Raw genomic sequence first — 57,671 nt, forward strand, 5'->3', positions numbered from 1 at the left:
CACCGGGATGCTGCTGATCACCCACTACACCCGGATCCTGCGCTACATCAAGCCGGACTTCGTGCACGTCTTCGTCGCCGGCCGGATCGTCGAGCAGGGCGGCCCGGAGCTGGCCGACAAGCTCGAGGAAGAGGGCTACGAGCGGTACGCCGCCGGAGCCGGCGCGGCGCGGGCCTGAGTCCTTCCGAAAGAATGGGTGGGCCGGTCGACATGACTTCCATCGCGATCCCGTCGGGGATGCCGCAGTACGACGACGTGCCGCGTTACGACGTGGCGAAGGTGCGCGCCGACTTCCCGATCCTCGACCGGGAGATCAACGGGCACCGGCTGGTCTACCTCGACAGCGCCAACACCTCGCACAAGCCGCGGCAGGTGCTCGACGTGCTCGGCGAGCACTACGCGATGCACAACGCCAACGTGTCCCGGTCGGTGCACACCCTGGGCACCGAGGCCACCGAGGCGTACGAGGGCGCGCGGGCGAAGATCGCCGCGTTCATCAACGCGCCGAGCGTGGACGAGGTGGTGTTCACCAAGAACTCCACCGAGGCGATCAACATCGTGGCGTACGCGTTCTCCAACGCGTCGCTGCGGCCCGACGCCGACCCCCGCTTCCGGCTCGGCCCCGGCGACGAGGTGGTGATCTCCGAGATGGAGCACCACTCGAACATCGTGCCGTGGCAGCTGCTCTGCGAGCGCACCGGCGCGACCCTGCGCTGGTTCCCGGTCACCGACCAGGGGCGCCTGGACGAGTCGGGGTTGGAGGACCTGGTCACCGAGCGGACGAAGATCGTCTCGCTGGTGCACACGTCCAACATCCTCGGCACGGTCAACGCCACCTCGCGGATCACCGCCCGGGTCCGCGAGGTGGGCGCGCTGCTGCTGCTCGACTGCTCCCAGTCGGTGCCGCACATGCCGATGGACGTGGTCGACTACGACGCCGACTTCATCGTCTTCACCGGGCACAAGATGTGCGGCCCGACCGGCATCGGCGTGCTCTGGGGCCGGGCCGAGCTGCTGGCGGCGATGCCGCCGGTGCTGGGCGGCGGGTCGATGATCGAGACGGTCACCATGGCCCGCTCGACGTTCGCCGCGCCGCCGGCCCGGTTCGAGGCGGGCACCCCGCCGATCGCCGAGGCGGTCGCGCTCGGCGCGGCCGTCGACTACCTCGCCGGCATCGGGATGCGGGCCATCCAGTGGCACGAGAAGGAGCTGACGGCGTACGCGCTGGACGCCCTCGCCACGGTGCCCGGCCTGCGGATCTTCGGACCGTCGGTGCCGGTGGGCCGGGGCGGCACCATCTCGTTCGCCCTCGACGACATCCACCCGCACGACGTCGGGCAGGTGCTCGACTCGCTCGGCGTGCAGGTGCGCGTCGGCCACCACTGCGCCAAGCCGGTGTGCACCCGGTTCGGCGTGCCGGCCATGACGCGGGCCTCGTTCTACCTCTACACCACCACCGGGGAGATCGACGCCCTGGTGGCAGGACTGGAGCAGGTGCGGAAGGTGTTCGAGTGAGCGGCGACGCAGGGGCCCGCGGATCGACGGGAGTTCAGCCTGATGCAGCTTGAATCTCTTTACCAGGAGATCATCCTGGACCACTACAAGCACCCGCACGGTCGCGGCCTGCGCGATGCGGACGCCACGGGCGCCCGGGTCGCCGAGGCGCACCACGTCAACCCGACCTGCGGTGACGAGGTCACCGTCCGGGTGGCGACCGACGGCGACGTGCTGCACGACGTCTCGTACGACGGCATGGGCTGCTCGATCAGCCAGGCGTCGGCGAGCGTGCTGCACGAGCTGCTGGTGGGCCGGGACGCGGGCGACGCGTTCCGGGTGCACGAGGCGTTCGTCGAGTTGATGTCCGGCCGTGGCCAGGTCACGCCGGACGAGGACGTGCTCGGTGACGGGGTCGCGTTCGCGGGCGTCGCCCGCTACCCCGCCCGGGTCAAGTGCGCGCTGTTGCCGTGGATGGCGTTCAAGGACGCCGCGGCACGCGCCGGTGTGGGCGTGAGCCCGACGGAGGTTGAGGCATGAGCAGCGAGGACACCGCCACCGCGGCGAACCCGGCGACCGAGGGCGCGGGCGCCCCGGGCGGGGAGGCCGCCGCCCCGGCCACGAACGGCGCCGCGCCGGTTACGAACGGCGTGCCGGCCGCCGGGGGCAAGGCCGCCGTCGCCGACATCGAGGAGGCGATGAAGGACGTCGTCGACCCAGAGCTGGGCATCAACGTGGTCGACCTCGGCCTGGTGTACGGCGTGCACGTCGGCGACGACAACGTCGCCACCCTGGACATGACGCTGACCTCGGCGGCGTGCCCGCTGACCGACGTGATCGAGGACCAGACCCGGCAGGCGCTGACCACCGGCCCGGGCGGCGGGTTGGTCGACGACATCCGGATCAACTGGGTGTGGCTCCCGCCGTGGGGGCCGGACAAGATCACCGACGAGGGACGCGACCAGCTCCGTTCCCTCGGCTTCAACGTCTGACCAACCCGCGCCGGTCGGTACCCGTCGAGCGCGCTGTCCCCTTCCGGGGGCGGCGCGCTCGACGCGTTTCTGGGGACAAACGACGGCGGCCACTTCGCCGATGACGGCGAGGGTGTCCCACCGCCGCGGATGACCCGGCGTGTGCGGGGACGACCGTTTCTTCCACGTTGCGGTGTTCGGGCGGAGCCGACACAAGCTGTGATCCGCGTGACATTCTCAATCGACAGATGTCACCGTTCATTGAGGAGACGGCACATGCGATCTCGGTTGATCTCCGTCGCGTCCGCGCTGGCGCTCGTCACGGGTGGCTCGGCGTTGGCGTTGCTGCCGGCCAGCCCGGCCAGTGCGCACTGCAGCGGGCACGGCACCCACCCGGATCTGTACAGCGGGGGTGCCATCTCGTTCGGAAACGGGACCAACATCCGCGCCTATCCCCACGCCGACTGCGGCAGCCACGGACTCGGCTACCCGAGTCACGGGATCGATGTCCACTGCGCCACCTACACCAACGCGCTCTGGATCTTCGTCCGTAACACCACCACCGGAGTCAACGGGTGGTCGCGGCTGGACGCCCTCAACGTCTCGCAGCCCACCACGATCGCCGACTGCTCGAGCGCGGTCGCGACGCACCAACTGGCCTGAGCGTCGGCCGGCACTCGTCCCAGCCGGCGAGTGCCGGGAAAGCGGTGGCGGCGGGTGGGGTGGGCGAGCAGGATCGGGGCGTGATCGAGACGTACCCGGTGCAGAAACTCCCCGTCGCCGCGGCCACCGCCGCCGGGCGACAGCGGACCGCGTCCGGTCGCGTCCCGATCCGCCGCCGACCGTCGTGACCGGCGCGTTCCTGGCCGGTCTGGTCGCCGGCTACGGCGTTGCCATCCCGGTCGGCGCGATCGCGGTCCTCATCCTCGGGCTCAGCGCGCGCACGTCGTTCCGGGTCGGCGCCGCCGCCGCGTTCGGGGTGGCCACCGCCGACGGGCTCTACGCCGCCGTGGCGGCCCTCGGCGGGGCCGCCGTCGCCGGGCTGATCGCCCCGGTCGCCGGGCCGCTGCGGCTGGCCGCCGCACTTGTGCTGCTCCTTCTTGCCGGCCACGGCGCCTGGCGCGCGCTGCGTCCCCGCACCGCGACCGGGGTCGCCGGCGTCCGCCGGGGCATGGACACCCCGGTCCGCGCCTTCACCGGTGTGCTCGCGCTGACCCTGCTGAACCCCGCGACCGTGGTCTACTTCGCCGCGCTCGTGCTGGGCCGCACCGACCGCGCCGGGTCGGATCCGCTCGCCGCCGGTCTCTTCGTGCTCGGCGCGTTCGTCGCCTCGGCGAGCTGGCAACTGCTGGTCGCCGGCGGGGGCTCCCTGGTCGGCCGGGTGCTCACCGGCCCGCGCGGTCGGCTCGTGACGGCGCTGCTCTCCAGCGCGATCATCGCCGCCCTAGCCGTGGCGATGCTGCTGCCCGACGGAGCCGCCGACGCCGCGGTGCCGTAGGTTCGGGCGTATGAGCAGCCGCCCCGCCGCCGGAGGCGGCCGCTGGGTCGAGGTGGACCCGGCCCGGGTCGCCCGCTGGGTCGAGGGCTTCGCCGACCGGCACGGCCCGCCCACCACCACCGTCCAGGCGTACGGGCTGCTGCTCGCCGCCGCCGACGGCGCGACCGCCGAGCTGCACACCCCGCCCGGCGCGCCGGCCACCCCCGACGTGGCCGGCTTCGTGGCCGCCGCGACCACGCCCCGCCGGCTCGGCCTGCTGCTCGCCCGCAAGGGCGCCGTGGCGGTGGGCGTCGCGGCGGGGGAGGAGCTGGTGGTCTCCAAGGTGGACACGCGCTACGTGCAGGGACGCACCGCCGCCGGGGGCTGGTCCCAGCAGCGCTTCGCCCGGCGGCGCGACAACCAGGCGAAGGCGGCGCTGGGCGACGCCGCCGACCTGGCCGTACGGCTGCTGCTGCCGGAGGCGTCGTCGTTGGGTGCGCTGGTCTGCGGCGGCGACCGGCGGGCGGTGGACACCGTGCTGGCCGACCGGCGGCTCGCCCCGCTGGCGGCGCTGCGCGCCGAGCGGCTGCTGGACGTGCCCGAGCCCCGCCACGCCGTGCTCGTCGGCGCGATCGCGGCGGCCCGGGCGGTCCGGATCCTGGTCCGCGACCCCGCGCCGTCCTGACCCGGCAGCACGGCTCCGGAGGCCCGGCGGTTCCGCTTGCTTCCCGGCGGTTCCGCTTGTGGCCCGGCGGTTCGCCGTGGCGACCGCGATGCAGGAGAACCGGCTTCCGCCTGTGGCCGGCGGCTGCGGCGGGCGCGTGGCCACGGCTCCGAGGGGGCCCGAGGCCACGGTCTCCCGCCCGGGGAGCGGCCCCGGTCGTGGTCGGTCGCCCGAGCGCCGGCGCACTAGGCTGGGCGCGACGGTCGGGAGGGGGCCAGGATGGCGGAGACGGCGGCGGCCGACGTCGCCGTGGTCGGGGGCGTCGACTCCCGCGACGACGCGGTCGGGGAGAGCCTGGGTGACCGGATCAGACGCCTGCGCCTGGCCCGGGGCCTCACCCAGCAGCAGGTCGTCGGCTCCCGCTACACCCGCGCCTACCTGGGTGCCGTGGAGTCGGGGGCCCGGATGCCCAGCCCCGAGGCGCTGGCCCACTTCGCCGACCGCCTCGGGTTGGCCGTGGACGACCTGCGCCACGGTCGGCCGGCCAACGCGGTCGCCCAGCTCGCCGGCGAGCAGGCGGCGGCCCGCCGGGACCTCTCCGCCGGCAGGTTGGACGCCGCCGAGCGGGCGTTGACCGGGATACGCCGCCGCGCGGAGCGCTACGGACTGTCCGAGCTGGCCGGTTGGGCCGGATACCACCTGGCGGAGGCCCAACTGCACCGGGGGCGCACAGAGGACGCCGCCACCCGGTACGACGAGCTTGCCGACCAACTGCCCGACGACTGCCCGGCGCTGCGCGCGGCGGTGCTGGCCCGGCAGGCGTACTGCCTGCTGGTCGCCGGGGACACGCCGCGGGCAGTGGCGATCCTGGAGGGCGGCCTGCGGGCCCTGCGGGCGGCGCCGCCGGTGGACGCCGACGCCGAGCTGCGCTTGACCAACGCGCTGATGTACACGTTCCTCGAGCTGAGCTGGCGGGAGCGGGCCCGGCGGTTGGAGCGGGAGGTGACGCCCCTGCTCGCCCGGGCGACCAACCGGGAGTGGGTGGCGCAGTTCCACGCCGTCGCCGGGCAGTTGCGTCGCGACGGCGAGCTGGACGAGGCGGACCGGCACCTGCGGGAGGCCGTCCGCCGCTACACCGAGCTGGGGCTGACCCGGGAGATCGGCCTGTGTCACTGGGCCCGTGGCTACGTCCTGCTGCGGGCCGGGCGACCGGGGGAGGCGGTGGCGCAGCTGCGGCGCGCCCGGGAGACGCTGGGTGCCGTCGGCGCGGTGCTCGACCACGCCGGGGCGACGCTGGAGCTGGCCGAGGCGCGTCGGCGCGAGGGCGCGCTGGACGAGGCGGCCGAGCTGGCCGAGGAGGCGGCCGGGGCGGCGACCGCCAGCGACCACCGCGAGATCATGGCCGAGGCAGACCGGGTACGCGGACTGGTGCGGGCCGCCCAGGGCGACGGCGAGCAGGCGCGGCGGCTGCTGCTGCGGGCCGTCGACCGGTACGAACGGGCCGGCCTGATGGGTGACGTGGTGATCACCTGCCGCCACCTCGCGGAGCTGTTGCTGGCCCGGGCGGAACGGGACGAGGCGGCGGCGGTGCTGCGCCGCGGCCTGCGCGCGGCGGAGCGGCTGTCGTGAGCCGGCCGGAGCCCGTCGTGGCGGGTGCGGCGGCGAGCGGCCTGGGCGCGCGGGTGCAGCGGCTGCGCGCGGAACGGGGACTCACGCAGCGCGCCCTGGCCGAGCCACGGTACACCGCGGCATACGTCTCCGCTGTGGAGAGCGGTCGCCGGGTGCCCTCCGCCGACGCCGTCGCCCACTTCGCCGAGCGGCTCGGCGTCACGCCCTCGGACCTGAACACCGGCCGCTCGCCGGCGGAGGTGGTGCGCCTGCGGCTGCGCCTGGCCGAGGCCGACCTGGCCGGCTCCGCCGACGAGACGGCCGCCGTCTGCCACGAGGTGGCCGAGGCCGCCGTCGAGCTGGCCGAGCCGGTGCTGGAAGCCCGGGCCCGGCTCGGCTTGGCGGGCGTGGCGCTGCGCCGCGACGACCCCGGTGCCGCGTCGGCCCAGCTCGACCGGGCGGAGCTTCTCCTGGCGGGGGCGCCCCCGCACGTGCGCGCCGAGGCTGCGGTCGGCCGGGCCGGGCTGGCATACCACGCCGGTGACCCGCGCTACGCCCGCTACCTGCTCACGGAGGCGCGGGACGCGCTGCTGCGCGACGGGTACCCGGATCCGTCGGTCCTGCTGGTCCTGCACGCCGAGCTGGTGCGCTGCCACGTCGCACTCGGCGACGAGGAGGCGGCGGCGGAGGCCGCCACGCAGGCCCTGGCTCTGGCGGTGCTCGCCGCGCCGGCCCGGGTCGCCGATCTGCACCTGAGCGTCGCGTCCTCGTTGCTCGCGTCGGGGCGAACGGTGGAGGCCGCCGTCGCCGCCGAGCAGGCCCGCCAGGCGGCCCGGCAGGTCGCCATGCGGTGGCTGCTGGCGTGCTGTCACCGGGCCCGGGGTCAGGGGCGCCGGAGGGCCGGTGACCTGGCCGGCGCCCTCGGCGACCTGGCGAGGGCGCACACGGTGCTGACGGATGCCGGGCAGCCGGCGCTCGCCCGCGAGGTCGGGGTGGAGCTGGCGGAGGTCTACCACGCGCTGGGCCAGCCGGCGCGGGCCGAGGCCCTGTTGCGCGACGCCGTCGACCGCGGCGGCGACCCGTCGGTGGCGGCCCGCGCCGACCGGGTACGTGGCCTGCTGCGCGACGACGACGGCGACCGGGCCGGTGCGGAGCGGTACCTGCGGGCGGCGCTCGCCGGCTACCGGGCGGCCGGGCGGCGCCGGGAGTTGGCGGCGGTGGCATTGCTGCTGGCGGACCTGTTGGAGGGGTGGGGCCGCCCCGGAGACGCGATCGACCTGCTCCGCGAGGGGCTGCACCAGGTGGAGCAGCTCGGTGAGCGGGTCGCCGTGCTCCGCGCCACGGCCTGAGCCCTCGGCGACGGGAACGCCGCCGAGGGCCCTTCGGGCGGGCCGTCGGGCCGGCCCGCCTGCGGACCGGGTCACCCGCCCGTTCGCCATCCCGTCGGCGGACGGGCGACCGCTCCACGGTCGTGCGTCAGTCCCGGGCCCAGAGCGCCGGCGCGTTCGGCGGCTCCCAGCCGGGCTGGGCGGTGTGCGCCTGCAGGCAGCGGTAACCGCCCCCGCCGTAGGTGACCCGGGCGCCGGCCGGGTACGCGGTGCCGGCCGCCCAGGTACCGCCGGGTGCGGTGCCGGTCGGCGTGGGTGTGGGACCGGAGGTCACGTTGAGGACGAAGTCGAAGCTCGCCTCCCGGCCGCCGTTCGCCGTGCGTACCGTCATCAGCAGCGCGGGGTCGAAGAGCGTGTCCGTGCTGTTGCGGGGCTCGCCGGGGAAGTACAGCTGGGTGGTGAGCACCGGCCGGTTCGGCGCCTGCGCCTTGACGTGGATGTGCCGCGTCCGTCCGGGATAGAGGCCCGGCACGATCGTGCTGAGCCGGTACGCGCCCGACGCGTCGGTGAACTGGTGGCCGCGCAGCCGGTAGCCGATGTTGTCGTAGCCGCCGTTGGTGTCGGCCTGCCAGAAGTCCAGCAGCACGTCGGGGAGCGGCCGGCAGTCCAGCCCGAAGACGTGGCCGGTGACCGTGAGTCGGGTGCCGACCGTGCCGGCCTCGACCAGCGAGGATCGGCGCGGTGAGTTCGGCTTGAAGTAGGGGCCCTCCATCTGCGCCGGCGTCGGGTCGTCGCCGTCGTCGCAGTACGGGGTGAGGGGCGGTGCCGACGCGGGGTCGGCCGTCCTCGCGCCCACCGCCCGCGCGGCGCCGGTGACGAGGAACGGGGCGGGCAGGGCCAGTGCCGCCGCCCGCAGCACGCTCTTGCGTGTCACGCCGCCGTGGGGGCGGACATCGTCTGGCTCCCGTGCGTCGCTGGCTGCACCGTTCATGAGCGTTCCTCCTGGTGGGCAACGGGTGTCGGGGCCCGGCCGGCCCGGGAAGTCCCGGCACGTCCGGGCGGGCCGGCGCGGCCGGCGACCCGACGCTATTGACGGACGTCGGGATGCGTCGATGTGTCAGCCGGCGGAATCGTGGTGTTTTCCGCCGTGCCGGCGGAACGCGCCGGGGGAGTCGCCGGCCTCCCGGCGGAAGAACCGGCAGAAGTAGGCGGGGTCGGCGAAGCCGAGCCGCTCGGCGATCGCGGCCACGGTGAGGTCGGTCCGGGTCAGCAGGCGTTTCGCCTCCAGGACCCGGGCCCCGCGGATCAGCCGGGCCGGGGTGGCGCCGGTGGCCAGCGGGACCGCGTCGTTGAGGTGGCGCTCCGACACGCCGATGCGACGGGCGTACGCGCGGGGAGGCTGGCCGACGAGGTCCGGCTCGCCGAGCAGTTCCTCGAAGCGGCGGGCGATCGCGGCGGCGCGCTGGTTGCGGGTGCCCGGCCCGGGCGGCGGGCCGGGGGTCGGGCCCGTGGGCCGGGACCGGCGCACCTCGGTGAGCAGCAGGTGCAGGTAGGCGCGCAGGGTGCTCGCCCGGCCGGGCCCACCCCGGCGGTACTCGGCCGTCGTCCAGCGCATCAGGGTGGCGATCCGCCTCGCCTGCGTGTCGTCGCGTGGGCGCCAGGAGCGGTGTCCCGAGCGGTGCAGCGCGTCGCGGTCGGCCGGGAAGGTCAGCAGGAATTCGGCGGCGCAGAGCAGCACGTGCCCGCGTAGGTCGCGCTGGTCCTGCCAGTGGTGCACCTGGCCGGGCGTGACGACGAACAGGTGAGGCGGCCGGACGGGGTGGGCGTCGAGGTCGATGACGTGCGTGGCCCGCCCGTGGGTCACGTACACCAGCTCGTAGAAGACGTGCCGGTGCGGGAAGTCGGCGCGGGAGAGCGGGCCGATCTCCTCGAAGGACCCGACGGCGAAGGGCAGCTCGTCCGGGGCGGGCACCGCCAGGTCGTGCCGGGGCAGCGCCGGCGACGGGCCGGTCACCGGACTCGAGGAGCGGGTGGCCGGCCCGGGGGCCGTGGCGGGTCGTGAGGGGACGGTCCTGGTCCGGGGGTCGTACGGGCGCGGCGGGGACACGGGCGGCTCCGTTCGCGGTGCAGGGACGGGTGGCGATCGGTCGCGACCTGTATTGACGGCGTCGGATGTCTAACCTACGGTGAGGGCAACACAGTTAACAACATTTGTTGTTGCGTCTGTAGCGCATCGCCACCGCCCCGCCGTACGGCACTCGCGTGCCTGCTCAGGCGGGCCTGATCCGACCCTCCACATCGTTCTGACCGCGAGGAGACCCCCCATGCTCCGACGACCAGCCACCGTGGCGGCAACTACCCTGAGTGCTGCCGCTCTGGTGCTGACCATGGCCCTGGCCACCCAGGCCGGCGCCGACACCACCCCCACCCCGACCGCGCCGGCCGCCGGTTCCGACGGCGTCGCGCCGGAGATGTTCGCCGCCCTGCAACGGGACCTTCGGCTGACCCCGGACCAGGCCCGCGCCCGCCTGGCGGTCGACGATCGCGCCAGCCGCGCGCAGCAGGTGCTGCGGACCACGCTCGGTGCCGGCTACGGCGGCACCTGGGTCACCGCCGAAGGGGCCGCCGTGGCGGTCGGCGTCACCCGCGCCGCCGACGCCGACCCCGTCCGCGCCCTCGGCGCTGTCCCGGTCCCGGTCACCTACGGCGAGGACACCCTGCACGCGGCGGTTGACCGGCTGAACCGCCGGGCCGCCGCCGCGCCGGCCACCGTGGTCGGCTGGTACGCCGACCTTCCCGGCAACTCCGTCGTGGTGCTGGCCCGCGACGGCGGCTCGGCCGCGGCCCGGTCCTTCGCCGCGGCGGCGGGGGTGCCGGCCGGCGCGGTGCGGGTCCAGGCCAGCACCGAGAACCCGAGGCCGTACGCCGACGTGATCGGTGGCAACGCCTACTACACCGGCGGCAGCCGGTGCTCGGTCGGGTTCTCCGTCAACGGCGGGTTCGTCACCGCCGGGCACTGCGGCCGGGTCGGCGCCCGCACCTCCCAGCCCGGTGGCACCGTCCGCGGCTCCACCTTCCCGGGCCGCGACTACGCCTGGGTGCAGGTGGACGCCGGGAACACCCCGCGCGGGCTGGTGAACGACTACCGCGGCGGCACGGTCACGGTGGCGGGCAGCGTCGAGGCGGCCGTGGGGGCGGCGGTCTGCCGGTCCGGCTCCACCACCGGCTGGCGCTGCGGCACCATCCAGCAGAAGAACGCCTCGGTGACCTACCCGGAGGGCACCGTCACCGGGCTGACCCGGAGCAACGCCTGCGCCGAGCCGGGCGACTCCGGCGGCTCGTGGATCTCCGGCGACCAGGCCCAGGGGGTCACCTCGGGCGGCTCCGGCAACTGCACCACCGGCGGGACGATGTACTTCCAGCCGGTCAACGCGATCCTGGCGGCGTACGGGCTGAGCCTCGTCACCGCCGGCGGCCCCGCGCCGACCCCCACGCCCACCTCGACCGGCAACCCGCCCGGCGGCACGACCTGGCAGGTCGGCACCGGATACGCCGCTGGCGCGACGGTGAGCTACGCGGGCCAGTCGTACCGCTGCCTGCAGGGACACACCGCCCAGCCGGGCTGGGAGCCGCCGAACGTGCCGGCGCTCTGGCAGCGGGTCTGACCGCCGCCGCTCCGCCACGCGTACGCGCCACGGGCCCGGTCACCGACCGGGCCCGTGGCCTGCCTGTGCGGGAGGTGGCGGCGTGCTCGCCGGGGCCCGCCGTCTCCCGCCCGACGGGGGGTCAGAGGCTGCCGCGGAAGGTGTCGCAGGACTTCGGGTCGCCGGTGGAGTAGCCCCGGGTGAACCACTCCTTGCGCTCGGCGGAGGAGCCGTGGGTGAACTCGTCCGGGTTCACCGGCCGGTTGGCCCGCTTGGAGATGGCGTCGTCGCCGATCTTCTCGGCGGTGTCGATGGCCTGCTGGATGTCCTGCTCGCTGATGCTGGTGAAGATCTTCTGGCCGCTCGCGTCGGCGGTGCCGGTGGCGTTCTTCGCCCAGGCGCCGGCGTAGCAGTCGGCCTGCAACTCCAGCTTCACCGAGAGCGCGTTCGCGTTGTCCGGGTCGCGCTGCTGCTGGCGGCGCATCTGGGCCTCGGTGCCGAGGAGGTCCTGCACGTGGTGGCCGTACTCGTGGGCGAGCACGTACGGCTGGGCGAACTCGCCTTCGGCGCCGAGCTGCTGGGCGAGCACCTGGTAGAAGGTGAGGTCGATGTAGACGAGGTCGTCGGCGGGGCAGTAGAACGGGCCGACACCGGAGTCGGCCTGCCCGCAGGCGGTGTTGACGCCCTGGCTGAAGAACACCGTCCGGGACGGGCGGTACTGCTCGCCGAACGCCTCGGGCAGGGCCTTCTGCCAGTACGCCTGGATGGAGTTGACGTAGAGGGCGTTGCGGCAGTCGAGCTGCTGGAGCGCGTCCTCGGCCGAGCACTTCTGCTCCAGCGACGTGTTGTCGCCCTGCGGCTCGTCGCCGCCGTTGGTGGCCGCGTTCAGGCCGAAGCCGCCGCCGACGAGCGCGACGAGCACCGCGATGACGAGGCCGACGATGCCGCCCCGGCCGCCGCCGATCGGGATGGGGATGCCGCCCAGCCCACCGCCCCCGCCGGATCCTCGGCGGTCGTCCACCTGGCTGGTGTCGATCCGCGCGTTCTCGTTCAGCTCCATGTCAACCCCGATCACCGTTTTGATCCGTCTTGGTGGTTGCGGTACCGGACCGGGTCCGGACGGCGTTTCGGTACCCGATGATCTTGATCGGTAATCCGGCGGGGCGGTCCGGCGGCGCCCGGTACACTTGCCCCGTGCTGCTCTGCGAAGGCTGAACCGCCCCGCGCCGACGGGCCTCGTGCTCGCCGGCGCTTTCGCGTGCCCTGAGTCAGCCCTTCCAGACCCCGAGAGCGAGTCCTCCGACATGATCACTGCCACCGGCCTGGAGCTGCGCGCCGGCGCCCGCATCCTGCTGTCCGACACCACGCTGCGGGTGCAGCCGGGTGACCGGATCGGCCTGGTCGGCCGCAACGGCGCCGGCAAGACCACCACGCTGAAGGTGCTCGCCGGCGAGGGCCAGCCGTACGCCGGCCAGATCGACCGCCGCAGCGCCATCGGCTACCTCCCGCAGGACCCCCGGACCGGCGACCTGGAGGTCACCGGCCGCGACCGGGTGCTCTCCGCCCGGGGCCTGGACGTGCTGATGGCCCAGATGAAGGAGATCGAGACCAGGCTCGCCGACGGCGCCGACGACAAGCTGGTCCGCCGCTACGGCGCGCTGGAGGACCAGTTCGCCTCCCTCGGCGGGTACGCGGCGGAGGCTGAGGCCGCCCGGATCTGCGCCAACCTCGGCCTGCCGGACCGCGCGCTGGCCCAGACCATCGGCACGCTCTCCGGCGGTCAGCGCCGCCGCATCGAGCTGGCCCGGATCCTGTTCCGCGACGCGGGCGAGAACGGCGGCGGCATCCTGCTGCTCGACGAGCCGACCAACCACCTCGACGCCGACTCGATCACCTGGCTGCGCAGCTTCCTCGCCAACCACAAGGGCGGCCTGATCGTGATCTCCCACGACGGCTCACTGCTGGAGTCGGTGGTCAACAAGGTGTGGTTCCTCGACGCCACCCGCTCCGTGGTCGACGTCTACAACCTGGGCTGGAAGGCGTACCTGGAGGCACGCGAGACCGACGAGCGGCGCCGCCGCCGGGAGCGGGCCAACGCCGAGAAGAAGGCCGGCGCGCTGATGGCGCAGGCCGACAAGATGCGGGCCAAGGCCACCAAGACCGTCGCCGCGCAGAACATGGCCCGGCGGGCCGAGAAGCTCATCTCCGGCCTGGAGGAGGTACGCGTCGCCGACAAGGTGGCGAAGGTGCGCTTCCCGAGCCCGGCCCCGTGCGGCAAGACCCCGCTCACCGCGACCGGCCTGTCGAAGTCGTACGGCTCGCTGGAGATCTTCACCGACGTGAACGTGGCGGTCGACCGTGGCTCCCGGGTGGCCATCCTGGGGCTCAACGGCGCCGGCAAGACCACCCTGCTGCGGATGCTCGGCGGCCTGCTGGAGCCGGACACCGGCGAGGTGCACGCCGGCCACGGCCTGCGGCTCGGCTACTACGCGCAGGAGCACGAGACGCTCGACGTGGACCGTACGGTGCTGGAGCACATGCGCAGCGCCGCCATCGAGCAGACCGACACCGACCTGCGCAAGATCCTCGGGGCGTTCCTGTTTTCCGGCGACGACGTGGACAAGCCGGCCGGGGTGCTCTCCGGCGGCGAGAAGACCCGGCTCGCGCTGGCCACCCTGGTCTGCTCCGGGGCGAACGTGCTGCTGCTCGACGAGCCGACGAACAACCTCGACCCGGTCAGCCGGGAGCAGGTGCTCGACGCCATCGCCCGCTACCCGGGCGCGATCGTGCTGGTCACCCACGACCCCGGCGCGGTCATGGCGCTGAAGCCCGACCGCGCCATCCTGCTGCCCGACGGCGACGAGGACGCCTGGAGCGACGACCTGCTCGAACTCGTCGAACTGGCCTGACCCACGCACTCTGACCCGCCCCGGTCCTGGTCCTGGTCCTGGTCCGTCGACCATGAGGCTGTCGCACTCCGCCCCTGCGTGTCGCGACGGAAACTTCATGATCGACCCGGCGGGGTGACCCCGGTGGGGCGACTCGGCGGGGGTCCAGTGGGGTGGGTGCGGGTGGGTCGTGCAGTCAGCGCAGGAGGTCGCGCAGGTGGGGCAGGATGCCCGAGGTGGCCAGGATGACCACGCCGATGGCGATGAAGATCGCCGGTACGAGCCAGTGGCCGGCGCGCCCGACCAGCCCCGTGACCCGGGGGTGGTTGCCGAGCCAGGCGCCGGCCGCACACCACAGCGCGATGAGCACCACGAAGACCAGCAGGAAGACCGCGCTGTCCGCCGGGCCGAGCGCCCGGAACACCGGTACGTAGACGGCGATGTTGTCGGCGCCGTTGGCGATCGTCACCCCGGCCACGCCGACGGTGGAGCCCACCACCGCGGGTGTCTCGTCGGCGCCGCGGTCGAGCAGCGCGCGGACGCCGAGAGCGACCGGCAGCAGGCCGAGCAGCCCCGTCCAGGGGTCGGGCACCACCAGGAGCCCGGCCGCGACCACGGCGCTGGCCAGGGCGAGGGCGCCGATGCCCAGGTACTGCCCGGCGACGATCTGCCAGGGCCGGGGGCGGCCTGTGGTGCGGGCGGCGACGAAGAGCAGCGTCAGGACGACGATGTCGTCGATGTCGGTGGCGGCGAACACCACGGCGGCGCCGGCGGCGGTGCCCAACAGGTCGATCACGCCAGCAGGGTACGGGCGGGCCACCCGCCGAGCCCGCTGAGCCCGCCGAGTCCGCCGCGCAGGCCGAGTCTGCCGCGCGTGGTGCGGGCGGGCGTCGCGGAGGTCGGGAGCATCACGCTATCGGGAAGCTGACATTGCATAGCGTGTCGGTTGGCGAAGAGTTGATATCTGGCGCATGATCGTTCGAGGCGGTCTAATAGGTGGGACCGTATCCGAACCGCACAGTCTGGGACGTGAGGACACAGCATGGCAGCCACTGGCACAGCCACCAGCACTGAGAAGGGTCGCCGGATCGTCGGAGCCGAGCGTCAGACGCTCGCCAAGGACCTGGTAAAGCGGTACACCTCGGGTGAGAGCATCCGCGCGCTCGCGGCCTCGACCGGCCGTTCCTACGGGTTCATCCACCGGGTGCTCACCGAGTCCGGGGTTCAGCTGCGGCAGCGTGGCGGCGCCCGACGCCGCAAGAAGGCGTGACCCGCCCACCAGCGTCGTCCATCAGCGCCGCTCCCCGGGTCGCTCGGTGACCGCCGAGGCGACCGGGGTCCGGCTGGAATGCGACGGGCCGGTTGCGACGGTCACGTTGTGCCGGCCCGACGTGCTCAACGCGCAGACCCCGGCGATGTGGCGCGCGATGAGCGACTTCTCGCGGGACCTCCCCGGCGACGTCCGCGTCGTGGTCGTACGCGGCGAGGGGCGGGCGTTCTCCGCCGGCCTCGACCTGTCGGTGGCCGGAGCCTCCGGCCCGGGGTCGTTCGCCGAGCTGGCCACCCTGCCCGAGCAGGAGTGCGCCGACCGGATCGCGGAGTACCAGGGCGGTTTCACCTGGCTGCACCGTCCCGACGTCGTCTCCGTCGCCGCCGTGCAGGGGCACGCGATCGGCGCCGGCTTCCAGCTGGCGCTCGCCTGCGACCTGCGCGTGCTCGCCGAGGACGCGAAGCTCTCCATGGCCGAGGTGACGCTCGGCCTGGTACCGGATCTCGCCGGCACCGGCCGCCTGGTCGACCTGGTCGGCTACAGCCGTGCGCTGGAGATCTGCGCGACCGGCCGGCGGATGGACGCCGCCGAGGCGGACCGGATCGGCCTGGCCACCCTGGTGGTGCCGAACGCCGAGCTGGGCGCCGCGGTGCGTGACCTGACCGCCGGGCTGCTGGCCAACGACCGCAACGCGGTGGTGGAGATCAAGGCCCTGCTGGCCGGCGCGACCGGTCGGTCCGCCGCGGACCAGCAGCGGGCCGAGCGGGAGGCGCAGACCCGCCGGCTGCGTGATCTCGCCGGGCGGGGAGAGTAAGTAGTAAGGACCGTTCGGGAAGATCAGGGTTACGGCCGAGGTTGTCAGAGTCGTCGGGAGAATTGACCTGACGGTGCGGTCAGCCCGACGACCCGGAGGTGAACGTGTCCAACTCGATGTCGGGCGGCGGCATGGCCGGTTGGAGCATGCTCCGATCGATGCGCAACCGCGACGAGATCTCTACCCACCGGCTCAAGCGCGGGGTGGCCCGCCGGATTGTGGCCTTCGCCGGGCCCTACCGCCGGGACATCGTCGTCTTCCTGGTCACGGTGGTGCTGGCCGCGGTCATCGGCGTCGCCACCCCGGTGCTCGCCGGCGACGTGATCGACACGATCACCCGGGGCGGCACCGACGCCGGCAACGCGGTGGTCCGGCTGGCCCTCGTCATCGCCGGGCTCGCGGTGGCCGACGCGCTGCTCTCCCTCGCCCAGCGGTGGTATTCGGCCCGCATCGGCGAGGGCATCATCCTCGACCTGCGCACCCGGGTCTACGACCACGTCCAGCGGATGCCGCTGCAGTTCTTCACCCGCACCCAGACCGGCGCGCTGGTCAGCCGGCTCAACAACGACGTGCTCGGTGCGCAGCGGGCGTTCACCTCGACCCTGTCCGGGGTGGTCAGCAACGTCATCCAGCTCGTGCTCACGGCCGCGGTGATGTTCACCCTCTCCTGGCAGATCACCGCGCTCTCGCTGGTGCTGCTGCCGGTCTTCATCATCCCGGCCCGCCGGGTCGGCAAGCGGCTCGCCGAGATTACCCGGGAGTCCTACAACCTCGACGCGAAGATGAACGCGACGATGACCGAGCGGTTCGGCGTCTCGGGCGCGTTGCTGGTGAAGCTCTTCGGCCAGCCCGAGGTGGAGGCGCGCCGGTTCGCCGGGCGGGCCGAGCGGGTCCGCGACATCGGCATCCAGTCCGCGATGTACTCGCGGACCTTCTTCGTGGCGATGCTGCTGGTCGCCTCGCTGGCCCAGGCGCTCACCTACGGCCTCGGCGGATGGCTGGCGGTCACCGGCAACGTCAGCGCCGGCACCGTGGTGACCCTCGCATTGCTGCTCACCCGCCTCTACGGCCCGCTGACCGCGCTGTCCAACGTCCGGGTCGACGTGATGAGTGCGCTGGTCTCCTTCGACCGGGTCTTCGAGGTGCTCGACCTGAAGCCGACGATCGAGGAGAAGCCCGACGCCGTGACGGTGCCCCGGGCCAGCGGCCGGGTCGAGTTCCGCGACGTCCGGTTCCGCTACCCCAGCGCCGCCGAGATCTCGCTCGCCTCCCTGGAGGAGGTCGCCGCCCTCGACCGTACGGTCAACGAGCCCGTGCTCAAGGGCGTCTCGTTCGCGGTGGAGCCGGGGCAGATGGTGGCGCTGGTCGGCCCCTCCGGCGCCGGCAAGTCGACGCTGTCGATGCTGATCTCCCGCATCTACGACGTCACCGACGGGCAGGTGCTGGTCGGCGGGGTCGACGTCCGCGACGCCACCCTCGCCTCGCTGCGCGACGAGATCGGCGTGGTCACCCAGGATTCGCACCTGTTCCACGAGACCATCGCCGAGAACCTGCGCTACGCCAGGCCCGACGCCACCGACGACGAGATCTGGGCGGCCCTGGCCGGGGCGCAGGTCGCCGACCTGGTCCGGTCGCTGCCGGAAGGGCTGGAGACCCTCGTCGGCGAGCGCGGCTACCGCTTCTCCGGCGGCGAGAAGCAGCGCATCGCCATCGCCCGTCTGCTGCTCAAGGCCCCGTCGATCGTGATCCTCGACGAGGCGACGGCGCACCTTGACTCGGAGAGCGAGGCCGCCGTGCAGCGGGCGCTGTCGGTGGCGCTGACCGGGCGTACCGCGCTGGTGATCGCGCACCGGCTCTCGACCGTCCGCGACGCCGACCAGATCCTGGTGCTCGACGACGGGCGGATCGTCGAGCGGGGGCGACACGAGGAACTGGTGGCCGTGGGCGGGCTCTACGCCGAGCTCTACCGCACCCAGTTCGCGGTCGCCGACTCGCCCACCCCGTACGCCGACGCGACCGGGCCCGAGCCGGTGGCCGTGCCGCCGCTGCGGCCCTACCTCGCCGACGAGGCGCTGCCGCCGGCTGCGGCCAACTGACGCTGCCGCCGGCTGCGGCCAACTGACGCTGCCGCCGGCTGCGGCCAACTGACGGCTGCCGCCGGCTGCGGCCAACTGATGCTGCAGCCGCCAACCGACACGCGCCTCAGCCGGCGGCGACCGCCGCCCGCAACTCCCCGAAGGCGGCGCCGAGCGTCTCGGGGGTGAAGTGCGCGTTCAGGCCGCTGGGGTTGGGCAGCACCCAGAGCCGGGCGCCGGCCAGCCGCTGCGGCTGCGGCCCGAAGGCGGCCTTCGGCCGGGCGAACCCGATTCGGTACGCGGTCACCCCGACCACGGCCACCCACCGGGGGTGCTGCCGCTCGACCTTGCCGGTGAGGATCTCCGCCCCCTCGACCAGCTCGGCCGGGGTCAGCTCGTCGGCGCGGGCGCTGGCCCGCGCGACCATGTTGCTGATGCCCAGCCCGTACCCGGGCAGCTCGTCCTGCTCGCTGGGATGCAGCAGCCGGGGCGTGAAGCCGCCCCGGTGCAGCGCGGGCCAGAACCGGTTGCCCGGCCGGGCGAAGTGCCACCCGGTCGCGGCCGACCACAGGCCCGGATTGATGCCCACGAAGAGCACGTCCAGGCCGGGGGCGATGACGTCGGGGATGGTGCGCTCGGCCGCCGCGGCGAGTTCCTCCCGCGTGGGCCGCGGATACCGCCCGGCCGCCTCCGCCGCCCGCCCCCGCCGCCGGGCGGGCGAGCCGGGACCCGGCCTGCCGGCGGACGCGGCCATCACAGGCCCCGCAGCACGCCGCCGTCGACCGGCACGGTGACCCCGGTCAGGTAGCTCGCGGCGGGGGAGAGCACGAACGCGGCTACCCGACCGAACTCGGCCGGCGCGCCGATGCGGCGCAGCGGGATGGCGGCCTCGGCCTCCGCGCGGGCCCGTTCCGGGTCGCCGGTGGCGGCGAAGAGCTCCACGTTGCGGTCGGTCATGATCCGTCCGGGCAGCAGGCCGACCACCCGCACGCCCCGGGGCCCGTACTCGTCGGCGACGTCCTTGGCTATGCCCGCCAGGCCGGGCCGCAGGCCGTTGGAGATGCCCAGGCCGGGCACCGGCCCGCGCGCCGAGGTCGACAGCACCAGCCCGACCGCCCCGCCGTCGCCTCCGGCCAGGTTCTCGGCGACGGTGCGGACCATGCGTACGGTGCCGAGGAAGACCGTCTCGAAGGAGCGGCGCCACTGCTCGTCGGTGACCGAGGCGGCGCTGCCCGGCGGCGGCCCGCCGACCGAGACCAGCGCCCCGTCGAGCCGTCCGAAGTGCTCGCGGGCCGCGGCCACGAGGCGCTCCGGCGTCTGGGCGTCGGCCAGGTCGGCGGTGAGCCCGACCGCCCGCTCCGGCCCGCCGAGGCGCTGCGCGGCGGCGGCCACCGCGTCGGCGTCGCGGGCGGAGAGCACCACGCGGGCGCCGTCGGCGACGAGGCACTGCGCGGTGGCGAAGCCCAGCCCCCGGGAGGCGCCGGTCAGTACGTACACCCGATCGGTCAGTCCGAGATCCATGCCGTCGATCCTGCCGCACCCGACCGGATCCGCCAGCGGGGCCCTCGGGCCGATGCGCGGCGGGCGGTCAGCGGCGGGCGGGACGCAGCAGGCGTACCCGACCGGCGACCTGGACCGCGACGGCCCCGCCGGCGCGCCCCCATGCCGGCAGCCGACGTGGGCGCGGCGGCCGGCGCCCGTCGTAGCGGTCGGCGGCCTCGCGCGCGGCCAGCTCCTCCGCGCCGAGCGGCGGCAGCGCGCCCCGGTCTCGCAGGTCGCGGGCCAGGTCCCAGCCGTCGCACACCGAGCCCCCGGTCGGCCGCCTCGCCGCCCACCGGGCGAAGGTCTCCGGCCACCGGGGGCCGAGTCCGGCGGCGAGCAGCGGCCAGTGCCGGGCCACCTCCCCGGCGCGCTTGCGCAGCAGCGCGGTCCCGGCGGCGGCGACCGTTGCCGGGTCGAAGCCCGCCGGCACCGGGCCGCCGGCGACCAGCGCCGCCACCAGCGCCGCCTGCCGCTCGGCCAGGTCGCCGCTCACGTCACCACCGGGAAGCCGGACGCGGCGGCGAGGGCGTCCAACTCGGCGCGGAGCGCCGTTGCGGGCGGGTAGTGCCCGTCGCGTTCCAGCAGGATGGCCGGCGGCCGGCGGCGGGCGCACAGCTCGCGCAGCAGGTCGAGCACCGCCGGGGGCACCGGATCGGTGTGCGTGTCGTGGTAGTAGCCGCCGTGGTCGGCGCCGCCCGCCACGTGCACGTAGGAGACCCGCTCCAGCGGCAGCCGGTCGAGCAGCACGAGCGGGTCGGTGCCCCGGTTGCGGGCGTTGGCGTACACGTTGGCGACGTCGAGCAGCAGGAACGCGCCGGTGCGGTCCAGGATCTCGGTGAGGAAGTCGGCCTCGTCCAGCTCGTCGTCGGGCCAGTCGAACAGGGCCGCGATCGGTTCCAGCGCGAGCGGCACCGGCAGCGCGGCCTGCGCGCGGGCGACGTTGGCGCAGACCGCGTCGACCGCCTCCCGGCTGCGGGGCAGTGGCAGCAGGTGACCGGCCTCGACGCCGCCGGCCCGGACGAAGGCGATGTGCTCGCTGACCAGCGGCGCCCCGACCAGCTCCGCCACCGCGCCCAGGTGGGCGACGCGCGCCGGGTCGACCGGTTCCGCGCCGCCGAGGGAGAGTCGCACGCCGTGCGGTACGACCGTCACGCCGCGCTCCCGCAGCGCGGCCAGCCCGGCGGGCGGGGGCCCGGTCGCGGCGACGCTCTCCGCGACCACCTCCACGAAGCGCAGCCCGGGCAGGTCGGCGACGAACCCCGCGATCTCGGGCCGCCAGCCGATGCCCACGCCGGCGGGGCCGGTCATCCGCCGCACCCGCCTCCGCCGCAACCCCCGCCTCCGCCGCACGAGCTGCCCCCGCTGCACGAGCTGCCGCCGCCGCACCCGCCGCCGGAGGAGGCGCCGGAGCCGCTGATCGCCTGGCGCTGGATCTCGGCCTGGCTGGCGAAGCCGGGGTCCATGGCGTAGAGCGACGCGGTGCCGAACAGCGCGACCCCCATCGCGGCGCCGGCCGCGCCGTAGGTGGCGTAGGCGGGGGTTGCGGCGGGCGCGAGATAGGTGTGCCGACGCCGCAGGTCGCGCAGGGCCCGGGTGGCGGCGCGGGTGCGCCACGGCACCCGGTGCAGGAGGACGGCCACGACGATCAGCGGGACCTGGCTCAGCACGAGCCAGCCCACCGGGCGGTCGTTGCCCAGGCCCGCGAAGATGCGCAACACGCCGACCAGCAGCAGGGCGGAGAGCAGGAACGCGCCCCGGCGCAGCGCGGCCCGGTCGGCCGGTGCGAGCGCGAGCCCGCGCTGCTCCAGACTCGTCCTGAGCTGGTCGAGCGCCCGGCGGACCCACTCGTCACGGGCCAGTTCCCGGGTGGTGGCGTTGCGCCCGGCGGCCAGGTGGACGGCCTGGTCGAGCGGCGTGATCCCGGCCGGCAGCGGACCGCCGGTGGTGAGCCGCCGGTCCGGGCGTACGCCTATGGCCCCGCTGCTGCGCAGCCCGCCGAGCGAGGCCCAGATCGCCAGCTGCTGCCCGCCGTTGAGGTAGGCGACCTGCTGCGGGCCGAGCTGACCCAGGTCGCCCACCTGTGGCCCGGCGAGGACCGAGAGCCGGTGGACGACCGTGCCGACGATGATCACGACGGCGGCGAGGAGATAGACCCCGAGGAAGGCGGGACCGGAGATGCCCCAGGTGTCACCAGGTGCGGCGAGGACGGTCATGTGCTGCTCCTGTCGGGCGAGGGGGATCGCGACCCAATTGTGGAGCAGGCCCGCCAGGGCGGACCCACCGCGTGGACCGAGTTACCGGACCGATACGCAGCGGCGCGAGGGCGGCCGGTGGGGCAGGTCAGCGGCGGCGGACGGCCTCCTCGACCAGGTCGAGCACCGGGCCGAGGTCGCCGGCTGGACGGCCCATCGCCAGGTGCAGCACCAGGCCGTCGTAGGCGAGTTCGAGGAACTGCGCCAGCACGTCGATCGGCACGTCCTCGCGGAGCACGCCCGCCTCCCGCTGCCGGGCCAGTCGGTCGCGGGTCGCCTCGGCGATCGCCGCCGACCGCTCCGCCCACCGCTTGGCGAACGCCGGGTCGGTCCGCAGCCGCCGGGAAACCTCGAGCTGGCTGCCCAGCCAGCCGGTGGTGTCGGGGGAGACCGCGCCGGCCAGCAGGTCCCGCATGACCTGGACCAGGCCGTTGCGGGCCACCGTCTCCACCATGGCCGCGGCGTCGTCCTCGGCCACCGCCAGGAAGAGCGAGTCCTTGTCGCGGAAGTGGTGGAAGATCGCGCCCCGGGACAGCCGGGTGGCCTCCTCCAGCCTGCGGACCGTGGCGCCCTCGTAGCCGTGCCGGGCGAAACACGCCCGCGCGGCGGCGAGGATCTCCTGCCGGCGCGCGTCGAGCTGGTCCTGACTTACTCTGGGCACGGGTCGATCGTGACAGCTCACCCCCGGCTATGCAAACCGTACGTACGGCTTGGGTGACCGCGTAAATGATCATCGTGTGCGCGGCGCCGGTTAGGATCGGCCCGTGACGCCACTCCCCACCGCCGTCGCGGTCCCCGCCGCACCGCTGACCGTCGCGGCCGTGCAGGCCGAGCCCGTCCCCGGCGACGTGGCCGGCAACGCGGCGAGCGCCGCCCGGCTGGTCCGCCGCGCCACGGAGCGGGGTGCCCGGGTGACCGTGCTGCCCGAGCTCTTCCTGCCCGCGTACCACCTGCCGACGCTCGCGGCCGATCCGGCCGGCACCGACGTCGCGGCCGACGCGGCGGGCGCGGTGACCGACCCGCGGCTGGACCCGCTGCGCGAGGCGGCCCGCGACGGCGGCGGCGCCGCGGTGGTCGGCGCCGCGGTCCGGCACCCGGACGGCCGGCGGACGATCTCCGCCCTGCTGGTCGACCGCGCCGGCGAGGTCCGCGTCGGATACGACAAGCAGCAGCTGTGGAGCGGCGAGCGGGAGCTGTTCGTCGCCGGCGACCGGGGTGCCACCCTGCTCGTCGACGACTGGCGGCTCGGGATCGGCATCTGCTACGACGGCTGCTTCCCCGAGCACGGCCGGGCCGCGGCGGCCGACGGGGCGCACGGCTACCTCTGCCCGAGCGGCTACCTGGCCGGCTCCGAGCACCGCCGCGACCTCTACTACGCCGCCCGCGCGCTGGACAACACGATGTACGTGGTGTTCGCCAACCTCGTCGGCGGCGCCGACCCGTGGCGGTTCAACGGCGGCGCGGCGGTCTACGACCCGGAGGGGCGGCCGCTGGCCCGGGGCGCGGACACCGGCGAGGCCGTGCTGGTCGTCGCGCTCGCCCCGGAGGCCCTCGCGGCGACCCGGGCCGCCCACTGCATGCTGCTCGACCGCCTGCCCCACCAGGGCGGCGCCCGTTCGGCGCTGCCGGCCTGACGGCGCCGGGAGGGGCCGGCACTGTCGGCGGGCGGTCGTGCTCCCGTAGGGTGCCCGAGTGCCGCTGCTCCTGCTGGACCTGGACAACACGCTGCTCGACCGGGCCGGTCCGTTCCGCGCCTGGGGCGAGCGTTTCCTGGCCGGTGTCGGCGCGCCGCCGACCGACATCGACTGGCTGCTGTCCATCGACGCCGACGGGCTGACCGACCGGTGGGACGTGGCCGACGCCGTGCGTGACCGGTACGGGCTGCGGATGCCGTCCATCGACCTGGTCGAGGAGCTGCACGACGGCGTGGTGGCCAACATCCGGCTCCATCCGCTGGTCGCCTGCGCGCTGCGGATCGCCGACGAGGCCGGCTGGACACCCGTGGTGGTCAGCAACGGCGGGGTACGCCAGCAGGAGGCCATGATCCGGCGTACCGGGCTGGACCGCTACGTCGCCGACTGGGTCATCTCCGAGGAGGTCGGCGTCAGCAAGCCCAACCCGAGGATCTTCGCGCTGGCCGCCCGGCGGGTACGGCTGCCCCTGCGCGGCGCCTGGGTGGTCGGCGACGGCCCGGAGGTGGACATCGGGGGCGCCGCCGCCGTGGGCCTGCCCAGCGTGTGGCTGCACCGGGGGCGGAGCTGGGTCGACGACCGGTTCGCCCCCACCCGCACGGCGGACGGCGTGATCGCCGCCGTCGCGACGGTGCTCGCCGGCTGACGCAGGCGCCGCCCGCCGCCCGCCCGCCGACGCGGTGGCTGGTCACGGTCCCTGCGCCGGAGCGGGGTCGGACGTGGTGCCGGGCCGGGCGGCGGGGTGCCGGCCGGGGCCGGGCGTGGGTGCCGGGCCGGACGTAATTCGGTTGACCGGGGTGGCGTCGGCCCGTGAGCATGGTCGGCGCATCGTGCAACCGGGCCCGCGCCCGGTCGAGGAGAGGGGGTCGGTCATGGCCGTCTTCGCAGGTCGCTTCCACCTGCCCCCATCAGCCTCGAGCAAGGGATCACCACCGCAGTGCGCGATCACGACCTTCCGGCGCGCGAGCGCCGTACCCGCGGCAAGCGCCGCTTCGACGACGACGAACAGCTCTTCCTGAAGCGTGGCCGGGCCGCCGAGCCCGTTCCCGCCGACCCCGACGCCGAGCCCGACCCCGACACGGGGGAGCGCTGGTCCTCCTGGGACGACGCCGTGCACGGCCCGGAGCCCCACCCCGACTGGCTGATCACCGAGCTGGCCGCCAAGGACACCGAGCTGGGCATGCTCAAGACCGGCAAGGAGGCGGACGTCCACCTGGTCCGCCGGGCGGTGCCCGGCACCGACCGGTCCTGCCTGCTGGCGGTCAAGCGGTACCGGGACGCCCAGCACCGGTTGTTCCACCGCGACGCCGGCTACCTGGAGGGCCGCCGGGTCCGCCGGTCCCGGGAGAACCGGGCGATGGCCGGCCGTACCGCCTTCGGCCGGCAGATGATCGCCGGGCAGTGGGCGGCGGCCGAGTTCGCCGCGCTGGCCCGGCTCTGGGAGGTCGGCGCCCGCTACGGCACGATCACCGTCCCCTACCCGGTGCAACTGCGCGGCACGGAGCTGATGCTGGAGTTCCTCGGCGACCAGGACGAGGGGCTGGCCGCACCCCGGCTGGCCCAGCTGCGGCCGGAGGCGGGGGAGCTGCGCGAGCTGTGGGGGCAGCTCGTCGACGCCCTCGTGGTGCTCGCCCGCGCCGGCCTCGCGCACGGCGACCTGTCGCCGTACAACCTGCTGGTGCACGCGGGGCGGCTGGTGCTGATCGACCTGCCGCAGGTGGTCGACGTGGTGGCCAACCCGCAGGGGCCGGAGTTCCTGGCCCGCGACGTGCGGGTGGTCGCCACCTGGTTCGCGGCCCGGGGCCTGCCCGCGGCGGACGCCGACCCGGCCGCGCTGACGGCGCTGCTGCTGCGGGAGGCGGGGATCCGCTGACCTCGACGTCCCGGGCGGCCAGGCACCGGCCGCCCGGGACCCCCGGGTCACTGGAGGTAGCGCTCGACCGCCGGCTTGGGGCGCGTTCCCTGGGCGTCCGGGTCGCCGTGGGTCTGCCGGGCGGCCCGCCGCCGGCGCAGCAGGTCCCAGCACTGGTCGAGGGACTCCTCCAGCTCGCGCAGCCGGGTGCGGGCGTCGTCGTCCGTGCCCGACTCGCCGGCCTGCGCGTCGGCGCGCAACCGGTGCTCCTCGTCGACCAGCTCGGAGATCCGGTTCAGGATGGTCTTGTCGTCCATGCCCTGAGCCTGGCACAGGCCACGCGGGCGCGCCCGGGTTCCGCCGCCGCCTTAGCCGCTGCGGTAGGTTGCCCAGCCATGGTCCCCACCCTCCGGGCCGCCGGCCCCTCCGACCTGGTGCCGGTCGCCGACCTGCTCCGCGCCGCCCGGCCCCACCTGGTGGTCACGCCGGAGCTGCTCGCCTGGCAGGCGGCCGGCAAGCCGGCCGAGCGCTTCGGGATGCTCGTCGCCGAGACGGGCGACGGGATCGCCGGCGTCGCCCGGACGGGGCTGCTGTACGAGAGCGCCGAGCCGGGGCTCGGCTTCGTCAACCTGGTCGTGTGCCCCGAGGGGCGGGGGCGGGGCGTCGGGTCGGTGCTGCTCGCCGCCGCCGAGGAGCGACTCGCCGGGCTCGGGGTGCGCCGGGCGTACGCGCGGGTCGTCGACGAGCCGGCGCCGCTCGCCTTCGCCGAGCGGCGCGGCTACCGGCCCGGCCGGCGCAGCGTGATCCTGGGCCTGGACCTGTCGGCGGTGGTGTTGCCGGCCGCGCCCGTCGCGCCGGCCGGGGTGCGGCTGGGCACGGCCGCGGACCTGGTCGACCCGCGTCCGCTGTACGAGGCGGACCTGGCCGCCGCCGCGGACGAGCCGGGCGACGTCGGGATGGACGAGATCAGCTTCGACGAGTGGCGGGCCGCGTACTGGGACCGGCCGGACCTGGACCGGGCGCTGAGCACGGTGGCGACGGCCGACGGTGTGGTGGTGGCGTTCAGCCTCGCGCTGACCGACCGGCGGGACCGCTACCTGTCGGGGATGACGGGCACCCGCAGCGGGTGGCGGGGCCGGGGCCTCGCCCGGGCGGTCAAGCACGCGTCGCTGCGGGCGGCCCGCTCGGCGGGCCTCCGGTGGGCGTCCACGATCAACGACGCCGGCAACGACGCGATGCGGACGGTCAACGCGTGGTGCGGATACCGGCCGGTGTCCGCCGAGTGTCGCTACCTGCGGGAGTTGCCTCGTCGCTGACCGTCCACTGTTGACAGTGGGACATTTCGCAGCACAAACACTGGAACTGCTGTCCTCATTGGTGAGATGCTTCCGCACTCGGGCGGCGGAAGTTCCACGTGGGACCGCCCGGGGACCACTGTCGAGACGACGAGGAGACCTGGTACGCATGTCCAGCTTGCGTGACGGCCACGGCGTCGCCCTCCCCGCGAACCCGCGCACGATCCCGCTGCGGCGGGCGCTGCCCGCCCTGCTCCGGGATCCACTCGGCGCGCTGGTCGGCTTCGCGGAGGGATCCGGTGGGGAGGTCGTCCGGCTCAACCTCGGGTCGTTCCGCCCGTACCTGGTCAGCCACCCCGAACACCTGCAGTACGTGCTGCGCGACCGCGCGGACAACTACATCCGGGACGGTCGGGGGCTGCTGTGGCGTCCGGTCCGCCGGGTCGTCGGGGAGGCCATCCTGGTCGCCGAGGGGGAGGTGTGGGAGTCCAGCCGTGGCGCCCTGCTACCTCTGTTCACGGCGAAGCGGGTCGAGACCCTGGTGGACCGCATGGCCGAGGTGATCAGCGAGGCGGTCGACGAGTGGGACGAGCCGGCCCGGCAGGGGCGGCCGATCGACACGGCCGCCGAGCTGACCCGGATCGTCCTGCGCACCACCATGCGGGTGCTCTTCGCCGACCGGATCTCCGTGCCGGAGGCCGAGCGGATCAGCGCCGCGCTCGACACCGTCACCACCTCGATGATCGCCCGCCTGCTGGTGCCCTTCGTGCCCTACTCGGTGCCCATGCCCGGCGACCGCGCCTTCCGGGCGGCCGTGCGGACCATCGACGAGGTGGTGCTGCCGATCATCCGTGAGGCGCGGGCGCGGCCGAGCGACGACGACGACATCATCTCCATCCTCTGCCGGCCCCGTCCGGACGGCAGCATGCCGGACGAGTACCAGATCCGCGGCGATGTCGTGGCCATGTTCTCCACCGCCACCGAGACCACCATCGCGCTGCTGTCCTGGCTCTGGCCGGTGCTGGAGACCCAACCCGAGGTCGCCGAGCGGCTCTACGCCGAGGTGGACCGGGTGGTGGGCGGCGGCCGGGTCCGGCGGGAGCACCTCGCCGAACTGCGCTACGGGCGCATGGTGCTGGACGAGATGCTGCGGCTGTATCCCGCCGGTTGGATGGTCCCCCGCACGGCGGTCGCCGACGACGTGCTCGGCGGGGTGCGGGTCAAGGCGGGCGCGACGGTGCTGATCAGTCCGTACGTGACCCAACGGATGCCGATGTTCTGGGACGACCCGGAGCGCTTCGACCCCGAACGCTTCTCGCCGGACCGGCCCCGTCGCCGCTACCGCTACTCCTACTATCCCTTCGGCGGGGGCCCGCACCAGTGCCTCGGGCAGTACCTGTTCCTCCTGGAGGCGCAGCTCATCGTGAGCACGGTGCTGAGTCGCTTCCGGTTCCGCCCGACCGCGCCGGCCGACCTGACCCCACGGATGGGCGCCTCGCTCTCGCCCCGGCAACGGCTGCGGGTGACCCTGTCGCCGGTGCAGCGGCCGGTCGCCCCGTGAGCGCGACGGACGCGCGGTCGAGGGCCGGCCAGGCCGACGTGGCCGAACAGGGCAGGATCTGCGCCCTGGCCACGCGGGGCGTGCGCGACCTGCAGAAGGTCACCGCCGCGCACCCCGGACTCTTCTCCGCCGACACGTTCGACTCCGCGATGCTCGGTTCCGTCGCCACCGCCATCGCCTTCACCGCTCCCTGGCACAGCGCCGACGAGCTGCGGATCACCACCCGTACGCTGCTCTGGGTCTTCGCCGCCGACTGGCAGGTCGACTACCTCGCGGCGTCCGCCGACGACGTGCGCGCGCTGGTGGCGGAGTGCCTCGCGGTCGCCGACGGCGCCGATCCGCCGGCGGGGCGACACCTGGCCCGGCTGCTGGCCGACATCCGCGACGAACTGGCGACCGTGCCGGCGTTCGACCGGCTCCGGCCGGTGTGGCGCGACGAACTGGAGCGGATGTTCACCGCGGTGGCCCGGGAGTGGGACTGGAAGAAGGCGTCGGGTGCCCCGGGCGGATCCCTGCCCACCCTCGACCGCTACCTCGACAACGCCGACAACCTGGCCTGTTCCTTCGTCAACGTCACCCACTGGGTCGCCACGGGCGACGGAAACTGTCTGCGGCACCTGGACGAGCTGCTGACGGTGGGCCGCGAGGTGCAACGGGTGCTGCGCCTGATCAACGATCTGGCCACCCATCAGCGGGACGTGGAGTGGGGCGACCTCAACGCGCTCATGCTGGTTTCCGACCCGGTCCTCGTGCGCGACCGGTTGGCCCAGCTCACGCAGCGCTGCCACGGGCTGCTCGACCTGTTGGCCGAGCGCGAGCCCCGGCAGGCCGACTACATGCGCCGACAGCTCTCCTTCACCGCCGGCTTCTACCAGGTCTCCGACTTCTGGGGGACGCGATGAGCCCCGGCGGATCCCGGGCGGTCACGGCAGCCGCGCCGCCCGCCGGCCGCGGTCCGGACAACTGCGGGAGCCTGGCCGGGGAGCTCGTCGACGCGATGGCGCGCAGACCGTGGGGAGAGGTTGCCCCCTCCGTCTACGAGACCGGCCGGCTGGTCGCCGTCGCGCCCCTGCTCGCCGGGCACGCCGAACGGGTCGCGTTCCTCCTCCGGCACCAGCGCGCCGACGGTGCGTGGGGACCCCCGGAGGGCTACGCGCTGGTGCCGACGTTGAGCGCCACGGACGCGCTGCTGGCGGCGCTGGCCGACGAGGGCCTGCCGGCGGACGCCCGCCCGGCTTCGGCCGCCGCGGTCGGGCGTGGACTGCGAGCCCTGTCCACCCTGCTCGCGGCGGGCTCCGCCGTGCCGGACACGCCCGCCGCCGACCTCATCGTGCCGGCCCTGGTTGAATCGATCAACGCGCGGACGTCCGGGCCGGACGCCGCCGTGCCGGTCACGCACCCGCTGAGCCTGCCCACCGGGACGGACCGTCGACGGTTGACCGCGGTCCGGGCGGCGCACGCCGCGGGCACCGAGCTGCACCCGAAACTGGCGCACTTCGGCGAGCTGCTCGACGGGACGGCCCAGCGGTGGCCGCGGCCGCGCGCCGCCGAGCCGACCACTGTCGGGGCCTCGCCAGCAGCTACCGCCGCGTGGCTGGCCACCGCCGGTCCGGACGCCGACGCGCCCGCGGCCCGCGTCTTCCTGGAGCGGCTGATCAGCGAGGGCGGCGGGCCGGTGCCCTGCCCCACGCCGATCACCGTCTTCGAGCGTGCCTGGGTCCTGAGTTGGCTGTCCCGGGCCGGCATCGGGGTGCGACCGCCGGAGGCGGTCCTCGCGGGCCTGGCCGACGCGGTCGGCCCCGCCGGTGCGGCCACCGGAGCGGGCCTGCTGCCCGACGCGGACACCACCGCCGTGACCCTGTACGCGCTCGGGCGCCTGGGCCGCCCGCTCGACCCGGCGAGTCTGTGGGGGTACGAGACGGCGGAGGGATTCTGCACCTGGCCGGGAGAGGACGGCTTCTCGGTCACCACGAACGCGCACGTGCTCGACGCCCTCGCGCAGCACGCCGCGCGTGATGCGGGCGCCGGCTCCCGACACCGCACCGCCATCGGCCGGCTGGCCCGGGTGCTCCGGGAGCGGCAGGAGGCCGATGGCAGTTGGCGCGACCGCTGGCACGCCTCGCCGTACTACGCCACCGCCTGCTGCGTGCTCGCGTTGGCCGAGTCCACCCCGGACGACGACAGCGTGGGCGCGGTCGGTCGGGCGGTGCGCTGGGTGCTGGCCAACCAACGCGACGACGGGTCGTGGGGCCGGTGGGGAGGCACCGCGGAGGAGACCGCCTACGCCCTGCACATCCTGCTGGCCGTCCCGTCGGACGTGCCGGCGGTGGCCGTCGCCGCCCGCCGGGCAAGCGCCTATCTGCGAGCGAACGTGCACCGACGCGAGCACCCACCACTGTGGTACGGCAAGGAGCTCTACTGTCCCACCACGATCGTCCGGTCGGTGGTGCTCGCCGCCTCCCACCTTGCCCGCAGTCGACTCGACATTCGACGCGGCGGTGCACATGTCATGACGGGACGGCAGAAATCAGCAACTTGAGGGTGCCATGTGGACACTGCTAGCGTACCCACTGCATTTGTCCCGCACGGCCCTCCGGCGGGACATCCGCGCTTCTACGATCTGCCGTTGATGACCTGAGTCAACGCCGGCCTGGGACGGTTCAATGCGTTCTCGCGGTACGAGTATCCGCACGAAGGTTATCGCTCTCCTGCTCTCCCTCGTGGCCCTCTGGATGTTCGCGGCCTGGGTGACCCTGCGGGACGGCTTCAATCTGCTCGGCGTCCAGATGCTCAACGCCAAGATCTACGTTCCCAGCGAGCCGTTGCTTCAGGAACTCCAGCTGGAACGCCGCCTGACCCAGGCGTACCTCAGCGACCCGGGGCCGGAGCAGCGGGCGGCGCTCGAGGCCGAACACCGCACGACGACGGAGTTGACGGCCGCCTTCACCAAGTTCGTGCGGCACTGGCAGGTCGACGTCGCCGGCGGCGACGCGTTGAGCAGGCAGCTCGACGAATCGGTGGCCCAGCTGGAGGCGCTGGGGGCGGTACGCGGCGCGGTACTCGATCGCGGCACCGACCGGATCTCCGCGGCGGACGCCTACACCCGTGCCATCGGCTCCATCTTCCAGATCTACGACGTCACCGGCAGCCTGGACGACAAGGAGCTGGCGGCGGACGCCGCGGCCCTCATCCAGCTCAACCGGATGAAGGAGCTGATCTCGCAACAGGACGCGCTGCTCAGCGGCCTGTTCGGCAGCGGCCGCATGAGTGGCCCGGAGTATGCCCGGTACACCACTCTCGTCGGCGCCGAGCGGTTCCTCGGCGACGAGACCAGGTCGAAGCTCTCCGCCGCCGACCAGCGGCGCTACCAGCAGCTCGTCGAGAGCGAGTCGTTCAAGCGCCTGCGCTCGGTCCAGGACGGCATCATCCGCGGCGGCCAACCGACGACGCAGCTGCCGGTGAGCCGGGACGAGTGGCGTAACACGGTCGACCAGGCGCTGGCCGAGGTCAACAGCACGGTGGTGGCGGGCGGCGACGGCATCGTGGGCCGGGCGTCCACCGTGGCCGCGATGGTGGTCGTGCGCCTCGTACTGGCCACCGGTCTGGGCCTGCTGGCGGTCATCGCCTCGATCGTCGTCTCCGTCACGACGACCCGAGCCCTGCTGCGGCAGCTGGAGCGGCTGCGCGAGGCCGCCTTCCGGCTCGCCGACGAGCGGCTGCCCGGCGTGGTCGAGCGGCTCGGCCACGGCGAGGAGGTCGACGTCGCCAAGGAGGCGCCTCCGCTGGAGTTCGGTGACGACGAGATCGGCCAGGTGGGCAGGGCGTTCAACGCCGTGCAGGAGACCGCCATCCGTACCGCCGTCGAGCAGGCCGAGCTGCGCCGCAACGTACGCGACGTCTTCCTCAGCCTGGCCCGGCGCACCCAGGCGCTGGTGCACCGCCAGCTCACCCTCCTCGACGCCATGGAGCGCCGCGAGCACGACGCCGAGGAGCTGGAGGACCTGTTCCGGGTCGACCACCTGGCCACCCGGATGCGGCGTAACGCCGAGAACCTCATCCTGCTCTCCGGCTCCACCCCGGGCCGCGCCTGGCGGCGCAACGTGCCGATGGTCGACGTCGTCCGCGGCGCCGTCGCCGAGGTCGAGGACTACACCCGGGTCAACGTGCTGCCCCTCGGCGCGGTCTCGCTCACCGGCCGCGCGGTCGGCGACGTCATCCACCTGCTCGCCGAGCTGATCGAGAACGGCCTGTCCTTCTCCCCGCCGCACACCTCGGTCGAGGTGCGCGGACAGATGGTGGCCAACGGCTTCGCCATCGAGGTCGAGGACCGTGGCCTGGGCATGAGCGAGGAGGACCTGGCCGCCGCGAACCACCGGATCGTCGACCAGTCCGAGCTGAACCTGGCCAACGCCTCCCGCCTGGGGCTCTACGTCGTCAGCCGGCTGACCGAGCGGCACGGCGTGCGGGTGCAGCTCAAGGAGTCCGCGTACGGCGGCACCACGGCCGTCGTGCTGATCCCGGCCGAGCTGGTCACCGCCGACGACGAGGACCCGAGCACCTCCGGCGGGTTCCGGGCCGGCCTGCCCGCCGCCGGCCCGGTGGCCGGCGCGTCCGGCCAGGCGCCGCCCGCCACGGCGCCGGTGGTGCTGGCCGAACCGCTCGTGTCCCGCCCCCGTTCGGCGCCGGACGCCGACGCCCCCGCCGCGGGGGACGCCGACGACGGTGGCGCTCTGCCGACCCGGTCGCGCGGCCGGAGCCTGCCGACGACCGGTCCGGCCCTCGACGCGCGGTTGCCCGTCCGGCCCCGTGGCGGCCCTGAGCAGCACGCCCTGGACGGCCCGACCTTCCCGACCGGCCTGCCGACGGCCGCCGCCCGGCCCACGCCGGCGCAGACGCCCGACGCGACGGAGCCGGCCGCACCGGAGGCGGACACCGGGTCCACGGCGACCGGCGGTCCGGCGCCGACGGCCCGCCAGGTGACGGCGCGTACCGACTCGGGGCTGCCGGTCCGGGTCCGGCAGGCCAGCATCGTGCCGGAGCTGCGCGACGATCCGGCAGCCGGCGGGGACGACGACGCGGACGACGACGCGGTGCGCCCGCCGGAGCAGGTACGCCGGATGATGAGCTCCTACCAGACCGGCACCCGGCGCGGCCGTACGGACGCCGCCCGGCTGCTCGGCGCAGCGGGCGACAGCCGAACCGAGGCCGGCGAGGAACCCGACGCCGGCGACGACCTGCAAGCGACCTGACCGGTGCCGGCACGGTGCGGGGGACCCCCGCACGTGGCGGTCAGCCGAGACGAGCACGGCGACAACAGCCGGGGGAGAAGAGGACGACGAGTGGCGCAGAAGACGGCTTCGAGTGCCGACCTGACGTGGTTGCTGGATGATCTGGTCGGCCGGGTGAAGCAGGCCGACCACGCGGTCGCGCTCTCGACGGACGGCCTGTTGATGGCCGCCTCGCGGGGGCTGGGCCGGGACGACGCGGAGCACCTGGCGGCCATGGCGGCCGGCATCCAGAGCCTGGCCCGGGGCGCCGGCAAGCGCTTCGGCGGCGGGCAGGTGCAGCAGACCATCATCGAGATGCAGTCGTCGTTCCTGTTCGTCACAGCGGCCGGGCGCAACGCCTGCCTCGCCGTCCTCGCCAGCGAGGACGCCGACGTGGGCCTGATCGCCTACGAGATGGCGATGCTGGTCACCCGCGTCGGCAAGTACGTGGCGTCGCCGTCGCGGACCGGCGAGCAGCAGACCGGCGAGAAGTAGCCGCGATGACGGTGCAGGGGGAGTCCTCGGAGCACCAGTGGGTCGACGACCATGCCGGCCCGGTCGTGCGCCCGTACGCGATGACGCGCGGCCGGGCCCGGCCGGTCACCGGCACGTTCGACCTGATCTCCCTGGTGACGGCGACCCGCGCGGACGTGACCCCGGAGGTCGGGCTGGGCCCGGAGCACCTGGCGATCGTCGGGCTCTGCCAGCGGATCCAGTCCGTCGCCGAGATCGCCGCCCACCTGGACCTGCCGGTGGGCACCATCCGGGTCCTGCTCGGTGACCTGGCGGCCCGCAGCCTGGTGCAGGTACGCGAACCGCACACCACAGCCGGCCTTCCCGACAACAGCGTTTTCGAGGCGGTAATCAATGGACTACGGGCACTCTGAGCGGCCGGCGGGAGCGACGCCACTGCCCACCGCGATCAAGATCCTCGTCGCGGGTGGCTTCGGCGTCGGCAAGACCACCATGGTCGGTGCGGTCAGCGAGACGCGCCCGCTGCGTACGGAGGAGGTGTTGACCGAGTCCGGCGTCGGCATCGACGACCTCTCCGGGGTGGAGAGCAAGACGACCACCACCGTGGCGATGGACTTCGGCCGCATCACCATCAGCGACGACCTGGTGCTCTACCTCTTCGGCACCCCCGGCCAGGACCGGTTCTGGTTCGTCTGGGACGAACTGGCGCTCGGTGCGCTCGGCGCGGTGGTGCTGGCGGACACCCGGCGGCTGGCCGACTGCTTCCCCTCCATCGACTACTTCGAGGGCAGGGGCACGCCGTTCGTGGTGGCGGTCAACTGCTTCGAGGGGGCCCGGCAGTACCGGCTCGACGAGGTGCAGGCGGCGCTCAACCTCGACCCGGGGGTGCCGGTGCTGCTCTGCGACGCGCGGCAGCGGGAGTCCAGCAAGGAGGTGCTCATCACGCTGATGGAGCACGCCATGAAGACCCGCGAGGCCCGCCGCCGCGCCGCCGCAGCCGAGTAACCGGACCACCGCACCGCACCGCACCGCCACCACCGTCGCGTTGCAGCCGCTCCGGTGCGCAGCCGCTGTTGCGCGGTAGCCGCCGTTGCGGCTGCCTCGCGTCGCTGCTCCGTCCTGCTGCCCGCTGCCCGCTGCGTTGCGCCTTCTTTCGCGTTGCTGCCTGCTGCGTCGGGTGTTCCGGTGCCCTGTCGAGATCTTGGTAGGTAACGGCCACTCTAGGGGCGCTCGCGTACCAAGATCTCGGGCGTGAACCGGTGCCAGGGCACCGATGAGTGGCAGCGCGGCCGTTGGGTGCCAGTGCGCCCGTTGGCGGGGCGGGTCGAGGGGGCTTCGACAACAGCCGACAGCGGCACCCCCGGGTCCGCTTCGGCGAGCCGGTGCACGTCTACAACAACTACTTCCTCGGCAACGCCCTCTACGGCGTGGCGTCGACGGAGAACGCCGGCGTGCTGGCGGAGGGGAACTACTTCCGCGACGTGCCGTACCCGATGTGGTCGGCGAGCGGCTACGCCGACAGTGGACCCGGCCGGGCGGTGCAGCGCCACAACGTGTACGTCGGCTCCGGCACGGCGGAGACGAACGGCACCGTGGTCGAGCCGCGCACGTACTACCCGTACACCCTCGACCCGGCGGCGGACGTGCCCGCCCTGGTCCTCGCGGGCGCCGGCACCGGCCGCATCTGAGCGGACACGCGAGGGGCCCCTGCCGACGGCAGGGGCCCCTCGTCCGTGTCGTCAGCTGGCGATCATGCGACGCAGCACGTACTGCAGGATGCCGCCGTGCCGGTAGTAGTCCGCCTCGCCCGGGGTGTCGATCCGGACCACCGCGTCGAACTCGACGCCGGTGTCGGTGCTGACCTTGACCGTACGCGGGGTCTCGCCGTCGTTCAGCGCGGTCACACCGGTGATGGAGAACGTCTCCGTGCCGGTGAGCCCGAGCGACTCGGCGGTCTCGCCGGCCGGGAACTGCAGCGGGAGCACGCCCATGCCGATCAGGTTCGAGCGGTGGATCCGCTCGTACGACTCGGCGATGACCGCCCGGACGCCGAGCAGCATGGTGCCCTTGGCCGCCCAGTCGCGCGACGAGCCGGAACCGTACTCCTTGCCGGCCAGCACGACCAGCGGGATGCCCGCCTCCTGGTAGGCCACCGAGGCGTCGTAGATCGAGGTCTGCTCGCCGGTCAGGTGGTTGACCGTGAAGCCGCCCTCGACGCCGGGGACCAGCTGGTTGCGCAGCCGGATGTTGGCGAAGGTGCCCCGGATCATCACCTCGTGGTTGCCCCGGCGCGAGCCGTACGAGTTGAACTCGTGCCGCGGCACGCCGTGCTCGGCGAGGTACGTCCCGGCGGGCGAGTCGGCCTTGATTGAACCGGCCGGCGAGATGTGGTCGGTGGTCACCGAGTCGCCCAGCTTGGCCAGCACCCGGGCGTCGGTGATGTCGACGACCGCCTTCGGCTCCCGCTCCATGCCCTCGAAGTACGGGGGCTTGCGGACATAGGTGGACTCTTGCGCCCAGGCGAACGTGTCGCCGGTCGGGGTGGGCAGCGACTGCCAGCGCTCGTCACCGGCGAAGACGTCGGAGTACGCGGCACTGAAGCCGGTGGCGCCGATCGCCGAGGCGATGACGTCCTGGATCTCGGCGCTGTTGGGCCAGATGTCCCGCAGGAACACCGGGTTGCCCTCGCTGTCCTCGCCGATCGGCTCGTTGGCCAGGTCGATGTCCATCGTGCCGGCCAGCGCGTACGCGACCACCAGCGGCGGGGACGCCAGGTAGTTCATCTTGACGTCCGGGTTGATCCGGCCCTCGAAGTTGCGGTTGCCGGAGAGCACGGAGACGACGGCCAGGTCTGCCTCGTTGACCGCGGCCGAGACCTCCTCCGGCAGCGGGCCGGAGTTGCCGATGCAGGTGGTGCAGCCGTAGCCGACCAGGTGGAAGCCGAGCTTCTCCAGGTAGGGCGTGAGGCCGGCCCGCTCGTAGTAGTCCATGACGACCTTGGAACCCGGAGCCAGGGTGGTCTTCACCCACGGCTTGCGGGTCAGGCCCTTGTCGACCGCGTTGCGGGCCAGCAGGGCCGCGCCGATCATCACCTGCGGGTTGGAGGTGTTGGTGCAGGAGGTGATCGCCGCGATCACCACGGCGCCGTGGTCCAGCTCGTACTCGACGCCGTCGGCGCTGGTGACCCGGGTCGGGTTGCTGGCGCGCCCGCCGGAGCCGACCGCCGCCGTCGCCAGGTCGCGCGGCGCGTCGGCCGGGTCGCTGACCCCGTTGGCCGGGGAGTCGCTGGCCGGGAAGGACTCGGCGCTCGCCTCGTCGGCGTGGCCCTGCACGCCGAACGGCTTCTCCTGCTGCGGCACGCCCGACTTGCGGCCACGGTCGCCGCCGGTCTCGTCGGCGGCCACGTAGTCGGTCAGCGCCGAACGGAACAGCGTCTTGGCGTTGCCCAGCGGGACCCGGTCCTGCGGGCGCTTCGGGCCGGCCAGGGACGGCTCGATCGTGCCCAGGTCCAGCTCCAAGCGCTCCGAGTAGTCCGGCTCGGCGTCCGGGTCGTGCCAGAGGCCCTGCTCCTTGGCGTACGCCTCGACGAGCGCGACCTGCGCGGCGTCCCGGCCGGTCAGCTCCAGGTAGCGGACGGTCTCGGCGTCGATCGGGAAGATCGCGACGGTGGAGCCGTACTCCGGGGACATGTTGCCGATGGTGGCCCGGTTGGCCAGCGGCACGGCGCCCACGCCCGGGCCGTAGAACTCGACGAACTTGCCCACCACGCCGTGCTTGCGCAGCATCTCGGTGATGGTGAGCACCAGGTCGGTGGCGGTGGTGCCGGCCGGCATCTCGCCGGAGAGCTTGAAGCCCACCACGCGCGGGATCAGCATGCTGACCGGCTGGCCGAGCATCGCGGCCTCGGCCTCGATGCCGCCGACGCCCCAGCCGAGCACGCCCAGGCCGTTGACCATCGTGGTGTGCGAGTCGGTGCCGACCACCGTGTCCGGGTACGCCTGGCCGTTGCGCTCCATGATCGTACGGGCCAGGTACTCGATGTTGACCTGGTGCACGATGCCCGTGCCCGGCGGGACGACCTTGAACTCGTTGAACGCGGTCTGGCCCCAGCGCAGGAACTGGTAGCGCTCCTTGTTGCGCTCGTACTCCAGCTCGACGTTGCGCTCGAAGGCGTCCTCGCGACCGAACAGGTCGGCGATGACGGAGTGGTCGATGACCAGCTCGGCCGGGGCGAGCGGGTTCACCTTGGTGGCGTCGCCGCCCAGGTCCCGCACCGCCTCGCGCATGGTGGCCAGGTCGACCACGCAGGGCACGCCGGTGAAGTCCTGCATCAGCACCCGCGCCGGGGTGAACTGGATCTCGACGCTCGGGTCGGCGTCGGATTCCCAGGCCCCGAGCTGCCGGATGTGGTCGGCGGTGATGTTCGCGCCGTCCTCGGTCCGGAGCAGGTTCTCCAGGAGGATCTTCAGGCTGTAGGGGAGCCGTTCGTGCCCCTCCACCTTGCTGATTTTGAAAATCTCGTAGCTCGCGTCTCCGACGCGTAGCTGGGTCTTCGCACCGAAGGTGTCGAGGCTCGCCACGTCGTACTCCTTCACACCAGCGACCGTGAGTAGTCCTGAGCAGTCTGTCGCACCGGTCGGGGTGCCGCCGTGGTTAGGGGACACTTACCGCCGATCTCGTCGTCAACAAAACCGTACGTCCGTCTTGCTAACTTCGCAACCTCGTGCCATCGTTCGGGACGAGGAGGTACCACCATGATCCATCACGTCCAGCTCGCCTGCCCACGCGGCTCCGAGGAGGCGTCGCGGGCCTTCTACGTCGGGGTGCTCGGCATGACCGAGAAGCCCAAACCGCCCGCGCTCGTGGCCCGCGGCGGCTGCTGGTTCACGGGGCACGGCGCGGAGCTGCACCTGGGCGTGGAGGACGGGTTCAGCCCCGCCCGCAAAGCCCACCCGGGCCTGCTGTGGCCGGACCTGGACGCGCTCGCCGCCCGGTTGGTCGCCGCCGGGTACCCGGTCACCTGGGGCGACGACGAGCTGCCCGGGATGCGCCGCTTCCACTCCCAGGACGCGCACGGCAACCGGCTGGAGTTCCTCGCCCCGGTCGACTGACCCGCCGCGCTCGGGCGCGCGGAACTGCCGACTCGGGGCGGCCGCCGGGCCTGCCCCGGGCTTGGCAGGACTCGGGCGGACGCTGGGCTCGGCAGGACTCGGGCGGACGCCCGGCCATGCCCCGGGCCCGGCCTTGCGGGGCGGTCCGGCGCTGGCCGGGCGGCGACAGCCGGGAGAGCCCTCGGTCATGGCGAAAGGGCCGGACCCCTGTGTGGGGTCCGGCCCTTGTCGTCTGGTGGTGCGGTGTTGTCGTCGGTCAGGCGGTGTAGCCGCGGGTGGCGATCCAGTCGGCCAGGTTGTCCACGCTCATCCGGTAGGAGGCCTGGTTCGGGTCGGCCGAGTCGGCGATGGTGACGGTCGCACCGTTGTCGCGGTAGCCGACGACGCTGATGTAGTGCCCGCCCTCGAAGGAGTGGGTGACTCCGTCGGTGTCGGTGGCGGTGCCGGCGATGTTGGCGACGACGGCGTGGCCTTCGTCGATGGCGGTGACGATGTCGGCGCGCAGCTTGTCGGTCTGCGTGTCGTCGGCCTTGGGGTCGCGGATCTCGACGGACTGGTAGGCGTCGGAGCCGGTCTCCTTGTTCAGTACGGGGGTGATGTCGTTGATGGAGTTGGTGCCGGCTTCGGTGGTGCCCATGCGCTGGGCCATGCCGTCGACGTCGATGTTCTTGCCCTGGACGCTGAGGGCGTTGCGGGCGGCGGCGGGGCCGCAGTAGTAGAAGTTGGGCTGGGCTTCGTAGCGCACGCCCAGCTCACGCTCGCCGTGCTTGCGGTCCTGGCTGACCGTCGTCGTGGGCTTGGCCTCGGCGGGGGCGGCGAAGGCGGTGGTGACGGGGCCGGCGATGGCGCCGCCGGTGAAGGCGAGCCCGGCAGCGGTCAGAGCGGTCTTACGCAGCATGTCGGTACGCATGATTCGTCTGCACCTTTCGATCGGGGGCACGCGACACACACCAAGGGGGGCGGGTGCGCCACGGGAAAGGAAAGGTCGAGATATCAAAGGGGGCCTGCGGCCGGAAGGGGCCGGCGGGCTCGTCCCTGCGGGGGATGTAACGACGCGGGTCCGGCCGGCATTCCGACCGTCGCCCCGGCCGCCGGGGCCCCGGGGGTTACGCGTTCACGATGGTTACAACGACCCGGGCCCCCGACCCATGCCGGCCGGGCCGGTGGCGCCCGCCACCGCAAATAGCCACAAACCGGATGGGCCGCTCGAACAGGCTGCCCCGAACCGGACATCCTGCCCCGAACCCACATCGGCTGGGGGTGACCGGTGCATTCGTCGGCCGGCACCCAGGGGCCGGCACGACGCCACGGACAGCGCGTCGAACGCCGCAGGGGGCAGGCGCGAGACGCGAGCGCATCGTGATCAGGATCCCATGGACGTCATCCGCCCGCTTTGCGGTCCCTGGCGTCCTGATCACGGTGGCGGAGCGTGGTGGGCAGAGCGGACGGAGGCGGGGCAGCTGCGACCATGGCCGGCATGGAGATCTGGAACAACCCGTCCTGCTCGAAGTGCGCCGCCGCCCGTACCGCGCTCGACGAGGCAGGGGTCGGCTACGCGCTGCGCCCCTACCTGGACCGGCCGCCGAGCGCGGCGGAGCTGACCGAGGTGCTGCGCCGGCTCGACGCGCGCCCCTGGGACGTCTGCCGCACGCAGGAGCCCGCCGCGGTGGCCCTCGGCATGGCCGACTGGCCGCGCGACGAGGCGGCCGAGCCGCGCTGGATCGAGGCGATGGTGGCCGCCCCCGAGCTGATCCAGCGGCCCCTGCTGCTGCTCGACGACGGCAGCGCGCTCGTGGGGCGTACCGCCGGGGCGCTGGCGGAGGCGGTGCGCCGCAGCGGCGCGACGCCCGGCACCGGCGCGGAGCCCGGCCCCCCGGCGACCGCGTCGGAGCGGCCCACGCCGGCCGGGTAGCGCGTTTCCGGACTGGCGCGGCGGGAATGCGCCCGTCGCAGGCGAACGACCGTACGTTGCAGAGGAGGGGTCGGATGCCGCGCCAGGGCCTTTCCACCGCCGCGCAGCGGCTCACCCCGGTCGCCGGCGCGCCCCTGTGGTGCGACGCGCGGGAGTTCGGGCTGCGCGGCGACGGCGTGACGAACGACCAGCCGGCGCTGTCGGCCCTGGTCGACCGCCTCGGCGAGGGCTACGCCGCCGACGGGCGGGCCCGGGTCATCTACTGCCCGCCGGGGATCTACTCGATCCGGGATGCCGGCACGGTGTGGCGCAGCGGGGTGTCGCTGATCGGCGCGGGACCGGGGACGACGCGGTTCCTGCTCAGCAACGAGGGAAACCGGGCGGACCCGACGCCGCTGGCGTTCTGGACCACGGTGCAGCACGGTGCGAGCCGCGACCGGCACATCGCCGACTGCACCTTCGCGGACTTCGAGATCGACGGCTCCGGCGTGGCGATGGTCGAGTACAACTACCTCGCCAAGGGGCTCGGCCTCCAGTACGTGGTGCGCGGCGTCTTCCGCAACCTCTACATCCACCACACCGGCGCCACCGGCCTCGGCTGCGACTTTCTCCAGGACAGCCTGATCGACGGCGTCGTCGTGGTCGGCTGCGGGCGGCTGGACAACGGCGAGGAGATGGGCGGCGCGGGCATCGGCGTCGGCATCGGCGGGTGGGGCGACGTGGAGCGCCTCACGATCGCCAACTGCACCGCCGTCGGCAACGGCACCAACGGGATCTTCCTCGAACTTCAGAAGGACTACTGGACGCCGCCGCGCGGCTACCGCATCATCGGCTGCCACAGCCAGGCGAACCGCTTCGGCATCTCCGACTGGGGCGCCGACGGCCTGATCGTTTCCGCCTGCACCCTGACCGGCAACCTGGAGGCGGGATTCGACGTCTCCGGCAACGGCACGGCGGGCGTCGCCGGCCGGGGCGGCATCGTCAGCGACTGCGTCATCGACCGCAACGTCCGCGACGGGATCAGCATGGGCAACACGCCCGGCCCGTACGCGGTGCGCGGGAACCGGATCAGCGCCAACGGCGCGCACGGCTACCACGAGCACGACCTGGGGCACGGCTACCGGGGCGCGGCGGCGGACGTGGTCGTCGACGGCAACGAGTTCTGGGACAACGGCCTGGACGCGATCCGGATCGACCGCCCGATGACCGACGCGATCGTGGTGAACAACCGGATCCGCAACAACGGCCGGCGGTGCGCCCCGGCCGCCACCGGCAGTGGCGAGTCGGTGCGCTACCACCACCGGTCCGTCACCGACCTCAGGGCGCACTGGCCGCACGACGGGCACCGGGGCAAGGCGGTGCGGGTCGGGTCACGCATCGCGGTGGTGGTGTCCAACACCGACACCGTCCTCACCCTCGCCGAGGTGCGGGCGGATGCCACCACCGGCTGGAACGAGGACACGCCGCCGCCCGGAGCGTCGTACGAACTGCCGGCGGCCCCGCCGATCCGGGCCGGCATCACCGTCAACGCGCCGTTCGATTCGGCGACCGTGCGGGGCAACCGGATCTGGGACCACCGCGACGAGCAGACCCAGACCTACGGGATCTGGATCACCCCGGCCGGCAGTTGCGTGTCCTGCCGCATCGAGGACAACGACCTCGCCGGCAACGCCGCCGGAGCCGTGCGGCTCGACACCCCGCCCGTCGGCGGGCGCTGGGAACGCAACCACCACGACGTCGACTGACGCCGGCGGCTCAGCGCGCGTCGTCGGCGGGCGCCGTCGCCTCCGCGTGCCGGTCGCGCAGCCGGGCCCGGATCTCCTCCGGGGTGTACGCCCGGCGCCGCCGTTCGGCCCGGGCGATGACCACGCCCGACGCCGCCACGCCGGCGAGGCCCGCGAGCCCGAGCACCTTCCACCACCGCATCCGTTGCCGCATCGGCCTAGGGTAGACCCCCATGAGCATCAGCCTGGACGAGGCCGTGGACCTGACCCGTACCGGCGACGTGTGGGTGTTCCGGGGCCGCAGCGTGCCCGACCGGGCCATCCAGTTCACCACCAACAGCCCGGTGAACCACGTCGGCATGGCGGTCGTGCTGGACGACATGCCGCCCCTGATGTGGCACGCCGAGCTGGGCAGGTCGCTGCCCGACATGTGGACAGGCACCCACCAGCGCGGGGTGCAGCTGCACGACCTGCGCGACGCGGTCTGCGTCTGGGCCAACCGGTACGGCCAGCGGGGCTGGCTGCGCCAGCTCGACCCGCCGGCCGACGCGGAGATGGAAGGGGCGGTGCTGCGCACCGTCGCGCGCCTGGACGGCACGCCGTTCCCGTCCACCGCCCAGCTCGCCTGGCGCTGGCTGCGGGGCCGGGTCCCGGCGGTGCGGCTGCCGGCCCTGCCCGGCCGGGTGGGGGACCGCCCCGGCGGCCCGGCGCCCGAGCGCCCCGGGGCGACCGCGCCCGACCGCGCCGGTGTCGCCGTGCGCGACCGTGCACTGGAGACGGCGTACTGCGCGGAGGTGGTTGCGGTGACCTACGAGGCGATGGGGCTGCTGCCGGCCGGGCGGCGTCCCAACTGGTACGACCCGGGCCGGTTCTGGAGCGGCGACGACCTCGGCCTCACGGGCGGCGCCCGGCTCGGGGCCGAGATCGAGGTGCGCATCCCGCTGCGCTGAGGTTTGGCCCGCCGTCCGGCCGGCAATTGCTGTCCCCGTGAGAGCCCCCACCGATCTGGACACGCTGACCGACTTCTTCGACCGGTACGGCGTGGCGCTGACCACCGGCGACGTGGCCGCCATCGCCGGCTGCTACGCCCTGCCCGGGATGGTGGTGGCCGACACGTACAGCTTCTCGTTTACCTCGCCGGCGGCAGTGGCACTGTCCTTCGTGGGCGCGGCCCCCGACTACCAGGAGCGCGAGCTGGTCGCGGCGCACGCGGCCATCGAGGACGTGCACCCGGTGTCGGCGCTGCTGACCATGGTGGCCGTGGAGTGGGAGTTCCTGGACAGCCACGGCCGGGCGGTGCCCGGCGAGCGCTACCGCTACCTGCTGCGGTCCACCGACGCCGGCCCGGTCATCTGCACGGTCCTGCGGACCGCCTGACCGCCGGCGGGACCGCGGCTCCCTCCGACGGCGGCGATCCCGCCGACGCGGTGCCGGTACGCGCCGCGCGCGGACGGTCGCACCAGGTCGCCACGGACCGCTACGCTGCCCCGGAGGACCGCGGGAGGAGAGGCATGTCCGGCACGCGCCGAACATCGAGCAAGTCCTACGGCACGACCGCCATCGCGTCCTCGCCGTGGATCGTGGTGTCCGTCGGCGTCGCGGTGATGGTGGTCCTGCTGGCCATCGCGCTCGGCACCTACCGGGGGCGCGGCCCCGCGTTCGACGCGCAACCCGGCCCGCCGCTGCCGACCGTCGGCCTGGCCGATCCGGAGCCGTCGGCGACCAGCCCGACGGCCACGCGCTCGCCCCGGGCGCCGGCCACGTCGTCCGGCCGCTCCACCGTCCGGCCCACCCCGACGCGGTCCACGCCCGCCCGCAGCAGCGCCCCGCCGTCCCCGACCCCGAGCGGGAGCGAGGAGACGGCGCTGGTCGCGCCGCCGTCGTCGTCCCCGCTGACGGGCCGGTACCGGGTGGTGGAGTCGTACGCGGACGGGTTCGTCGGGGAGGTGCTGGTCAGCAACGCGTCGTCGGCCGGCCGGGGCTGGACGGCGCGGCTGACCTTCCCGGGAGCGCGGCTGGGCAGCGCGTGGATCGAGGGCGCGCCACAGGGGACGGCGCAGCGGATCGACGACGGCTTCACCTACCGCAGCGGCGGCGACCTGCCCGGGGGCGCGTCGGCCACGCTGCGGTTCTACGTCCAGGGCACGCAGAGCCGCCCGGCGAGCTGCACGGTCGAGGGCGGCGCCTGCCGCGTCTAGCCCACCCTCTTTCCGTACGGCCCGGCGCGAACCCGCCGGGCCGTTCCTTTTGCAAGCGTCCTGCCGTGTTACGACTTTGTTTGCAAGGTATTGCAGAACCTTTCGGCAAGAGCTAGCGTGCGGGCCAGTCAGCGACCAGAGGAAGGCGTCGATGAAACCCCCGCCGATACCGCGCAAGGCCCTGCTCGCCCTCGTCTCCCTGCTCACCCTCACCCTCGTCGGCACCCCGCTGGCCGTGCGCCAGCTCGGCGCCGACGCCCCCGACGGCACCGGCCCGCTGGTCACCACCGGCGCCGCGCAGTGGCGCACCGAACCCTCGGCGGAGGCGCTGCTCGCCGCCGGCAGCCGCCAGGCCCGCGCCGAGCAGTTCTACTTCGTCCTGCCGGACCGGTTCGCCAACGGCGACCGGCGCAACGACACCGGCGGCCTCACCGGGGACCGCCTCTCCACGGGCCTCGACCCGAAGGACAAGGGCTTCTACCACGGCGGCGACCTCAAGGGCGTCATGGACCGGCTCGACTACATCGAGGGGCTCGGCACCACGGCCATCTGGCTCGCGCCCATCTTCAAGAACCGCCCGGTGCAGGGCACCGGAGCCGACGTCTCCGCCGGCTACCACGGCTACTGGATCACCGACTTCACCCAGGTCGACCCGCACTTCGGCACTAAGGAGGACCTGAAGCGGCTGGTCGCGCTGGCGCACCGGCGGGGGATCAAGGTCTACCTCGACGTCATCGTCAACCACACCGCGGACGTCATCACCTACGCCGAGGACAAGTACAGCTACGTGGACAAGGCCACCTCCCCGTACACCGACGCGCAGGGGCGTCCCTTCGAGGACCGCAACTACGCCGACGGCAGCCGGGGCTTCCCGAAGGTGGACACCACGTCGTTCCCGTACACCCCGACGTTCGCGAACCCGGCCGACGCGAAGGTCAAGGTCCCGGCGTGGCTCAACGACCCGACGATGTACCACAACCGGGGCGACTCCACCTTCGCCGGGGAGAACAGCGAGTACGGCGACTTCTTCGGCCTCGACGACCTGTGGACCGAGCGCCCCGAGGTGGTGCGCGGCCTGACCAAGGTCTACTCCGACTGGGTGGCCTCCACCGGCGTCGACGGCTTCCGGCTGGACACCGTCAAGCACGCCAACCTCGAATTCTGGCCGCAGTTCAGCCAGGGCGTCGAGCGCGCCGCCGCCCGCGCCGGCAAGAAGGACTTCTTCATGTTCGGCGAGGTCTACAGCGCCGACCCGGAGATCACCTCGACGTACGTGCGGCGCGGCGGCCTGCCGGCCACCCTCGACTTCGCCTTCCAGGAGGCGGCGCGCGGCTACACCGCCGGCGACGGCTCCGCCAGGGCACTCGCCGACGTGTACGCCCGCGACGACCTCTACCGTGCCCGGGACACCGACGCGGGCCGGCTGACCACCTTCCTCGGCAACCACGACATGGGCCGGATCGGCTCGTTCATCGCCGGCGGCGGCACCGACCCGGCCACCCACCTGCGCCGCGACCAGCTCGCCCACGAGCTGATGTTCCTCACCCGCGGCCAGCCGGTCGTCTACTCCGGCGACGAGCAGGGCTTCACCGGCCCGGGCGGCGACAAGGACGCCCGGCAGGACATGTTCGCCTCGAAGACCCCCGACTACCTCGACGACGACCTGCTCGGCACCGACCGTACGCACGCCAGCGACCAGTTCGACCGCACCCACCCGCTCTACCGGGCCATCGCCGAGCTGGGCGCGTTGCGCCAGGCGCACCCGGCGCTGCGCGACGGCGTGCAGGTCGGCCGGTACGCCGCCGACGGCCCCGGCGTCTTCGCGTTCTCCCGGATCGACCCGAAGCAGCGCACCGAGTACGTCGTCGCGGTGAACAACGCCGCGACGGCGCAGACTGTCACCGTGGACACCTGGTCGGCCGGCGCCACCTTCACCGGCGTCTACGGCGCATCGGCCGCCCCGGTCGCCGGCGCGGACGGCAAGCTCACGCTGACCGTGCCGCCGCTGTCGGCAGTGGTGCACCGCGCCGGCACCCCGATCGCGTCGCCCGACGCCGCGCCCCGGATCACGATCACCGCCCCGGCGCCCGGCGAGCCCGTCGCCACGAAGGCCGCCGTCACCGCGCAGGTCACCGGCGACCCGCTGGCCACCGTCACCGTCGCCGCCCGGGTCGCCGGCGGCAGGTGGACGCTGCTCGGCAGCGCCGACCGGGCCCCGTACACGGTGCACCACGACCTGACCGGGCTGGCCGGCGGCACGAAGGTCGAGTACAAGGCCGTCGTCCGCGACGGGAAGGGCCGCACCGCGACCGCCCGGTCCACCGCGACCGTGGGCACCCCGGCGCAGTCCGCCTCCCGCGAGTGGGCCGTGGTGCACTACCAGCGCCCCGCCGGCGGCTACGACGACTGGGGTCTCTACGCCTGGGGCGACATCGACCCCGCGTACGCCACCGAGTGGCCCAAGGGCCAGCCGTTCGCCGGCGAGGACTCCTACGGCCGGTTCGCCTGGGTGAAGCTCAAGCCGGGCGCGAAGTCGGTCGGCTTCCTGGTGGTCGACAAGTCCGGGAACAAGGACGTGGAACAGGATCGGACGATCGACGTGACGAAGACCGGCGAGGTCTGGGTCAAGCAGGGCGACCCGGCGACGTACCCGAGCCGGCAGGCCGCCACCGGCGAACCCGACCCACCGGTGGAGGACGGCACCGCCCTCATCCACTACCGCCGCGCCGACGGCAACTACGACGGCTGGGGCCTGCACCTGTGGGACGGCGCCGCCAACCCGACGGACTGGGCCGCCCCGCTCGCCCCGGCCCGGATCGACGCCTTCGGCGCGGTTTTCCGGGTGCCGCTGGCCGCCGGGGCGACCGGGCTGAGCTACATCATCCACAAGGGCGACGAGAAGGACCTGCCGACCGACCAGCGGCTCGACCTCGCCGACGCCGGGCGCGAGGTGTGGCTGCTCGCCGGCACGCCCGGCCGGCTGCTGCCGTCCACCGCCTCCGGCGCCGCAGGCGACGTCGACATCACGAAGCAGAAGGCGCACTGGATCGACCGCTCCACCGTCGCCTGGCAGGCCGGGCCCACCGACGGCAGGACGTACGCCCTGGTCGCCGCCCCGGCCGGCGGGGTGACCGTCGCCGACGGCGAGCTGGTCGGGACGTACACGACGCTGCCATTGACCGCGCAGCGCAACGGGCTCACCGAGGCCCAGCGCGCGGCCTTCCCGCACCTGTGGGCGCACGGCGCCTTCACGCTCGACCGGCGGGACCTGGCGAAGGTCCCGGCGGCCCTGCGCGGGCAGCTCCTGGTGACCGAGCGGGACGCGGCGGGCGCCCTGCTCGCCGCGACCGGCGTGCAGATCCCCGGCGTGCTCGACGACGTCTACGCCCGGGCCACCGACGCGAGGCTCGGGCCGACCTTCGCCGGCGGGGTGCCGACGCTGGCCGTCTGGGCACCCACCGCCCGCACGGTCTCGCTCCAGCTCTTCGACTCGCCGACCGCGACGCCGAGGACCGTGGCGATGCGCCGGGACGACCGCACCGGCGTCTGGTCCGTGCGCGGCGCCCGCGACTGGACTGGCAGGTACTACCGGTACCAGGTCCAGGCGTGGCAGCCGGCGACGCAGAAGATGGCCACCGCCGCCGTGACCGACCCGTACTCGGTGGCGCTGGCGCCGGACTCCACGCACAGCCAGATCGTGGACCTGGCCGACCCGGCGCTCGCGCCAGCCGGGTGGGCCTCGCTGCGCAAGCCAGCGGCGGTGCCGTCGACGAAGGTGCAGATCTCCGAGCTGTCCGTGCGGGACTTCTCGATCGCCGACAGCACCGTGCCGGCAGAGCGGCGGGGCACCTACCTCGCCTTCACCGACCCGGGCACCGCCGGCATGAAGCACCTGAAGGCGCTCGGCGACGCCGGGGTGACCCACCTGCACCTGCTGCCCGCGTTCGACTTCGCCACGATCCCCGAGCGGCGCGCCGACCAGCGGCAGCCGGCCTGCGACCTGGCCGCGCTGCCGCCGGACTCCGAGCAGCAGCAGAAGTGCGTCGCGGCCGTGGCCGACACCGACGGCTACAACTGGGGGTACGACCCGCTGCACTACACCGTGCCGGAGGGCGGCTACGCCGTCGACCCGGTCGGCGCGAAGCGCACCGCCGAGTTCCGGCGGATGGTGGCCGGCGTCAACGGCGCCGGGCTGCGCGTGGTGATGGACGTCGTCTACAACCACACCTCGGCGGCGGGCGCCGACCCGAAGTCGGTGCTCGACCAGATCGTGCCCGGCTACTACCACCGGTTGCTGGACGACGGCAGCGTCGCCAACTCGACCTGCTGCGCCAACACCGCCCCCGAGCACGCCATGATGGGCAAGCTCGTGGTGGACTCGCTGGTCACCTGGGCCAAGGCGTACAAGGTGGACGGTTTCCGGTTCGACCTGATGGGCCACCACCCGAAGGCGAACATCGTGGCCGTCCGCGAGGCGCTCGACGAGCTGACCGTCGCCCGCGACGGCGTGGACGGGAAGAAGATCCTGCTCTACGGCGAGGGCTGGAACTTCGGCGAGGTCGCCGACGACGCCCGCTTCACGCAGGCCACCCAGGCCAACATGGCCGGCACCGGAATCGGCACGTTCAACGACCGGCTCCGCGACGCGGTACGCGGTGGCGGGCCGTTCGACGCCAACCCCCGGGTGCAGGGCTTCGCCTCCGGCCTGTTCACCGACCCCAACGGCGACGACGTGAACGGGTCCACGGCCGAGCAGCGGGCCCGCCTGCTGCACCAGCACGACCTGATCAAGGTGGGGCTCACCGGCAACCTGCGCGGATACCGGTTCACCGACTCGTCGGGCCGGCAGGTGACCGGCGCGCAGGTCGACTACAACGGCTCGCCCGCCGGCTACACCGCCGCGCCGGGGGAGGCGGTGACCTACGTCGACGCGCACGACAACGAGATCCTGTACGACGCGCTGGCGTACAAGCTGCCGCAGGACACCCCGGCGGCGGACCGGGCCCGGATGCAGGTGCTGGCGCTGAGCACGGTGGTGATGGGGCAGGGGCCCGGGTTCGTCACCACCGGCACCGAGCGGCTGCGCTCGAAGTCGCTGGACCGCAACTCGTACAACTCGGGTGACTGGTTCAACCAGATCCGCTGGGACTGCACCCAGGGCAACGGCTTCGGCGCCGGCCTGCCGCCCGAGCAGGACAACCGCGACAAGTGGCCGTACGCGAAGCCGCTGCTGGCCGACCCGGCGCTGGTGCCGGACTGCGCGGCGATCGACCTGGCCGACGCCCGCTATGCCGAACTGCTGAAGATCCGGGCCTCCTCGCCGGTCTTCGGGCTGACGACGGCGGAGCAGGTGCAGAAGCGGGTCGCCTTCCCGCTCTCCGGGGCGGGGGAGACCCCCGGCGTGCTCACGATGACGCTGGACGGTCGGGGCCTCGACGGGCGGTGGACGTCGGTGACGGTGGTCTTCAACGCCACCGGCGAGACGGCGACGCAGCGGCTGACCGGGCTGCGCGGGGCGGACGTCGCGCTGCACCCGGTGCTGCGCGACTCCGCGGACCCGGTGCTGCGTTCGGCGTCGTTCGACGCGGCGAGCGGCACGTTCCGGGTGCCGGCCCGCAGCGTGGCGGTCTTCGTCCAGCGCTGACTCGAACGCGGGTCGGCCCTCTCCCCTTCCAGGGGAGAGGGCCGGCCCTTCTGCGTCAGCCGATCGTTGCCGCTACCGACGCCGGGCGGACAGAACGGCCCTTATCCCCCAGAGGATGCAAACCGCCACTTACCGCGCCTTAAATCCTGAATGTTACGAAACCTGGAAAGTCCTCTCGTTCGGCATGAATCGGCCTAACGTTCGTCTTAGCTCGTCCTCCTGAGCGGACCAGAAGGGAATGAGGAACATGTCGATGAGGTTCTTGACCAAGCTCGCCGGCGGGATGGTGTTGGGCACCGCCGCGCTACTGCTCGCTGCGCCCGCCACCGCGCTCGCCGCGCCCGACGACGGGCCAACCAAGCAGCCCAAGGCCTCGACCCAGGGGCAGAAATCGAAGAAGTCAGACGACAAGCCCAAGACATTCGACCTGAAGGACAGGGACGGTAACGGGGTCACCTGTGCGACCACCAGGCAGATCAACGAGCAGAACATCTCCAATATCGTCAAGGACAACACCATCGAGGACAGCGTCGTCACCTTCAACTTGAGCGCCGCGCAGTCGGCGACGAACACCAGAACCCAGCAGCCCAACACCATCGTGGTCTGCATCCGCGACCTCGAGGTGGGGGTGGACGTGGAGACCGACCTGCTCGGCGACCTGCTCCGGATGGTCGAGGCGAGCCTCGGCCGGGCGGGGTCGCCGGTGGGCCAGCCTGCCGGCAACACCGCCGCGGCTGGCGGCGCGTACGCGGGTCCGGACGGAGCCTGGGTGCTCCCGAGCGCGGCTGGCGTCGCGGCCGGTGACGGTGGCGCGTTCTCCGACCCCAACACCGGTGTCTTGACGGCGACCGGTGCCGGCATGGTGGGCGTGGGCGTGCTCGGTGGCATCGCACTGCTGCGTCGGCGGTCGGCCAATGGCACTGTCGCCTAGGGCGGCCAGGAGCGCCAGCGGCCGCCACGGTTTCCCGTGGCGTGCCGCTGGCCTCGTCATGGTCGTCCTCGTCACGCTCACCGGAGCAGGATTGATCGTGCACGCGGCCACGGCATCCGATCCGGTCGGACCGCCACCACAGCCCGACCCCGCCGCCGCACCGCTGTCGCCGCTGGCGGACGAGCCCACCACACCAGATCCGGCGCCGAGCAGAGCCAACACGTCGCCGACGTTGGGCGGGATGCCGCGATCGCAACCCACCCGCATCAGGATCCCGCGGATCGGCGTTGACGCGCCGACGACTCCGCTCGGGCTGGACCGGAACCAGCAGATCGCGGTCCCGCCGTTCAATCAGCCCGATACGGCCGGGTGGTACAAGTTGGGACCGAGTCCCGGCGAGACCGGGACCGCGGTGGTGGTGGGCCACGTCGACTCCCGCGCCACCGGGCGAGCAGTCTTCTTTCGCCTGGGCTCGCTGAAACCGAAAGACGCCATCGAGTTGCTCCGCAAGGATGGCAAGAAGGCCCGGTTCATCGTCGACGGCGTGGCCCGCTACCCGAAGACCAAGCTCCCGCTGAAGCAGGTCTACGGTCACACCGGCAAGGCGCAACTCCGCGTGATCACCTGTGGTGGCGGCTACGACAAGGCAGCGAGGTCGTACAAGGACAACATCGTGGTGTTCGCGACGTTGGTGCCATGACCTCTTGACTCCTTGCCTCTCGTAGGTGGTGAGCTGCGAGGGACGGCCGCGTTGCGTGTGCGCAACCGCCGTGGATCGTGCCGGACGGGCTCTGGCAGCGCATCGAGCCGTTGCTGCCCAAACCACAGCGCAACCCACGGGGGCGTCCACGAAGCCTCCTCGCGTCACCACCTCCGACACGTTGCACGAGCTTCGTTAGGGCCCCCTATAGCAGCCAAAGGCATGTTCGCCTCAAAAACCTGAAAAGCGCTCCGAATGAACATGAAGCTCTCTTATGTTCGTACTGGCTCATCTTCCGGAGCCGACCAGAAGGGAGTGAGGGACATGTCGAAGAAGTTTCTGACCAAGCTCGCCGGAGGGGTGTTGCTGGGCAGCGCCGCACTGCTGCTCAGTGCGCCCGCCGCGGCGCTCGCCTCGTCCGACGGGGAGTACGGGGACTCCAGGGCGAAGGACCGCAACGGATTCGTGTGCGCGACCAACGAGCAGCTCAACGAGCTGATCGCCGCCAACATCATCAGCGACAACGACATCGAGGACAGCGAAGTCACCTTCGAGCAGTCCGTGGCGGTTGACGCGACGAACGAGAACCGGACTCAGCCCAACACCGTCATCGTCTGTATCCGCGACATCGACGTGGACGTGGACGTGGAGGACTAGGAGCTGCGGTGGCATCCCACCGCTGCGTCCTGGCCAGGAGCGCCAGCGGCGGTCACGGGTTTCCGTGGCGTGCCGCTGGCCTCTTCTTTTGTCGTACTTCTGATGCTCACCATGCCGGACAGATCCGGCTCCCGGCGACCGCTGGCCGCGAACGTGTGCACCACCTCCGCCGCCACGACCGAACCCTGTGCCACCGGGTCCTGTGGCACAGAAATCTGTGGAAGACCTGCTCGGTCGGCCAGCATCCGCCGATCCATACGGCGTTACGAGCCACCCGACTGAACCCTGAGCGGCTACCTGGCACGACAACTCATCCAGCCGGCCGTGTCACGCGCGCGCCGACACCGATCTGTTCACGGACGGCCTGAGGCCCGACATCGCCGGCAGCCCGGCCTCGGACCTGCGTGACGACCAGTATCAGGAGCTATCTGGCACCGGTCTCGGCGCCAACGTTCTCCTCAACCGGTACGGTATGCGCCGACTGCCTGGTGACGTGCCCCCGATCGCCGGCTGTCACGCCCTGCCTGGGCTGGTGGTGGCCGGCCCTCCGCGTCCCACCGACCGGACGGGTCGGTCCGGGTCGGCCGCGTTCCGCCCGGCCCGTCGGGTGGCTGACCTGGCGCGTCGGCTCCGGCGACGAGGTCATCGGCACCGCGGCCCAGCAGCTCGCGCGGCTGCTGGTCCAGCACGATCCGAGCAAAGTCGGGGCTGGCCGGCAACCTCGCCGGCCACCGGTTCACCGACTCCGTCCGAACACAGGTGACCGGCGTCCAGGTCGACTACAACGGCTTCGCCCGGCCGGTTCGCCGCCGCATCGGGAGAGGCGGTCACCGGCTGCCGCAGGCAACCTCGGGTCGGACCGGGCCCGGATGCAGGCGCTCGCGCTGCACACCCGTGACGGGCAGGGGACCGGCTTCGTCGCCGCCCGCACCGAGCGGCCGCGACGCCCGGTACGCCGAGCTGCTCAAGGATTCGTGCCTCCTGACCGGTGTTCGGGCTGCCCGCCGCGAAGCAGGTGCAGCAGCCGGCGCCTTCCCACTCAGCGGCGAGGCGTGGACCCACCGGCGCCGCTCACCAGGACGCTCGACGGTCGCGGCCCCGACGGGCGCCTGCAGTCCGTGACGGCTTTCAACGCCATCGCAAGCGTGGCGACGCAGCAGCTGACCGGGCTGCGCGCGGCGGACGTCGCGCTGCACCCCGGTGCTGCGGACCTCCGCCGACGAGGTGCTGCGGAAGGCCACGATCGACGCGGCCATCGGCACGTTCACCGTGCCGGCGCGGAGCGTCGCGGTCTCGTGCGGCAGTAGTACGGCAGTGGCCGGCCCCCTCACGCGGTGACCGCGGAAGGGGCCGGCTCGTCTCTCCTGGCGACGGTCCTCCGGCCCGCCGGGTCCGATCCGGTTGGACCGTTCCCGGCGGGCCGGAGGGGTTGCTTCAGCCGATGCCGTCAACGGTTCGGCTGTTCACTGCGCGGCCGGTCAGGCGTGGCAGTCTTTGACGTTGACGCAGTTCTTGGGGTCGTTGTCGGTGACGGTGGACTTGTCGTCGAGTTCGACCTTGCCGTTGTTGTTGAAGATGCCGCCGGCGATCTTGCGGTGGTGGTTGTTGTCGCCGTTGGCCTTGTTGTCCTTGACCTTGGTCTTGTCTACGGTGACCTTGCCGTTGTTGTTGTAGATGCCGCCGCCGTTCTCGCCGGCGATGTTTTCCTTGATCAGGCTGTCGCGCAGGACCAGGACCGCGTCGAAGTCGTCGTGGTTGCGGTCGTTGCCCTTGTTGCCCTTGTTGCTGTTGTCGTTCTTGTGCTCGCCGTTGAAGATGCCGCCGCCGAAGCGTCCGGCGTGGTTCGTGGCGATGAGGGTGTCGGTGATGGTGGCGCGGCCGACCTTGTCGTTGTCCTTGCGGTTGTTGCTGGCGTTGTGGTCGCGGTCTCCGCCGGTGTTGTAGATGCCGCCGCCGTCCTTGCTGGCGTCGTTCTCGGCGACGGTGACGTGGTCGAGCTTGAGGTCGGTGTTGCGGGCGTAGATGCCGCCACCGTTCTCGCCGGCGGTGTTGTCCTTGACGAAGGTCCAGCTGACCTCGACGTAGCCGCCGGAGCTGAAGAGGCCACCGCCGTTCTCGTCGGCCTTGTTGCCCTGGATGAGGCTCTTCTTGATCTCGACGTTGCCGGCCTTGTCGCGGTCGTTGCGGCCGTCGTCCTTGCCGTCGTCCTTGCCGTCGTGTTTGCCGCCGTTGGCGATGCCGCCGCCGTTCTTCCCGGCGGTGTTGTCGGTGATCTTCGACTTCTCGATCTCGAGCTGGCCGACGTTGAAGATGCCGCCGCCGTTGTCGTTGGCCTGGTTGTGGTCGACCTTGCTGAGATTGAGGGTGACCTTGCCGTAGTTGGCGATCGCGCCGCCGTTGCCGCTGGCGCTGTTGCGGGTCAGGGTGGTCTTCTCGAGGTAGGCGCGGCCGCCCTTCTCGACCAGCAGCGCACCGCCGTCCTCGCCCTTGTCCTTGTCCTTGTCGTTGTGGTCGCGCGAGGAGTTGGTCGAGACGTTGGCTCCGCGGGACTTGAGCGCGGAGGCCAGGAGGTCCTTCAGCCGCTCCTTCTGCTCCTCGCCCTTGTCGTCCTTCTTGTCCTCGTCGTCGGCGGCCTTGCCGTCCTTGAGGGTCAGGTCCTTCAGGGTCAGGTCACCGCCGTCGGCGACCTTGAAGATCCGAAACGCGTCCTTGGAGTCCCGCTTGATCGTCGCGCCCTGACCCTTGATGGTGATCTCCTGCTTGATCACTGGCAGGCCCGTGCGGGACTTCTTGTCGTTGTCCTTCTTGCCGTCGTGCTTCTTGTCGTCCTTGTTGCCGTCGTCGAACTCGTCGAGTTCGTAGGTGCAGTCCTTGGCAAGCTTCAGGGTGCCCCCGTGACCACGGTTGAGCAGATCGATGGCCTCGACCAGGTCCTCCTCGTCACAGTCCACCTCCCTGACCCGGTCCCCGTCCTTGCCGTCCTGACCGCGCTCACCCCGGCCCTTGCCGTCCTGACCGCGCTCACCCCGGCCCTCGTCGTCGCGCCAGCCCTGCTCGTCTCCCCAGGCCTTCTCGTTCCAGTTGCCGGCGCCGGGGCCCTGACCTTCATGCCAGTCACGACCCTCCTCGTTGCGCTTGTCGTCATTGTTGAGCTGCTGCGCCGTGGACCTCGGATCGGCCAGGCCATCGACGCCGCCGCCCCCGTACGCGACTCCCGTGAGACTGACCGCTCCCGTCAGGCCCAGGACGCCGGTGGCGAGCCACAGCTTGCGCCGGCCCGCCGCTGACGTGGTCTGGCGAACGGCGTCATCGTTACTGCGAAGGTAGTTGGACATCTGAGCTCTCTGCCCTCTCCTTGTACCCAGACAAGGTCGCTTCGCCTTCGCGAGCGGCCTTCGCTACAAATCGGTTGTAGCTGCTGAACAACACCGTATGAGAATGTTCTTCGTCATGTGGATGTATCCGAAGGAAACCCACATTTGGTACATGGACGGGTCGGGTAGGCAGGAGTCGGACGCCGGGTGCGGGGGTAGTGGGAGGGCGCCGAAGGCGCCGTACCGGGCGAAGTTCCTCGCGACGTCGCACAGCGGTCAGCCCCGACAGTCAGGTCGGAGGAGATCTCACACCACCCCCGACGCCGTCCTGTCGGACCTCCACCGAGGCGGGCGACCGAGGGCGGGAGTCCCTTCCGCCCGCTGGTCGCGCGGCGGAAGGGACTCCCGCGTTATGTGGTGGTTCAGGCGTGGCAGTCTTTGACGTTGACGCAGTTCTTGGGGTCGTTGTCGGTGACGGTGGACTTGTCGTCGAGTTCGACCTTGCCGTTGTTGTTGAAGATGCCGCCGGCGATCTTGCGGTGGTGGTTGTTGTCGCCGTTGGCCTTGTTGTCCTTGACCTTGGTCTTGTCTACGGTGACCTTGCCGTTGTTGTTGTAGATGCCGCCGCCGTTCTCGCCGGCGATGTTTTCCTTGATCAGGCTGTCGCGCAGGACCAGGACCGCGTCGAAGTCGTCGTGGTTGCGGTCGTTGCCCTTGTTGCCCTTGTTGCTGTTGTCGTTCTTGTGCTCGCCGTTGAAGATGCCGCCGCCGAAGCGTCCGGCGTGGTTCGTGGCGATGAGGGTGTCGGTGATGGTGGCGCGGCCGACCTTGTCGTTGTCCTTGCGGTTGTTGCTGGCGTTGTGGTCGCGGTCTCCGCCGGTGTTGTAGATGCCGCCGCCGTCCTTGCTGGCGTCGTTCTCGGCGACGGTGACGTGGTCGAGCTTGAGGTCGGTGTTGCGGGCGTAGATGCCGCCACCGTTCTCGCCGGCGGTGTTGTCCTTGACGAAGGTCCAGCTGACCTCGACGTAGCCGCCGGAGCTGAAGAGGCCACCGCCGTTCTCGTCGGCCTTGTTGCCCTGGATGAGGCTCTTCTTGATCTCGACGTTGCCGGCCTTGTCGCGGTCGTTGCGGCCGTCGTCCTTGCCGTCGTCCTTGCCGTCGTGTTTGCCGCCGTTGGCGATGCCGCCGCCGTTCTTCCCGGCGGTGTTGTCGGTGATCTTCGACTTCTCGATCTCGAGCTGGCCGACGTTGAAGATGCCGCCGCCGTTGTCGTTGGCCTGGTTGTGGTCGACCTTGCTGAGATTGAGGGTGAC

53 protein-coding genes (2 of these 53 cut by a window edge) are annotated in these 57,671 nt (G+C 73.0%); 37 read left to right on the plus strand and 16 right to left on the minus strand.

Translation table 11 applies throughout. The features are described from left to right. The 9 genes from sufC to DER29_RS28380 form a co-directional block, all read left to right on the plus strand. Positions 1–178, plus strand: partial view of a Fe-S cluster assembly ATPase SufC gene (sufC, locus tag DER29_RS28345; RefSeq protein ID WP_121400692.1) — the end only. 596 nt of this gene lie to the left of the window's left edge; 178 of the gene's 774 nt are visible here — the last part of the coding sequence; the start codon falls outside the window, past its left edge; the stop codon is at positions 176–178. A gap of 32 nt (positions 179–210) precedes the next feature. Next, a complete protein-coding gene (locus tag DER29_RS28350) occupies positions 211–1,515 on the plus strand; it encodes a cysteine desulfurase (RefSeq protein WP_121400931.1) in 1,305 nt (434 codons plus the stop codon). A 42-nt stretch (positions 1,516–1,557) separates the two neighbouring features. Next, a complete protein-coding gene (gene sufU / locus DER29_RS28355; protein ID WP_121400693.1) occupies positions 1,558–2,034 on the plus strand; it encodes a Fe-S cluster assembly sulfur transfer protein SufU in 477 nt (158 codons plus the stop codon). Continuing rightward, a complete protein-coding gene (locus tag DER29_RS28360; protein ID WP_121400694.1) occupies positions 2,031–2,486 on the plus strand; it encodes a metal-sulfur cluster assembly factor in 456 nt (151 codons plus the stop codon). The genes sufU and DER29_RS28360 overlap by 4 nt, the downstream gene beginning before the upstream one ends. Positions 2,487–2,741: 255 nt before the next feature. Next, the gene (locus tag DER29_RS35640) at positions 2,742–3,128 is read left to right on the plus strand and encodes a hypothetical protein (protein ID WP_233600188.1); all 387 of its coding nucleotides are present in this window, start codon (positions 2,742–2,744) and stop codon (positions 3,126–3,128) included. A gap of 184 nt (positions 3,129–3,312) precedes the next feature. Continuing rightward, on the plus strand, positions 3,313–3,963 hold the full coding sequence (locus tag DER29_RS28365; RefSeq protein WP_233600189.1) for a LysE family transporter: 651 nt from the start codon (positions 3,313–3,315) through the stop codon (positions 3,961–3,963). Positions 3,964–3,973: 10 nt separating this feature from the next. Further along, a complete protein-coding gene (locus DER29_RS28370; protein WP_121400696.1) occupies positions 3,974–4,627 on the plus strand; it encodes an acVLRF1 family peptidyl-tRNA hydrolase in 654 nt (217 codons plus the stop codon). 258 nt (positions 4,628–4,885) lie between these two features. Then, the gene (locus DER29_RS28375) at positions 4,886–6,235 is read left to right on the plus strand and encodes a helix-turn-helix transcriptional regulator (protein WP_121400697.1); all 1,350 of its coding nucleotides are present in this window, start codon (positions 4,886–4,888) and stop codon (positions 6,233–6,235) included. After that, positions 6,232–7,563 (plus strand): helix-turn-helix domain-containing protein, encoded by a 1,332-nt coding sequence (locus tag DER29_RS28380; RefSeq protein WP_121400698.1) that lies wholly within the window; start codon positions 6,232–6,234, stop codon positions 7,561–7,563. Before DER29_RS28375 ends, DER29_RS28380 begins: the two co-directional genes overlap by 4 nt. A gap of 127 nt (positions 7,564–7,690) precedes the next feature. Here DER29_RS28380 and DER29_RS28385 read toward each other — a convergent pair whose 3' ends face one another. Next, positions 7,691–8,476 (minus strand): carbohydrate-binding protein, encoded by a 786-nt coding sequence (locus tag DER29_RS28385; RefSeq protein WP_233600190.1) that lies wholly within the window; start codon positions 8,474–8,476, stop codon positions 7,691–7,693. A 183-nt stretch (positions 8,477–8,659) separates the two neighbouring features. Beyond that, a complete protein-coding gene (locus DER29_RS35645) occupies positions 8,660–9,556 on the minus strand; it encodes a helix-turn-helix domain-containing protein (protein ID WP_233600191.1) in 897 nt (298 codons plus the stop codon). 310 nt (positions 9,557–9,866) lie between these two features. Between DER29_RS35645 and DER29_RS28395 the strand changes: the two genes are divergently transcribed. Further along, on the plus strand, positions 9,867–11,207 hold the full coding sequence (locus tag DER29_RS28395; RefSeq protein WP_121400700.1) for a carbohydrate-binding protein: 1,341 nt from the start codon (positions 9,867–9,869) through the stop codon (positions 11,205–11,207). 121 nt (positions 11,208–11,328) lie between these two features. Here DER29_RS28395 and DER29_RS28400 read toward each other — a convergent pair whose 3' ends face one another. Further along, positions 11,329–12,246, minus strand: a complete 918-nt coding sequence (locus tag DER29_RS28400; RefSeq protein WP_121400701.1) for a neutral zinc metallopeptidase — start codon at positions 12,244–12,246, stop codon at positions 11,329–11,331. 244 nt (positions 12,247–12,490) lie between these two features. Between DER29_RS28400 and DER29_RS28405 the strand changes: the two genes are divergently transcribed. Further along, entirely contained in the window at positions 12,491–14,095 is a 1,605-nt protein-coding gene (locus DER29_RS28405) for an ABC-F family ATP-binding cassette domain-containing protein (RefSeq protein ID WP_121400702.1), read from the plus strand. Positions 14,096–14,270: 175 nt separating this feature from the next. Here the strand turns inward: DER29_RS28405 and DER29_RS28410 are convergent, their stop codons facing one another. Further along, positions 14,271–14,870: a cadmium resistance transporter gene (locus DER29_RS28410; protein WP_121400703.1), complete on the minus strand. Its 600-nt coding sequence runs from the start codon at positions 14,868–14,870 to the stop codon at positions 14,271–14,273. Positions 14,871–15,116: 246 nt separating this feature from the next. On the opposite strand from DER29_RS28410, the gene DER29_RS28415 reads away from it, so the two are divergent. The 3 genes from DER29_RS28415 to DER29_RS28425 all read left to right on the plus strand — a co-directional run bounded on the left by DER29_RS28415 (position 15,117) and on the right by DER29_RS28425 (position 18,254). Next, on the plus strand, positions 15,117–15,344 hold the full coding sequence (locus tag DER29_RS28415) for a helix-turn-helix domain-containing protein (protein ID WP_007462679.1): 228 nt from the start codon (positions 15,117–15,119) through the stop codon (positions 15,342–15,344). 46 nt (positions 15,345–15,390) lie between these two features. Continuing rightward, complete coding sequence (locus DER29_RS28420) at positions 15,391–16,158, plus strand: enoyl-CoA hydratase/isomerase family protein (RefSeq protein ID WP_121400704.1); 768 nt, start codon at positions 15,391–15,393, stop codon at positions 16,156–16,158. A 116-nt stretch (positions 16,159–16,274) separates the two neighbouring features. Beyond that, positions 16,275–18,254 carry an ABC transporter ATP-binding protein gene (locus DER29_RS28425; RefSeq protein WP_121400933.1) on the plus strand — a complete coding sequence of 660 codons (1,980 nt, stop codon included), beginning with the start codon at positions 16,275–16,277 and terminating at the stop codon, positions 18,252–18,254. Between the two features lie 106 nt (positions 18,255–18,360). Here the strand turns inward: DER29_RS28425 and mug are convergent, their stop codons facing one another. The 6 genes from mug to DER29_RS28455 all read right to left on the minus strand — a co-directional run bounded on the left by mug (position 18,361) and on the right by DER29_RS28455 (position 22,688). After that, a complete protein-coding gene (gene mug / locus DER29_RS28430) occupies positions 18,361–18,987 on the minus strand; it encodes a G/U mismatch-specific DNA glycosylase (RefSeq protein ID WP_121400705.1) in 627 nt (208 codons plus the stop codon). Beyond that, positions 18,987–19,754, minus strand: coding sequence for an SDR family oxidoreductase (locus DER29_RS28435; protein ID WP_121400706.1), 768 nt, complete (start codon positions 19,752–19,754; stop codon positions 18,987–18,989). The genes mug and DER29_RS28435 overlap by 1 nt, the downstream gene beginning before the upstream one ends. Positions 19,755–19,821: 67 nt before the next feature. Beyond that, positions 19,822–20,268, minus strand: coding sequence for a hypothetical protein (locus DER29_RS28440; protein WP_121400707.1), 447 nt, complete (start codon positions 20,266–20,268; stop codon positions 19,822–19,824). Next, entirely contained in the window at positions 20,265–21,083 is an 819-nt protein-coding gene (locus DER29_RS28445) for a DUF692 domain-containing protein (RefSeq protein WP_121400934.1), read from the minus strand. Before DER29_RS28445 ends, DER29_RS28440 begins: the two co-directional genes overlap by 4 nt. Next, on the minus strand, positions 21,080–21,988 hold the full coding sequence (locus DER29_RS28450) for a TIGR04222 domain-containing membrane protein (RefSeq protein ID WP_121400708.1): 909 nt from the start codon (positions 21,986–21,988) through the stop codon (positions 21,080–21,082). Before DER29_RS28450 ends, DER29_RS28445 begins: the two co-directional genes overlap by 4 nt. A 127-nt stretch (positions 21,989–22,115) precedes the next feature. Further along, positions 22,116–22,688, minus strand: coding sequence for a TetR/AcrR family transcriptional regulator (locus DER29_RS28455; protein WP_121400709.1), 573 nt, complete (start codon positions 22,686–22,688; stop codon positions 22,116–22,118). A gap of 103 nt (positions 22,689–22,791) precedes the next feature. Here DER29_RS28455 and DER29_RS28460 point away from each other — a divergent pair, with 103 nt between their 5' ends. From DER29_RS28460 to DER29_RS28470, 3 genes are all read left to right on the plus strand, one after another. Further along, a complete protein-coding gene (locus tag DER29_RS28460) occupies positions 22,792–23,661 on the plus strand; it encodes a carbon-nitrogen hydrolase family protein (RefSeq protein ID WP_121400710.1) in 870 nt (289 codons plus the stop codon). Positions 23,662–23,719: 58 nt separating this feature from the next. Beyond that, positions 23,720–24,364 carry an HAD family hydrolase gene (locus DER29_RS28465; RefSeq protein WP_121400711.1) on the plus strand — a complete coding sequence of 215 codons (645 nt, stop codon included), beginning with the start codon at positions 23,720–23,722 and terminating at the stop codon, positions 24,362–24,364. Positions 24,365–24,655: 291 nt separating this feature from the next. Further along, on the plus strand, positions 24,656–25,591 hold the full coding sequence (locus tag DER29_RS28470; RefSeq protein WP_121400712.1) for an RIO1 family regulatory kinase/ATPase: 936 nt from the start codon (positions 24,656–24,658) through the stop codon (positions 25,589–25,591). Positions 25,592–25,638: 47 nt separating this feature from the next. Here the strand turns inward: DER29_RS28470 and DER29_RS28475 are convergent, their stop codons facing one another. Next, positions 25,639–25,887, minus strand: coding sequence for a DUF2630 family protein (locus tag DER29_RS28475; RefSeq protein ID WP_121400713.1), 249 nt, complete (start codon positions 25,885–25,887; stop codon positions 25,639–25,641). A 78-nt stretch (positions 25,888–25,965) separates the two neighbouring features. On the opposite strand from DER29_RS28475, the gene DER29_RS28480 reads away from it, so the two are divergent. From DER29_RS28480 to DER29_RS28520, 9 genes are all read left to right on the plus strand, one after another. Further along, positions 25,966–26,886, plus strand: a complete 921-nt coding sequence (locus DER29_RS28480; protein WP_121400714.1) for a GNAT family N-acetyltransferase — start codon at positions 25,966–25,968, stop codon at positions 26,884–26,886. Between the two features lie 202 nt (positions 26,887–27,088). Then, on the plus strand, positions 27,089–28,426 hold the full coding sequence (locus DER29_RS28485; RefSeq protein WP_370040779.1) for a cytochrome P450: 1,338 nt from the start codon (positions 27,089–27,091) through the stop codon (positions 28,424–28,426). Continuing rightward, entirely contained in the window at positions 28,423–29,328 is a 906-nt protein-coding gene (locus DER29_RS28490; protein ID WP_121400716.1) for a terpene synthase family protein, read from the plus strand. Before DER29_RS28485 ends, DER29_RS28490 begins: the two co-directional genes overlap by 4 nt. Before the next feature lie 95 nt (positions 29,329–29,423). Then, positions 29,424–30,965 (plus strand): prenyltransferase/squalene oxidase repeat-containing protein, encoded by a 1,542-nt coding sequence (locus DER29_RS28495; RefSeq protein WP_233600192.1) that lies wholly within the window; start codon positions 29,424–29,426, stop codon positions 30,963–30,965. Between the two features lie 124 nt (positions 30,966–31,089). Then, positions 31,090–33,675, plus strand: a complete 2,586-nt coding sequence (locus DER29_RS28500) for a nitrate- and nitrite sensing domain-containing protein (RefSeq protein WP_121400718.1) — start codon at positions 31,090–31,092, stop codon at positions 33,673–33,675. Between the two features lie 90 nt (positions 33,676–33,765). Beyond that, a complete protein-coding gene (locus DER29_RS28505; protein ID WP_091629996.1) occupies positions 33,766–34,188 on the plus strand; it encodes a roadblock/LC7 domain-containing protein in 423 nt (140 codons plus the stop codon). 5 nt (positions 34,189–34,193) lie between these two features. Further along, positions 34,194–34,580, plus strand: coding sequence for a DUF742 domain-containing protein (locus tag DER29_RS28510; protein ID WP_121400719.1), 387 nt, complete (start codon positions 34,194–34,196; stop codon positions 34,578–34,580). Further along, complete coding sequence (locus DER29_RS28515) at positions 34,561–35,172, plus strand: ATP/GTP-binding protein (protein ID WP_121400720.1); 612 nt, start codon at positions 34,561–34,563, stop codon at positions 35,170–35,172. Before DER29_RS28510 ends, DER29_RS28515 begins: the two co-directional genes overlap by 20 nt. A gap of 287 nt (positions 35,173–35,459) precedes the next feature. Further along, complete coding sequence (locus DER29_RS28520; RefSeq protein WP_233600193.1) at positions 35,460–35,855, plus strand: hypothetical protein; 396 nt, start codon at positions 35,460–35,462, stop codon at positions 35,853–35,855. A gap of 51 nt (positions 35,856–35,906) precedes the next feature. On the opposite strand, the gene DER29_RS28525 is transcribed toward DER29_RS28520, so the two are convergent. After that, positions 35,907–38,762, minus strand: coding sequence for an aconitate hydratase (locus tag DER29_RS28525; protein ID WP_121400722.1), 2,856 nt, complete (start codon positions 38,760–38,762; stop codon positions 35,907–35,909). A 159-nt stretch (positions 38,763–38,921) separates the two neighbouring features. Between DER29_RS28525 and DER29_RS28530 the strand changes: the two genes are divergently transcribed. Next, positions 38,922–39,278, plus strand: coding sequence for a VOC family protein (locus tag DER29_RS28530; RefSeq protein WP_121400723.1), 357 nt, complete (start codon positions 38,922–38,924; stop codon positions 39,276–39,278). Positions 39,279–39,534: 256 nt separating this feature from the next. Here the strand turns inward: DER29_RS28530 and DER29_RS28535 are convergent, their stop codons facing one another. After that, positions 39,535–40,188, minus strand: coding sequence for a C39 family peptidase (locus DER29_RS28535; RefSeq protein WP_121400724.1), 654 nt, complete (start codon positions 40,186–40,188; stop codon positions 39,535–39,537). A 567-nt stretch (positions 40,189–40,755) separates the two neighbouring features. On the opposite strand from DER29_RS28535, the gene DER29_RS28540 reads away from it, so the two are divergent. Both DER29_RS28540 and DER29_RS28545 read left to right on the plus strand, forming a co-directional pair. Continuing rightward, the gene (locus DER29_RS28540; protein WP_121400935.1) at positions 40,756–41,190 is read left to right on the plus strand and encodes an ArsC/Spx/MgsR family protein; all 435 of its coding nucleotides are present in this window, start codon (positions 40,756–40,758) and stop codon (positions 41,188–41,190) included. 74 nt (positions 41,191–41,264) lie between these two features. Then, complete coding sequence (locus tag DER29_RS28545) at positions 41,265–42,935, plus strand: right-handed parallel beta-helix repeat-containing protein (RefSeq protein ID WP_121400725.1); 1,671 nt, start codon at positions 41,265–41,267, stop codon at positions 42,933–42,935. Positions 42,936–42,945: 10 nt separating this feature from the next. Here DER29_RS28545 and DER29_RS28550 read toward each other — a convergent pair whose 3' ends face one another. Then, positions 42,946–43,128: a hypothetical protein gene (locus DER29_RS28550; RefSeq protein WP_091630004.1), complete on the minus strand. Its 183-nt coding sequence runs from the start codon at positions 43,126–43,128 to the stop codon at positions 42,946–42,948. Between the two features lie 19 nt (positions 43,129–43,147). Between DER29_RS28550 and DER29_RS28555 the strand changes: the two genes are divergently transcribed. The 8 genes from DER29_RS28555 (at position 43,148) to DER29_RS35650 (ending at position 54,382) form a co-directional block, all read left to right on the plus strand. Then, complete coding sequence (locus DER29_RS28555) at positions 43,148–43,864, plus strand: hypothetical protein (RefSeq protein WP_121400726.1); 717 nt, start codon at positions 43,148–43,150, stop codon at positions 43,862–43,864. A 37-nt stretch (positions 43,865–43,901) separates the two neighbouring features. Further along, on the plus strand, positions 43,902–44,291 hold the full coding sequence (locus tag DER29_RS28560; protein WP_121400727.1) for a hypothetical protein: 390 nt from the start codon (positions 43,902–43,904) through the stop codon (positions 44,289–44,291). A gap of 134 nt (positions 44,292–44,425) precedes the next feature. Then, positions 44,426–45,112, plus strand: coding sequence for a cellulose binding domain-containing protein (locus DER29_RS28565; protein WP_121400728.1), 687 nt, complete (start codon positions 44,426–44,428; stop codon positions 45,110–45,112). Positions 45,113–45,263: 151 nt separating this feature from the next. Then, the gene (gene pulA / locus DER29_RS28570; protein WP_121400729.1) at positions 45,264–50,756 is read left to right on the plus strand and encodes a pullulanase-type alpha-1,6-glucosidase; all 5,493 of its coding nucleotides are present in this window, start codon (positions 45,264–45,266) and stop codon (positions 50,754–50,756) included. 253 nt (positions 50,757–51,009) lie between these two features. Further along, a complete protein-coding gene (locus tag DER29_RS33960; protein WP_148710111.1) occupies positions 51,010–51,687 on the plus strand; it encodes a hypothetical protein in 678 nt (225 codons plus the stop codon). A gap of 58 nt (positions 51,688–51,745) precedes the next feature. After that, positions 51,746–52,387: a class F sortase gene (locus DER29_RS28585; RefSeq protein WP_233600194.1), complete on the plus strand. Its 642-nt coding sequence runs from the start codon at positions 51,746–51,748 to the stop codon at positions 52,385–52,387. A gap of 324 nt (positions 52,388–52,711) precedes the next feature. Next, entirely contained in the window at positions 52,712–53,044 is a 333-nt protein-coding gene (locus DER29_RS28590) for a hypothetical protein (RefSeq protein WP_121400733.1), read from the plus strand. Between the two features lie 1,224 nt (positions 53,045–54,268). Continuing rightward, positions 54,269–54,382 carry a hypothetical protein gene (locus tag DER29_RS35650; RefSeq protein ID WP_233600228.1) on the plus strand — a complete coding sequence of 38 codons (114 nt, stop codon included), beginning with the start codon at positions 54,269–54,271 and terminating at the stop codon, positions 54,380–54,382. Between the two features lie 140 nt (positions 54,383–54,522). Here DER29_RS35650 and DER29_RS28595 read toward each other — a convergent pair whose 3' ends face one another. Both DER29_RS28595 and DER29_RS28600 read right to left on the minus strand, forming a co-directional pair. After that, positions 54,523–56,379, minus strand: coding sequence for a hypothetical protein (locus tag DER29_RS28595; RefSeq protein WP_121400734.1), 1,857 nt, complete (start codon positions 56,377–56,379; stop codon positions 54,523–54,525). Between the two features lie 401 nt (positions 56,380–56,780). Further along, on the minus strand, positions 56,781–57,671 hold the end of the coding sequence (locus tag DER29_RS28600; protein WP_233600195.1) for a hypothetical protein. 891 nt of this gene lie beyond the right edge of the window; the window shows 891 of its 1,782 coding nt (coding positions 892–1,782); the start codon falls outside the window, past its right edge — the gene reads right to left on this strand; it ends in the stop codon at positions 56,781–56,783.

It is taken from the genome of Micromonospora sp. M71_S20 (assembly GCF_003664255.1).
Taxonomy (GTDB): Bacteria; Actinomycetota; Actinomycetes; order Mycobacteriales; family Micromonosporaceae; genus Micromonospora.

Bases quoted from the DNA above. Each gene is read 5' to 3' on its own strand.
- DER29_RS28350 (WP_121400931.1), top strand. From the start codon at position 211: ATGACTTCCATCGCGATCCCGTCGGGGATGCCGCAGTACGACGACGTG.
- sufU (WP_121400693.1), top strand. From the start codon at position 1,558: ATGCAGCTTGAATCTCTTTACCAGGAGATCATCCTGGACCACTACAAG.
- DER29_RS28360 (WP_121400694.1), top strand. From the start codon at position 2,031: ATGAGCAGCGAGGACACCGCCACCGCGGCGAACCCGGCGACCGAGGGC.
- DER29_RS35640 (WP_233600188.1), top strand. From the start codon at position 2,742: ATGCGATCTCGGTTGATCTCCGTCGCGTCCGCGCTGGCGCTCGTCACG.
- DER29_RS28370 (WP_121400696.1), top strand. From the start codon at position 3,974: ATGAGCAGCCGCCCCGCCGCCGGAGGCGGCCGCTGGGTCGAGGTGGAC.
- DER29_RS28375 (WP_121400697.1), top strand. From the start codon at position 4,886: ATGGCGGAGACGGCGGCGGCCGACGTCGCCGTGGTCGGGGGCGTCGAC.
- DER29_RS28395 (WP_121400700.1), top strand. From the start codon at position 9,867: ATGCTCCGACGACCAGCCACCGTGGCGGCAACTACCCTGAGTGCTGCC.
- DER29_RS28400 (WP_121400701.1), bottom strand. From the start codon at position 12,246: ATGGAGCTGAACGAGAACGCGCGGATCGACACCAGCCAGGTGGACGAC.
- DER29_RS28405 (WP_121400702.1), top strand. From the start codon at position 12,491: ATGATCACTGCCACCGGCCTGGAGCTGCGCGCCGGCGCCCGCATCCTG.
- DER29_RS28415 (WP_007462679.1), top strand. From the start codon at position 15,117: ATGGCAGCCACTGGCACAGCCACCAGCACTGAGAAGGGTCGCCGGATC.
- DER29_RS28425 (WP_121400933.1), top strand. From the start codon at position 16,275: ATGTCGGGCGGCGGCATGGCCGGTTGGAGCATGCTCCGATCGATGCGC.
- mug (WP_121400705.1), bottom strand. From the start codon at position 18,987: ATGGCCGCGTCCGCCGGCAGGCCGGGTCCCGGCTCGCCCGCCCGGCGG.
- DER29_RS28435 (WP_121400706.1), bottom strand. From the start codon at position 19,754: ATGGATCTCGGACTGACCGATCGGGTGTACGTACTGACCGGCGCCTCC.
- DER29_RS28445 (WP_121400934.1), bottom strand. From the start codon at position 21,083: ATGACCGGCCCCGCCGGCGTGGGCATCGGCTGGCGGCCCGAGATCGCG.
- DER29_RS28450 (WP_121400708.1), bottom strand. From the start codon at position 21,988: ATGACCGTCCTCGCCGCACCTGGTGACACCTGGGGCATCTCCGGTCCC.
- DER29_RS28475 (WP_121400713.1), bottom strand. From the start codon at position 25,887: ATGGACGACAAGACCATCCTGAACCGGATCTCCGAGCTGGTCGACGAG.
- DER29_RS28480 (WP_121400714.1), top strand. From the start codon at position 25,966: ATGGTCCCCACCCTCCGGGCCGCCGGCCCCTCCGACCTGGTGCCGGTC.
- DER29_RS28495 (WP_233600192.1), top strand. From the start codon at position 29,424: ATGGCGCGCAGACCGTGGGGAGAGGTTGCCCCCTCCGTCTACGAGACC.
- DER29_RS28500 (WP_121400718.1), top strand. From the start codon at position 31,090: ATGCGTTCTCGCGGTACGAGTATCCGCACGAAGGTTATCGCTCTCCTG.
- DER29_RS28510 (WP_121400719.1), top strand. From the start codon at position 34,194: ATGACGGTGCAGGGGGAGTCCTCGGAGCACCAGTGGGTCGACGACCAT.
- DER29_RS28515 (WP_121400720.1), top strand. From the start codon at position 34,561: ATGGACTACGGGCACTCTGAGCGGCCGGCGGGAGCGACGCCACTGCCC.
- DER29_RS28530 (WP_121400723.1), top strand. From the start codon at position 38,922: ATGATCCATCACGTCCAGCTCGCCTGCCCACGCGGCTCCGAGGAGGCG.
- DER29_RS28535 (WP_121400724.1), bottom strand. From the start codon at position 40,188: ATGCGTACCGACATGCTGCGTAAGACCGCTCTGACCGCTGCCGGGCTC.
- DER29_RS28540 (WP_121400935.1), top strand. From the start codon at position 40,756: ATGGAGATCTGGAACAACCCGTCCTGCTCGAAGTGCGCCGCCGCCCGT.
- DER29_RS28545 (WP_121400725.1), top strand. From the start codon at position 41,265: ATGCCGCGCCAGGGCCTTTCCACCGCCGCGCAGCGGCTCACCCCGGTC.
- DER29_RS28550 (WP_091630004.1), bottom strand. From the start codon at position 43,128: ATGCGGCAACGGATGCGGTGGTGGAAGGTGCTCGGGCTCGCGGGCCTC.
- DER29_RS28555 (WP_121400726.1), top strand. From the start codon at position 43,148: ATGAGCATCAGCCTGGACGAGGCCGTGGACCTGACCCGTACCGGCGAC.
- DER29_RS28565 (WP_121400728.1), top strand. From the start codon at position 44,426: ATGTCCGGCACGCGCCGAACATCGAGCAAGTCCTACGGCACGACCGCC.
- pulA (WP_121400729.1), top strand. From the start codon at position 45,264: ATGAAACCCCCGCCGATACCGCGCAAGGCCCTGCTCGCCCTCGTCTCC.
- DER29_RS33960 (WP_148710111.1), top strand. From the start codon at position 51,010: ATGAGGTTCTTGACCAAGCTCGCCGGCGGGATGGTGTTGGGCACCGCC.
- DER29_RS28585 (WP_233600194.1), top strand. From the start codon at position 51,746: ATGGTCGTCCTCGTCACGCTCACCGGAGCAGGATTGATCGTGCACGCG.
- DER29_RS28590 (WP_121400733.1), top strand. From the start codon at position 52,712: ATGTCGAAGAAGTTTCTGACCAAGCTCGCCGGAGGGGTGTTGCTGGGC.
- DER29_RS28595 (WP_121400734.1), bottom strand. From the start codon at position 56,379: ATGTCCAACTACCTTCGCAGTAACGATGACGCCGTTCGCCAGACCACG.